51 protein-coding genes and 2 pseudogenes (2 of these 53 only partly in view) are annotated in these 56172 nt (G+C 64.7%); 25 read left to right on the top strand and 28 right to left on the bottom strand.

Annotated features, from left to right (window positions below; all coding sequences use genetic code 11):
* The 6 genes from FAZ69_RS22230 to FAZ69_RS22205 form a co-directional block, all read right to left on the bottom strand.
* Positions 1-390, bottom strand: the beginning of a protein-coding gene (locus FAZ69_RS22230) for a bestrophin-like domain (protein ID WP_169708729.1). 405 nt of this gene lie to the left of the window's left edge; only the first 390 of its 795 coding nucleotides appear in the window; it begins with the start codon at positions 388-390; its stop codon lies beyond the left edge, outside the window.
* A gap of 64 nt (positions 391-454) precedes the next feature.
* A complete protein-coding gene (locus FAZ69_RS22225) occupies positions 455-1435 on the bottom strand; it encodes a hypothetical protein (protein WP_136897239.1) in 981 nt (326 codons plus the stop codon).
* Between the two features lie 58 nt (positions 1436-1493).
* A complete protein-coding gene (locus tag FAZ69_RS22220) occupies positions 1494-2171 on the bottom strand; it encodes a hypothetical protein (protein WP_136897238.1) in 678 nt (225 codons plus the stop codon).
* A 26-nt stretch (positions 2172-2197) separates the two neighbouring features.
* Entirely contained in the window at positions 2198-2434 is a 237-nt protein-coding gene (locus tag FAZ69_RS22215) for a RebB family R body protein (protein ID WP_136897237.1), read from the bottom strand.
* 110 nt (positions 2435-2544) lie between these two features.
* Positions 2545-3099 (bottom strand): RNA polymerase sigma factor, encoded by a 555-nt coding sequence (locus FAZ69_RS22210; protein WP_136897236.1) that lies wholly within the window; start codon positions 3097-3099, stop codon positions 2545-2547.
* 141 nt (positions 3100-3240) lie between these two features.
* Positions 3241-3918, bottom strand: coding sequence for a Crp/Fnr family transcriptional regulator (locus FAZ69_RS22205; RefSeq protein WP_136897235.1), 678 nt, complete (start codon positions 3916-3918; stop codon positions 3241-3243).
* Positions 3919-4410: 492 nt separating this feature from the next.
* On the opposite strand from FAZ69_RS22205, the gene FAZ69_RS22200 reads away from it, so the two are divergent.
* On the top strand, positions 4411-5799 hold the full coding sequence (locus tag FAZ69_RS22200; RefSeq protein WP_136897234.1) for an MmgE/PrpD family protein: 1389 nt from the start codon (positions 4411-4413) through the stop codon (positions 5797-5799).
* A complete protein-coding gene (locus FAZ69_RS22195; RefSeq protein WP_136897233.1) occupies positions 5796-7127 on the top strand; it encodes an LLM class flavin-dependent oxidoreductase in 1332 nt (443 codons plus the stop codon). Before FAZ69_RS22200 ends, FAZ69_RS22195 begins: the two co-directional genes overlap by 4 nt.
* 60 nt (positions 7128-7187) lie before the next feature.
* Here FAZ69_RS22195 and FAZ69_RS22190 read toward each other — a convergent pair whose 3' ends face one another.
* The 7 genes from FAZ69_RS22190 to FAZ69_RS22160 all read right to left on the bottom strand — a co-directional run bounded on the left by FAZ69_RS22190 (position 7188) and on the right by FAZ69_RS22160 (position 14874).
* Entirely contained in the window at positions 7188-8042 is an 855-nt protein-coding gene (locus tag FAZ69_RS22190) for an amino acid ABC transporter ATP-binding protein (RefSeq protein ID WP_136897232.1), read from the bottom strand.
* Complete coding sequence (locus FAZ69_RS22185) at positions 8029-8841, bottom strand: amino acid ABC transporter permease (RefSeq protein WP_136897231.1); 813 nt, start codon at positions 8839-8841, stop codon at positions 8029-8031. Before FAZ69_RS22185 ends, FAZ69_RS22190 begins: the two co-directional genes overlap by 14 nt.
* The gene (locus tag FAZ69_RS22180; protein ID WP_136897230.1) at positions 8831-9577 is read right to left on the bottom strand and encodes an amino acid ABC transporter permease; all 747 of its coding nucleotides are present in this window, start codon (positions 9575-9577) and stop codon (positions 8831-8833) included. Before FAZ69_RS22180 ends, FAZ69_RS22185 begins: the two co-directional genes overlap by 11 nt.
* On the bottom strand, positions 9574-10434 hold the full coding sequence (locus FAZ69_RS22175) for a transporter substrate-binding domain-containing protein (protein WP_136897229.1): 861 nt from the start codon (positions 10432-10434) through the stop codon (positions 9574-9576). Before FAZ69_RS22175 ends, FAZ69_RS22180 begins: the two co-directional genes overlap by 4 nt.
* Positions 10435-10639: 205 nt before the next feature.
* Positions 10640-11392 carry a hypothetical protein gene (locus FAZ69_RS22170; RefSeq protein WP_240702409.1) on the bottom strand — a complete coding sequence of 251 codons (753 nt, stop codon included), beginning with the start codon at positions 11390-11392 and terminating at the stop codon, positions 10640-10642.
* Positions 11393-11507: 115 nt separating this feature from the next.
* A complete protein-coding gene (locus FAZ69_RS22165) occupies positions 11508-12851 on the bottom strand; it encodes a glycosyl hydrolase family 28 protein (protein WP_240702407.1) in 1344 nt (447 codons plus the stop codon).
* Positions 12844-14874 carry a glycoside hydrolase family 28 protein gene (locus FAZ69_RS22160; protein WP_240702405.1) on the bottom strand — a complete coding sequence of 677 codons (2031 nt, stop codon included), beginning with the start codon at positions 14872-14874 and terminating at the stop codon, positions 12844-12846. Before FAZ69_RS22160 ends, FAZ69_RS22165 begins: the two co-directional genes overlap by 8 nt.
* Positions 14875-15075: 201 nt before the next feature.
* On the opposite strand from FAZ69_RS22160, the gene FAZ69_RS22155 reads away from it, so the two are divergent.
* Together FAZ69_RS22155 and FAZ69_RS22150 are read left to right on the top strand one after the other, a co-directional pair.
* The gene (locus FAZ69_RS22155; RefSeq protein ID WP_136897228.1) at positions 15076-16014 is read left to right on the top strand and encodes a dihydrodipicolinate synthase family protein; all 939 of its coding nucleotides are present in this window, start codon (positions 15076-15078) and stop codon (positions 16012-16014) included.
* Positions 16015-16040: 26 nt separating this feature from the next.
* Positions 16041-17621 (top strand): aldehyde dehydrogenase (NADP(+)), encoded by a 1581-nt coding sequence (locus FAZ69_RS22150; protein ID WP_136897227.1) that lies wholly within the window; start codon positions 16041-16043, stop codon positions 17619-17621.
* Between the two features lie 129 nt (positions 17622-17750).
* Here FAZ69_RS22150 and FAZ69_RS34250 read toward each other — a convergent pair whose 3' ends face one another.
* The gene (locus FAZ69_RS34250) at positions 17751-17873 is read right to left on the bottom strand and encodes a hypothetical protein (RefSeq protein WP_255451552.1); all 123 of its coding nucleotides are present in this window, start codon (positions 17871-17873) and stop codon (positions 17751-17753) included.
* A gap of 74 nt (positions 17874-17947) precedes the next feature.
* Between FAZ69_RS34250 and araD the strand changes: the two genes are divergently transcribed.
* The 4 genes from araD to FAZ69_RS22130 all read left to right on the top strand — a co-directional run bounded on the left by araD (position 17948) and on the right by FAZ69_RS22130 (position 22804).
* The gene (araD, locus tag FAZ69_RS22145; protein WP_136897226.1) at positions 17948-19705 is read left to right on the top strand and encodes an L-arabinonate dehydratase; all 1758 of its coding nucleotides are present in this window, start codon (positions 17948-17950) and stop codon (positions 19703-19705) included.
* A 220-nt stretch (positions 19706-19925) separates the two neighbouring features.
* A complete protein-coding gene (locus tag FAZ69_RS22140; protein WP_136897225.1) occupies positions 19926-20915 on the top strand; it encodes a TRAP transporter substrate-binding protein in 990 nt (329 codons plus the stop codon).
* Positions 20916-20965: 50 nt separating this feature from the next.
* Positions 20966-21445 (top strand): TRAP transporter small permease, encoded by a 480-nt coding sequence (locus tag FAZ69_RS22135; protein WP_136897224.1) that lies wholly within the window; start codon positions 20966-20968, stop codon positions 21443-21445.
* A gap of 6 nt (positions 21446-21451) precedes the next feature.
* Positions 21452-22804 (top strand): TRAP transporter large permease, encoded by a 1353-nt coding sequence (locus tag FAZ69_RS22130; RefSeq protein WP_136897223.1) that lies wholly within the window; start codon positions 21452-21454, stop codon positions 22802-22804.
* Between the two features lie 78 nt (positions 22805-22882).
* Here the strand turns inward: FAZ69_RS22130 and FAZ69_RS22125 are convergent, their stop codons facing one another.
* On the bottom strand, positions 22883-23872 hold the full coding sequence (locus FAZ69_RS22125) for a patatin-like phospholipase family protein (protein ID WP_136897222.1): 990 nt from the start codon (positions 23870-23872) through the stop codon (positions 22883-22885).
* A 217-nt stretch (positions 23873-24089) separates the two neighbouring features.
* A complete protein-coding gene (locus FAZ69_RS22120) occupies positions 24090-24470 on the bottom strand; it encodes a hypothetical protein (RefSeq protein WP_136897221.1) in 381 nt (126 codons plus the stop codon).
* A gap of 490 nt (positions 24471-24960) precedes the next feature.
* On the opposite strand from FAZ69_RS22120, the gene FAZ69_RS22115 reads away from it, so the two are divergent.
* The 5 genes from FAZ69_RS22115 to FAZ69_RS22095 all read left to right on the top strand — a co-directional run bounded on the left by FAZ69_RS22115 (position 24961) and on the right by FAZ69_RS22095 (position 33134).
* A complete protein-coding gene (locus FAZ69_RS22115) occupies positions 24961-25971 on the top strand; it encodes an FHA domain-containing protein (protein WP_136897220.1) in 1011 nt (336 codons plus the stop codon).
* Positions 25972-25978: 7 nt separating this feature from the next.
* Positions 25979-30082, top strand: coding sequence for a TOMM system kinase/cyclase fusion protein (locus FAZ69_RS22110; protein WP_439654787.1), 4104 nt, complete (start codon positions 25979-25981; stop codon positions 30080-30082).
* Positions 30079-30450 (top strand): BMA_0021/BMA_0022 family TOMM bacteriocin, encoded by a 372-nt coding sequence (locus tag FAZ69_RS22105; protein ID WP_136897219.1) that lies wholly within the window; start codon positions 30079-30081, stop codon positions 30448-30450. The genes FAZ69_RS22110 and FAZ69_RS22105 overlap by 4 nt, the downstream gene beginning before the upstream one ends.
* Positions 30451-30452: 2 nt before the next feature.
* Entirely contained in the window at positions 30453-30806 is a 354-nt protein-coding gene (locus FAZ69_RS22100; RefSeq protein ID WP_136897218.1) for a BMA_0021/BMA_0022 family TOMM bacteriocin, read from the top strand.
* A gap of 84 nt (positions 30807-30890) precedes the next feature.
* A complete protein-coding gene (locus FAZ69_RS22095) occupies positions 30891-33134 on the top strand; it encodes a TOMM precursor leader peptide-binding protein (RefSeq protein ID WP_136897217.1) in 2244 nt (747 codons plus the stop codon).
* 73 nt (positions 33135-33207) lie between these two features.
* Here the strand turns inward: FAZ69_RS22095 and FAZ69_RS22090 are convergent, their stop codons facing one another.
* The 6 genes from FAZ69_RS22090 to FAZ69_RS22065 form a co-directional block, all read right to left on the bottom strand.
* Positions 33208-34023, bottom strand: a complete 816-nt coding sequence (locus tag FAZ69_RS22090; RefSeq protein ID WP_169708728.1) for an NAD-dependent epimerase/dehydratase family protein — start codon at positions 34021-34023, stop codon at positions 33208-33210.
* Between the two features lie 127 nt (positions 34024-34150).
* Positions 34151-34840, bottom strand: coding sequence for a FadR/GntR family transcriptional regulator (locus tag FAZ69_RS22085; RefSeq protein ID WP_136897216.1), 690 nt, complete (start codon positions 34838-34840; stop codon positions 34151-34153).
* Between the two features lie 37 nt (positions 34841-34877).
* Positions 34878-35843 (bottom strand): SMP-30/gluconolactonase/LRE family protein, encoded by a 966-nt coding sequence (locus FAZ69_RS22080; RefSeq protein WP_136897215.1) that lies wholly within the window; start codon positions 35841-35843, stop codon positions 34878-34880.
* A 103-nt stretch (positions 35844-35946) separates the two neighbouring features.
* Complete coding sequence (locus FAZ69_RS22075) at positions 35947-36750, bottom strand: alpha/beta fold hydrolase (protein ID WP_136897214.1); 804 nt, start codon at positions 36748-36750, stop codon at positions 35947-35949.
* Between the two features lie 240 nt (positions 36751-36990).
* Positions 36991-38931, bottom strand: a complete 1941-nt coding sequence (locus FAZ69_RS22070) for an alkaline phosphatase family protein (protein ID WP_136897213.1) — start codon at positions 38929-38931, stop codon at positions 36991-36993.
* 201 nt (positions 38932-39132) lie between these two features.
* A complete protein-coding gene (locus tag FAZ69_RS22065; RefSeq protein ID WP_136897212.1) occupies positions 39133-39735 on the bottom strand; it encodes a DJ-1/PfpI family protein in 603 nt (200 codons plus the stop codon).
* A gap of 97 nt (positions 39736-39832) precedes the next feature.
* On the opposite strand from FAZ69_RS22065, the gene FAZ69_RS22060 reads away from it, so the two are divergent.
* On the top strand, positions 39833-41167 hold the full coding sequence (locus FAZ69_RS22060; RefSeq protein ID WP_136897279.1) for an aminotransferase-like domain-containing protein: 1335 nt from the start codon (positions 39833-39835) through the stop codon (positions 41165-41167).
* Between the two features lie 215 nt (positions 41168-41382).
* On the opposite strand, the pseudogene FAZ69_RS34025 reads toward FAZ69_RS22060, so the two are convergent.
* A pseudogene (locus FAZ69_RS34025) lies at positions 41383-41478 on the bottom strand (transporter substrate-binding domain-containing protein); the annotation flags it as partial.
* Between the two features lie 191 nt (positions 41479-41669).
* Between FAZ69_RS34025 and FAZ69_RS22050 the strand changes: the two are divergent.
* Positions 41670-42038, top strand: a complete 369-nt coding sequence (locus tag FAZ69_RS22050; RefSeq protein ID WP_136897211.1) for a hypothetical protein — start codon at positions 41670-41672, stop codon at positions 42036-42038.
* Between the two features lie 237 nt (positions 42039-42275).
* Here the strand turns inward: FAZ69_RS22050 and FAZ69_RS33360 are convergent, their stop codons facing one another.
* Together FAZ69_RS33360 and FAZ69_RS22040 are read right to left on the bottom strand one after the other, a co-directional pair.
* Positions 42276-42926 carry a hypothetical protein gene (locus FAZ69_RS33360; protein WP_169708726.1) on the bottom strand — a complete coding sequence of 217 codons (651 nt, stop codon included), beginning with the start codon at positions 42924-42926 and terminating at the stop codon, positions 42276-42278.
* A 169-nt stretch (positions 42927-43095) separates the two neighbouring features.
* The gene (locus FAZ69_RS22040) at positions 43096-43803 is read right to left on the bottom strand and encodes a hypothetical protein (RefSeq protein ID WP_136897210.1); all 708 of its coding nucleotides are present in this window, start codon (positions 43801-43803) and stop codon (positions 43096-43098) included.
* Positions 43804-44507: 704 nt separating this feature from the next.
* Between FAZ69_RS22040 and FAZ69_RS22035 the strand changes: the two genes are divergently transcribed.
* The 3 genes from FAZ69_RS22035 to FAZ69_RS22025 are packed head-to-tail and all read left to right on the top strand — an operon-like array spanning position 44508 to position 47108.
* Entirely contained in the window at positions 44508-45203 is a 696-nt protein-coding gene (locus tag FAZ69_RS22035) for a helix-turn-helix transcriptional regulator (RefSeq protein WP_136897209.1), read from the top strand.
* The gene (locus tag FAZ69_RS22030; protein ID WP_240702403.1) at positions 45176-46489 is read left to right on the top strand and encodes an MFS transporter; all 1314 of its coding nucleotides are present in this window, start codon (positions 45176-45178) and stop codon (positions 46487-46489) included. The genes FAZ69_RS22035 and FAZ69_RS22030 overlap by 28 nt, the downstream gene beginning before the upstream one ends.
* Positions 46490-46508: 19 nt before the next feature.
* Complete coding sequence (locus FAZ69_RS22025; protein WP_136897208.1) at positions 46509-47108, top strand: thiamine phosphate synthase; 600 nt, start codon at positions 46509-46511, stop codon at positions 47106-47108.
* A 129-nt stretch (positions 47109-47237) separates the two neighbouring features.
* On the opposite strand, the pseudogene FAZ69_RS22020 reads toward FAZ69_RS22025, so the two are convergent.
* Positions 47238-47566 (bottom strand): annotated as a pseudogene (locus FAZ69_RS22020) (transporter substrate-binding domain-containing protein); the annotation flags it as partial.
* A 63-nt stretch (positions 47567-47629) separates the two neighbouring features.
* Positions 47630-48088 (bottom strand): lipoprotein, encoded by a 459-nt coding sequence (locus FAZ69_RS22015; RefSeq protein WP_136897207.1) that lies wholly within the window; start codon positions 48086-48088, stop codon positions 47630-47632.
* Between the two features lie 333 nt (positions 48089-48421).
* Here FAZ69_RS22015 and FAZ69_RS22010 point away from each other — a divergent pair, with 333 nt between their 5' ends.
* The 6 genes from FAZ69_RS22010 to ahpF all read left to right on the top strand — a co-directional run bounded on the left by FAZ69_RS22010 (position 48422) and on the right by ahpF (position 54841).
* Positions 48422-48868, top strand: coding sequence for an Ohr family peroxiredoxin (locus tag FAZ69_RS22010; protein WP_136897206.1), 447 nt, complete (start codon positions 48422-48424; stop codon positions 48866-48868).
* Positions 48869-48918: 50 nt separating this feature from the next.
* Positions 48919-49179 carry a hypothetical protein gene (locus FAZ69_RS22005; protein ID WP_136897205.1) on the top strand — a complete coding sequence of 87 codons (261 nt, stop codon included), beginning with the start codon at positions 48919-48921 and terminating at the stop codon, positions 49177-49179.
* Positions 49180-49353: 174 nt separating this feature from the next.
* A complete protein-coding gene (locus tag FAZ69_RS22000) occupies positions 49354-49809 on the top strand; it encodes a MarR family winged helix-turn-helix transcriptional regulator (protein WP_136897204.1) in 456 nt (151 codons plus the stop codon).
* A 320-nt stretch (positions 49810-50129) separates the two neighbouring features.
* Positions 50130-52370, top strand: coding sequence for a LamG-like jellyroll fold domain-containing protein (locus FAZ69_RS21995; RefSeq protein ID WP_136897203.1), 2241 nt, complete (start codon positions 50130-50132; stop codon positions 52368-52370).
* A gap of 200 nt (positions 52371-52570) precedes the next feature.
* On the top strand, positions 52571-53134 hold the full coding sequence (gene ahpC / locus FAZ69_RS21990; protein WP_136897202.1) for an alkyl hydroperoxide reductase subunit C: 564 nt from the start codon (positions 52571-52573) through the stop codon (positions 53132-53134).
* A gap of 108 nt (positions 53135-53242) precedes the next feature.
* Positions 53243-54841 (top strand): alkyl hydroperoxide reductase subunit F, encoded by a 1599-nt coding sequence (gene ahpF, locus FAZ69_RS21985; RefSeq protein WP_136897201.1) that lies wholly within the window; start codon positions 53243-53245, stop codon positions 54839-54841.
* 117 nt (positions 54842-54958) lie between these two features.
* On the opposite strand, the gene FAZ69_RS21980 is transcribed toward ahpF, so the two are convergent.
* Entirely contained in the window at positions 54959-55684 is a 726-nt protein-coding gene (locus tag FAZ69_RS21980) for a phosphatase PAP2 family protein (protein ID WP_136897200.1), read from the bottom strand.
* Positions 55685-56035: 351 nt separating this feature from the next.
* Between FAZ69_RS21980 and FAZ69_RS21975 the strand changes: the two genes are divergently transcribed.
* On the top strand, positions 56036-56172 hold the beginning of the coding sequence (locus FAZ69_RS21975) for a hypothetical protein (RefSeq protein WP_136897199.1). The gene runs 1966 nt beyond the window's last position; the window shows 137 of its 2103 coding nt (coding positions 1-137); the start codon lies at positions 56036-56038; its stop codon lies off the right edge, out of view.

Raw genomic sequence — 56172 nt, 5'->3', positions numbered from 1 at the left:
GTCGAGCCCGCCGCTTTGCCTGGGCCATTCGGTCTGGACGACGCTCTCGAGATAGCGGAGCAAGGGGCCTTGCACCCGCTTCGCCAGTTCGGGGGAGCCTTGCGCCGCGTCGCGATACAGCGCCGCGCTCAGGCTGGCTTCGTGACTCGCGCTCTCGACCGCGGCGTCGAAATGGCTGACCGCGCGCGCGAGCATCGTCGCGATGATCAGGCCGAAGAAGATGCCCACGACGGCGATGATGGTGCCGAGCTCGCCGTTATGGGCATGCGTGTCCGGTGGCTGTATCAGCTTGCGCACGAGCACATGGCCCGCGGCAGTCATCAGCAGGCCCAGGCCGGCCCAGCCGACGAATTGCAGGCCCGATGGCATGGAGATGAATTTGATGAGCATGGTCGGACTTCGTGAAAATGGACGTTCAAGGCGGAAAGCGCATTTCCTCTGCTCGAGTTGTTGCTCATTCGAATGTGGCGATCGTTGTGTCATTTGACTGTTGCTCGCCAAACCCGGCGGCCGGCGCGGGTGTGTCGATCACATACAACGAAAGGTTTCCGTCGATTTGGGTGGTCGATATCTTTTTCCGCTTGGAATCCTGGACGATGCAGTCGCTTGGCCGCGTGGACGCGTGGATGAAGTAACCGTCGCTCTTCAAGCTGATGTGGCTGTTGTCCTTTTCGACGTAGTCGGACACGACGATATGGAAGTCGACGGCGGACTTGCCCAGGAGCTTCTTGAGCACACCCTGGTTGTGCTCGAAACAGATTTCGAAGCCGAAAGTCCTGCCGGCGATATTGACGACAGCGCTGTCGCTCGGCCGGTCAATGGAAAGGAATTCGTCCGGCATGTCTTTGTTTTCGTTGAAGCCCAGCGTCTTTCTGTGCTTCCACATACTGCCGTTGAGGAACGCAAACATGCAGTTCGAATAGACGAACAAACTGGTTTGGGGGCTGGCGAGCTTGCTTTCCCAATAGGCTTTGTATTCCGCATGGTCCGTCACGCCGCGTGGATATTCGATTTCGGCGTTGCCCGTATCTTCTTCGGCAAGCCTTTCGAGCGCCTTTTGCACTCTGAGCTTGCCCTTTTCCGTACGCTTGTCCACCTCTTTGATGTATCCGGCGCTGCCCGGAACGATGAGCATGTTTTTGTATCGTGTGCTGATTTTCGCGATTTCCTCGCGCGCGTAAATCATGATGTCCCTATGTGTGAACAATACGTCGCCGTCGCGAATGGCGTCGTACTTCCTGGATAGAAAGTATTCGGGAGCGACGATGATGGCCCTGATCTCGGACGTATCGATGTTCTGATTCCCGTTCTTGATGAGGCGCTCTGTTTCGGAGCACGCGTCATTGATGATTTCGATGCGTTGCTCGATGGTCTTTTTTGTGTAGTCGTTAAACGAGTTTTTCTCGATGATGGTGACTACCGTTTGCTGAGTCATGATTGGCTCCTTGGCTTGCGTTCAGTGATGTAGCAGGGGAGTGTGGTAGCGCTGCGCCTCACGCTTCTTTCGACTTTCTGTCCAGCAACGTCTGGTACTTGTTCAGGCTCTGGTCGATCTTGTCCAGCGCGAAGTGCGCGGCCTCGCCTTCGATGGCGCCGGCCGCGGCGGCCACGGCCGCCGCGGTGCCGACCAGGAGGTCGGTGATCAGCACGCCGAGCGCGTCCTCGGCCGCGCCCTTGATGTCCTCCTTCACCAGCTTCTCGGTCATGTTCTTGAGCAGCACGCTCTTGCTGGCCAGCGCGAGCTTGCTCGCGCCGTCGAAGTAGTTGGCCGCCGACTGCGCGACGAGCCCGCCCGCCTGGGTGATCATCATGTTCGGCGCGATCGCGATCTGGCTGCTGGCATAGGCTGCCGTCTCGCTGTTGCTCATCTGCACCGCCTGCACGATCTGGCTGTTGAGCGCATCGGTGCTGCCGCCTGCCGGTGCGGCTTTCATCTGGTCGGTAAATCCGGAGAGCGGGCTGGACGGCGGTGCGGCGCTTTGGCTGGCGGCGCCGGTGCCGGAATTGGCGTTGGCGCTTGTATTGGCTTGGGTGCCGGCGCTGGCGCCGCCGCTGTTGGCGGCAGGCGTTGCCGCCGCACCGGACGCCGCCGCGGCCCCGCCCGCAGGCGCCGCGCCCGCACTATCGCCGGCCGCGGCCCGCTTGCTGGTGAAGAAGTCCTTGAGGCTCATGGTTCACGTCTCCTTGGCGCGCGGCGTCAACTCTTCTCGCCGACTGACAGGATCATCGTCACGGCCTTGGAGATCACGGCGCTGGAAATCTGGTTCAGCGCCTGCTGGCTGTGCACGGCGTTCTGCAGCGAGAGGCCGGCCGAGTGGCTGGCGAATTGATAAAGCGAGGCAATCGCCTGGGCCGGGGCCTCCGCCACGACTTTGACGTTGGTTTGGGTGACGGCATCGGTGATCTGTCCGTTGACGGCGGTGTTGTCTGCCATGACGACTCCTTAGGTACGGCATGGGGGTTGAGGAAAAAGGCGGACCGAAAGAGGCCCGCCTGGCTGGTGTTGTGATTACGGACGCACGGGGGATGCGTTTGTGAAGGCGCTCAGTCGAGCTTTTGGCGCAGCTTCTTGCGCAGCAGCTCCACGCGCTTGCGCGCGAGCGTTTCGTTGATGCCGAGCACGGCGGCGATCTGCGGATAGGGCCGGTCTTCTTCGAACTTCAAGGCGAAGAGCGTCTGCTGCTGCGGCGTGAGCGTGGCCAGCGCCTGCTCCACGCGGGCGAACTGCTGCTTGAGCGAGACCTGCTGCTCGGCGGGAGGCGCGTGGTCGGCAATCTCGATGACGTAGTCGTCGTCCCATTCGGCGCCGTGCTCGATCACGCGGTCCTCGCGTCCGCGGCGCCGCGCGTGGTCGAGGAAAGCGTGGTTGAGCGCGAGGAACAGGAAGCCCGCCAGGTTCTTCACGCGCTCGGGCGAGTGCAGCATGTAGACGTGGACCTTGAGCGCCGTGTCGGAGAGCAGGTCGTCGGCGCGATGCGGGTCGCCTTTGCACAGGAGGCGGGCGCGGCGCCGCAGCTTGCCGTGCATCTCCCGCCAGGTGTGGTCGAACTGGTTCGTGAGAGCGGCGGCTCTGTCGCCGGGGTGGGTTGTCGTGGTCATTCTGCGGTCTCCGTGGGTGTGGAAGCAGCAGAATCGGCGTAATGGTGTGAGGAATGCAGTCGCGTACGTAACAGTGACGGCGGGATTCGAAAGAGAGGGCGCCTCGCCATGAGTGCAAGGCGCGAGCGCGCCCCGCGGGCTTCACGCTTCGGCCGCGATGTGGCGCAAACGCTCGGGGTTCTCGATCCGCAGCATGTGCGCATGCGGGCGGATCAGGCCTTCGCGCTGCCACCGCTGCAGCAGCGTACTGAGCCGCGGACGGCTGACGTTGAGCATGGCGGCCATGATGCTTTGGTTGGCGGGGAGCCTGACATCGCGTTGCTCGCTGCCCTCCATCCGCGTGAGCAGGTGCCGCGCAAGCCTGGCTTCGAGCCGATACAGGCAGGCCGATTCGACGAAGTCGCTGAGTTGCTGGAGGCGGCCGCATAGCTGCTGTTGGATGCGCATCATGAAGGCGGGATCGGCCTGGAGCGGAGCGAAGTGCTGGCAATGGATCAGCGACACCTGGCAATCCGGACTCAGCTCGGCGTTGAAGCTGCGCCCATGCGGGTGAAGCAGCGCGCTTTCGCCGACGAGGCCGCCCGCGAGCGTGTAGTCGAGGATGATTTCGCGTCCGCCGGGCTCGTGCAGCGTGTGGTAGACGTGGCCGCGGTGGACGAAGGCAATGAAGTTCTCGGGATCGCCTTTGAAGAACAGCAGGCGGTTGCGGTGATCGGGCCAGGGGGTGACGTGTTCTTCGATGTGCAGCAGGAGCTTGTCCGGCAGGCCTTGTAGCAGCGGTGTGCAGCGTAGCGAGTTGGCGTGGGTGACGGGTGGCATGACGTCTCTGCGTTGAGTTGGTTGTCAGTGCAACTGCTATGCGGAAACGTCGTCTTGAGACGAATGTGAAAGGGGGAATCCATACCCTGTCAGGGTTGACAGCGTTGGCGGCGAGCGGTGCTGCAACCTTGCATTGAAAGGGATTTGTCACATTGGAGAGGTAGTGGGGCGGGTGTCGCGAAGCGATGCCATGAAGACGGAACGATAACGGGCGGGTGTTTTCGATCGGTGGCACAAACCGAAGGCGATAAAGATCGATAAGGATGGCGAAATTGCTAGGGAGGCAATGGCTATCTTTGATAGCTCGGCTCGTGCTTCGCCTCGAGACGCTTGCCGATCCGGACCACCGTTTTCTCTTCGCTGAAAACGCCATATCGAAAGCGGAAAAACTTGTTTGTGAAGCAAGCCGGGCGTCGCTAGGATGCGGCGAGCGGTGCGCCCGCCCGCTTGCGGCGCTTGCCGCTCCTCTCGACGATCTTGCCTGCCTCGAACATGTCCAGCTTTCCCTCTCCCGCTGCCGCGCAATCCGGCGCAGGCGTCACGCGCCGGCTCGCGGCCGCGATCGCGCGCGCAGCGCCGCTTAACGATGCCGCCGCCATCGCCGCCGCGCGGCGCGGCGTGCTCGATTTCCTGGCGGCTGCCTTTGCCGGCGCGAACGACGCCGGCTATCGCAAGCTGCTTGCCGTGATCGGCGAAGGCAGCCGAGGCGACGCCGCCGTCATCGGCCATCCGGAAACCGGCCGTCCTCACTCGCTCAACGCGCTCGATGCGGCGCTCGTCAACGGCTACGCGGGCCACGCGCTCGATTACGACGACGTGCACAGCAGCGTGCGCGGCCACCCAAGCACCGTGCTGCTGCCGGCACTCTTCGCGCTCGCGCAGACCGAGCGCCGCAGCGCGTACGATCTGCTCGCGGCGTACGTCGTCGGCGTCGAGACGATGGCGCGCCTGGGCCTCGCGCTCGGCAGCCGCCACTACGAGCGCGGCTTTCACAACACGGCGACGCTCGGTGCGCTGGGCGCGGCTGCCGCCGCATCGTTCCTGCTCGGGCTCGACGCCGCCGCGATCGACAACGCGCTCGGTCTCGCGGCCACGCAAGCGGCCGGCTTGCGTCTGCAATTCGGCAGCGAAGCGAAACCGCTCCACGCCGGGCAGGCCGCCCGCGCGGGCTTGCTCTCGGCGCGGCTCGCGGCGGCGGGCTTGCAGGGCTCGCCCGCGGCGCTCGACGGCCCGGAAGGCTTCTTCGCCGTGTTCGGCGACGGCGCGGCGCAGCCGGAGCGCGCGCTCGAAGGCTGGGGGGCGCCCTGGCAGATCGTCGCGCCCGGCTTGTACTTCAAGCCGTGGCCGTGCTGCACGGCCACGCACTATGCGGTGCACGCGGCGTTGACGTTGCGCGAGGCGCATCGTCTCGCGCCGGGCGATATCGAGCGCGCCGTCGTGACGTTTCCGCCCGGCGGCGACACGCCCCTTTCGCACCGCGCGCCGTCCACCGGGCTCGAAGGGCGCTTCAGCGTCGAGTACGCGCTGGCCGCGGCGTTGATCGACGGCGCGCTCTCTGTCGCGACGTTCGCCGATGTGCCGGTGCGCGCCGACCTCGCCGCATTCGCGCAGCGCGTGACGCGCGCGTACGACGCCACCGCGCCGCGCGCATCGACCGATCCCGCCACGCGCTTCTCGACGGTGGAAATCACACTGCGCGGCGGCGCGGTGCTGCGTCACAAGACCGACCGGCTGCATAGCGCAGACGACCTGCGCGCCAAGTTCGCCGACGCCGTCGGCCACGATCCCGCGTTCGCGACGCTGCCTGCCTTCGTCGACACGATGGAGACGGCCGGCGACCTCGCCATCCTCTTTCAAGCATTCCCCAGGATTCACGCATGAGCACGCCTCACCTTTCCGCCGCAAAACGGCAAATGCGCCTCGGACTCTTCATCCAGGGCGCGGGACACCACGTCGCTGGCTGGCGCCACCCGGACGCCGAAGCGGGCAGCGAGAACTTCGCGCTGATGCAGCGCATCGCGCAGACCGCCGAGCGCGCGAAGTTCGACATGGTGTTCCTCGCAGACGGCCTGACGAGCGGCCCGGATGCGCATCCGTCGATGGCGATGCGCCTCGAGCCGCTGTGCCTGCTGTCGGCGCTCGCGATGGTGACGCGCCACATCGGCCTCGCGGCCACCGCCTCGACGACCTACAGCGAGCCGTATCACGTCGCGCGCGCGTTCGCGTCGCTCGATCACCTGAGCCAAGGCCGCGCGGCCTGGAACGTGGTGACGACCTCCTACGACCGCACCGCCGCCAACTTCACGCGCGGCAACCATCCCGATCACGCCTTGCGCTACGAGATGGCGGGCGAGTTCGTCGACGTCGTCAGAGGCCTGTGGGACAGCTGGGACGACGACGCGCTCGTGCGCGACAAGGCGGCGGGCGTCTACTTCGATCCGGCGAAGGTCCATACGCTCGACCACCGCGGACGCTTCTTCTCGGTGAAGGGGCCGCTCAACGCATCGCGGCCGCCTCAGGGCCATCCGGTCGTGATCCAGGCGGGCTCGTCCGGGCCGGGCCAGGATCTGGCCGCGCGCACCGCGGAAGTGGTGTTCACCGCGCAGCAGACGCTCGACGAGGCGCGCATCTTCTATCGCGACCTCAAGGGGCGGCTCGCGAAGCACGGACGCGAGGGCGAGGCGCTGCACGTGATGCCGGGCGTGTTTCCGGTGATCGGCAAGACCGAGCAGGAAGCGAAGGACAAGTACGAGGCGCTGCAGCAGTGGACCGATACGTCGGGCGCGCTGACGCTGCTCTCCGATCGATTGGGGCATGACGTGTCCGGCTATCCGCTCGATGGGCCGCTTCCCGAGCTGCCGGAATCCGACCAGCTCAAGAGCCGCGCCAGGCTGCTGACCGATCTCGCGCGCCGCGACAACCTCACGTTGCGCCAGCTCTATCACCTGGTCGCGGGCGCGCGCGGGCACCGGATCGTCTGGGGGACGGCGGAGCAGGTGGCGGATGCGCTCGAAGAATGGTTCGTGGGCGAAGGGGCGGACGGCTTCAACATCATGCCGCCGTACTTTCCGGGCGGGCTCGACGATTTCGTCGAGGGCGTCGTGCCGGAATTGCAGCGGCGCGGCTTGTTCCGCACCGAGTACAGCGGGGCGACGCTGCGCGGTCACCTCGGGTTGCCCAGGCCGGCGAGCCGGTACGCGGCGGGTTGACGAGAACAGCGCGGCTCAGGAATCGGCCGCGCCGTTCGCAAGTGCCGCGGCCCCGTTGCCTCAGATCGCGAAATTGCGCAGTTCGAGCGGAAGCGCCGTGCGGGCCGCTGCCCGGTCCGCGCGACCCTGAGCGTGCTGCGCACGCTGTGCCGGATCGGTTGCGCGCGCAAGGAATTCGCGCGTGCGCGGATTCGCAGGCGCATGAAACACGCGGTTCGCGGGGCCGTGCTCGACGATCACACCGCTTTCCGTGAAATACACCGCATCGCTGACCTCCTCGGCAAAACGCATCTCGTGCGTGACGAGCACGCAGGTCATGCCGTCCCTCACCAGCTCGCGGATCACCGTGAGCACTTCGCCGACGGTCTCCGGATCGAGCGCCGAGGTCACTTCGTCGAACAGGATCAGGTCCGGCTGCATCGCCAGCGCCCGCGCGATGGCCACGCGCTGCTGCTGGCCGCCGGAGAGCTGGCCCGGATAGGCGTGCGCTTTGTCCGCGAGCCGCACTTTTTCCAATAGCTCATACGCAGTGCGCTTCGCGCTCGCCTTGTCGCGGCCGAGAATCCTGACGGGCGCGACGACGAGATTGTCCAGCACGCTCAGATGCGGAAACAGGTTGTACTGCTGGAAGACGAAGCCGACCCGCTTGCGCAATTCGATTTCGTCGCGCTCCGAGCTCAGCAGGTCCGCACGCGTGCCGTCGACTTCGATCGTGCCGCGCTGCGGGCGCAGCAAGCCGGTGATGCAGCGCAGGATCGTCGACTTGCCGGACCCGGACGGCCCGATGATGGTCACGGCCTGGCCGCGGAACACGTCGAGGTCGATGCCCTTGAGCACGGGACTTGCGCCGAACGACAAGTGGACGTCGCGCAGCCTCACGAGCGCTGGCGCGGGGCGGGATTCAGCTGAAGGCATGGCGTTTTTCGAGGTGGCGCGTGAAGCGCGCAATCGGATAGCAATAGAAGAAGAACAGGCCGAGCACGGCGAAGTAGACGAGCACGGTGAAGTCGGCGCGCGCGACGGTGTTGCTCGCGACCTGCGCGGTATCGAGCAGGTCGTGCACGCCGACCAGCGACGCGAGCGCGGTGCCCATCGTGATGCTCGCATAGAGGTTCATCCACGGCGGCAGCATGCGCTTCACACACTGCGGCAGGATGATCCAGCGGTACACCTGCGCGGGGCTGAACGCGAGCGAACGCGCCGCGTCCCACTGCGCGTGCGGGATCGACTGGATCGCGCCGCGAAAGATCTCGGCCACGTTCGCGCTGGCCGGGAACGCGAGGCCGAGCGTCACTTTCAGCCAGTCGGGAAACGGTACGGCATGGTGGCCGAGCGTGATCTCGAACGGGAACACGTAAGTCGAGAAATAGATCAGCACGAGCAGCGGCGCGTTGCGAAACGCCTGCACGTAGGCGCGCGCGGCGAGCCTCGCGATGCGCACCGGCGAGAGCAGCAGCGGCCCGAGCGCGAGGCCCGCGAGCGTGCCGAGCGCAATCGCCGCGAGGCTGATCTCGACGTTGACCCACAGCGCCTTGCCGAGCGCGGGCAGCCAGGTGACGAACGCGGACAACATGGCGCTCGCGGCGGCGCTGTGAAGAAGCTCGCGCTCCGCGAGCGCGAGCAATGCGCCCGTCGCGAGGACGGCGGCGAGCGCGCCGGGCCGTCCGCTGCGTGGTGCGTCCGCCTGGGCGGCGGAAAGCGGCTCAGTGGCCATAGCCGGCGATCCTCAAGCGCGCTTCGAGCCAGCGGCCCGCGCGGTTCACGGCGAACGTGAGCGCGCCGAAAAACAGCAGGATCAGGATCATCAGCTCGAGCACGTTGTCGCGCTGCGTCCAGATCATGATCGAAGCATAAGTAACGTCGCCGACCGCGATCGCGGAGGCGATGGTCGTCATCTTCACGAGGTCGACGAGGTTGTTGACGAGCGACGGCAGCGCGAAGCGCAGCGCGAGCGGCAGCTGCACGGTCCATAGCCGCTGCCGCCGGCTGTAGCCGAGCGACTGCGCCGCCTCGACGGTCGCGCGCGGCACCGCTTCGATGCCCGCGCGCAACGCCTCCGCGTGGAAGGCGCCCTGATGCAGCGAGATCACCACGGCACTCCAGACGAAGGGCGTCAGCGGATTGACCCCGCCCAGGTTGCGCAGCGCCGTGCTGAGCAGCATGTTCAGGACGAGAAACGCGCAGAAGAGCTGCACGAGCGAGGGCGTATTGCGCGTGAGTTCGACGAAGACGCGCGCGGGACGCGCAAGCGCCGCGCTCGGCGAGCGCAGCATGGCCGCGAGCGCGACGCCGGCGGCGAGACTGCCGGCCGTGGCCGCGGCGGACAGCTCGAGCGTGACGAGCATGCCGTGCAGGAACGACGCGCGCTCGTCGGCGGCGAGCGCGAAGCGGTAGTCGAGCCCGAGCTTGCCGAGCGCGGCGACGGCGGATTCGAGCGGCCCCGCGCTCATGTGCGCTGCGCCTTGAACTTCGCGTGCAGGTCGAGCACGGCTTGCGAAGGCTGCATGCCGTGTTTGCGCTCGGTATCGATCAGCCAGCCGCTGCGATGCCATTCCTCGACGATCTTTTCGAAGGCGTTTTGCGTATCGGTCTCGCCCTTGCGCACCCAGATCACCGACGGCGACGGAATCAAATCGTTCGGCGCGGGGATCGTGTAGTCCTTCCAGTCCGGATTGCTCGCGACGAGCAGGCGCAGCGTCGGCGCGACGTGCACGGCCGCGGCGCAGTTGTTGCCGCGCAGCGCCAGCAGCGATTCGGGCTGCCCGCGGAAGGCCTTGACCTGCGCGCCGTACTCGTCGGCCAGCGGCTTCGCGTAGTTGCTCCCTTGCGAGACGCACACGGCCTTGCCGCGCACGTCGTTCCAGGTCTTGATGCCGCTGTCCTTGCGGGTGATGAGCGCACCGCCGATTTCCTCGAATGGTGTCGGCGGATAGGAGAGGATTTCAGCGCGTTCCTTGGTGACTTCCATGTTGGCGATCAGCGCGTCCACCTTCCCTTGCTGCAGGAACTGGACGCGATTGGACGGCTGCACGGGCGTCATTTCCAGCTCGACGCCAAGACGTTTGGCGAGATCCTGCGCGAGATCGACGTTGAAGCCGACGGGCTTCTGCGTGGCCGGGTCGAGCGAGCCGAACGGCGGGCCGGACAGGATCACGCCGACGACGATCTTGTGGCGTTCGTGAATGCGGTCGAGCGTGGCGTCGGCTCGGGATGTATTGGCGGCGAAGGCGCTTGCCAGGGCGAGCGCGGCGAATGACGCCCGGCTAAGGCGGCGCGCGAGAGAGGGGCGGGTCGATCGGTTGTGCATGGCGGATGAGTCGTGCGGTCGGGTGAGTCGCGGCGTGCGCAGGCTCGCGCCGGGAACAGGCGTGCAGCGCTTTGACGTGAACGGGAATTGTCGATGAGGCGGGCACGAACCCGAACCAATGCTTTCTCATACCGTTATCTGCATTGCGCATTTGGGCAGAGGGGGCGGCTGCGATGGCGGCGGTTGCGACGATGCGGCGTCGCGATCACTCCGCCCGTTGCCGCCCTTCGCGGCCCAGCCTGTCATAGCTCGTGACAGCCTTTTCCAGGACTTCGAGCATGTACCTGCGATGATGTTCTTCGTCGCGCTTGTCGAGCCAATGCGGGACGGGATATCGGGACTCCGGCGCGGACGACGATGACGCCTGGTCATCTTCAGCGCGCTGCCGCCACTCCCCGATAACCTGATCCAGTTGCGCGTCGTCGTTCTGATACCAGGCTTGCACAACCTGTGCGCCGAGCATGCTTTGCCGCAGGCGGTCGCGTTGCTGACGCCAGATCGCAATGCGATCGATATCGACCGTGGAGGCATCGGTGGCGTCGCCCAGATTCTGGGCCGCCAGCAAATCGTCATGCGCTTTCATGTAAGCCTGATAACGCCCGACGATTCGTACCGCTTCGCTGTTGGCGGGCGAAGGCAGATTGGCTTTCAGGTAGGCCTTCAATTGATCTGCGCGATCGCCGTCCTGCTGCCCCAGCAGAAAGAAATTGATCAGATCGAGCAATGCGGAATTGACGATCAGCTCGTGATTTTCCGTGACAGCCAGGCCTGAATCGGCGGGCGCAATGCCTTGCGCGGTCCCGGGAAAGGGGTTGGGTGCGAAAGGGGCGGACGCCGGGCCCGGCGCGAGCCCTTGGCTCGTTGCCGTGGTGTCCGGCTCGGCATGCCGAGTGCGGACCACGCCTATCGCTATCGACAAGGCGAGGATCGCCGCAGCGCCTACGCACAGACGCCACATATATCCGGCTTGTCCGCCTTCGCATCGAGTCCGCATGGATACTCCATTCAGAAGCCACGCAGACGGGGCGCGCATCGCTCCCGCCGCATGGCTGCTTGCATCGATATGACGGGGGTTAGAACGAGCAGCTCGGCACACTGCCGGTCATCGTGAAGCTGGACGTGGAGACGCCGGTTCCCGAAGGCGTGTCGTTCGAATTGTCCAAGCCGACCTTGGCGTACTGGTCGCCGCTTTGCGCGGTCGCGTCGAGGCTGACATTGGCCAGATAGGCGCCGACCGGGTAACTCGAATTGCGTCCGTCGATCTTCGTATAGGCGCCCGAGACCGACTCGGTGGAGTAAGCGCCGTTGACGACGATGTTCGACAACGATGGACTGCCGCCTGTCGTGCAGGTGTTGTAGTTGGTGTCCATGACGACCAGGTGCTTGACGTTGATCATGCAGGTATTGACGTAGCTCACCTGCTGCACCGTCAGCGAGCACGGGCCGGTCTTGACGTTGATGCCGTTGGCGTCGGTCGATGCCGTCCCGCTCAGATCTTTCCCGTAGACATAGTTGTTCTGGAAAAGAATGTTGGAGACAGTGTTCTTGTCGATGCTGCCGACGGAGAGGCCGTGCGTCCCATGCAGCTTGGTGTTCGAAACGGTGACGTTCGAGATGTTTCCGGAGTTGGTCTTGACCGCGATGCCGTCGTCGCCGGCCTCGATGTCGGACTGCGTGACGGTGGCGTTGGTGAGGCTGTCGATGTCGATGCCGTCGGCGTTCTTGCGTGTTGCAGGGGTGCGGATGGAGACACCCCACGCGGTGAAGCCGCTGCCGCCTTCCACATACAGATTGGGGTGGGCCGCCTGGGCCAGCGTCACGTTGTAGACGATGAAGTTGGAGATATTGCTGGCCTGCACGAGCCGCGGCGTTCCGCTGATGAGATCGCCCCGGCCGTCGACTGTTCCAGGGCCCATCAACGATGCGTCAGTACCCGAGAATGACAACAACTGGGCGCTGCTGGAGTAGCTGTTGCCGTACAAGGTCGTTCCCGAGCTGATGACCAGGCCGGCGCCGTTGATCGTCAGGCTCCCGGTATAAAAAGCATCGTTGGAGCCCGATGGCGCCAGCACGACGCTCTTTCCGGTTCCCGCGCAATTGTTCAATTGCTGCTGGATGCGGCTGGTATCGTCGGAAGTCGGCGGCGAGGACCGTTGCGAACTCGAGTAATTTGCATAAAGCGTGGTGCAGACACCGGGATAAGCGGGCTGTGTGACGGTTCGGCTGTCGCCCGTCGCCAACGTTTGTGCTCCGGCGGATATCGCCGAAAAAGAGAAAGCGGCTGCAATCACGAATGTGGCTTTATACGTTCTTTTCATCGAAGTACCACTCCTGTCATGAAAGGTTTGCTGTTTGACATCTGGAGATGCTCGAGCCAACTGCACATCGACAACGATCTCATCCGGCCTTTTATCCAACGAGCTTGGTGTTATACGTCGTCCCCCCTATCACGACGTTGCTCAACGTAATCGCATTCACGTTGTTCACGTAGATCGGCCCGGGCGTCGTCGCCGAGGCCGTGCCGTCGCATATCGGCGTGCCCAAATTGCAGTTCGAAATCGTGACGCCGGTAATGGGCGTTACCGCGGGCGCGGGCGCCGGCCCGTTGTAGTCGGACGCGACCGGCCCTTGGGCGACGATCGCCTGGAAGCACGACGCAGTGTGGCCGTTCAACGTGACATTGCTCGCGTTCACATTCGAGATGTTCACGTTCTTGACCACCGGTGGGCTCTCGCGCACGGCGTCACCGGCCGGCGAGTAATCGCAGTCGAACGTAATGAGCCCGCCTGCCGAAGCGGACGGATTGGACGCAGCCGCAGTCGTGACCCCGAGCGGCGCCGACGTGTCGATCGGGCTGCCCGCGAGCATGTTGCTGCTGCCGTAGCCGCTGCCCGCGAGGTTGATGCCGTTGGGCAAATCGACGTCGGTGATGTACACGTTCTGAACGAAGCCCCCGCGGCTCATGTTCGTCTTGATGCGGATCGCGATGTTCAGCGGATTGGTCGCCCAGCTCTGGTTGAGCATGTTCAGGTTGCGCGCGTAGATGTTCTCCACGCCGGCGCTCATCTCGCTGCCGAGCGTAATGCCGCCGTGTCCGCTGTTCATCGTGCAGTTCACGATCACGTGGTCCCGCGCGGGGCCGTACTCGGTGTCGAGCGCTTTGCCCGACTTGATCGCGATGCAGTCGTCGCCGGTGTTGAACGTCACCGAGTCGCACAGCACGTATTGGCACGCATCGGGGTCGAAGCCGTCGTTGTTGGGGCCGATGCTGTCCGCGAATACGCCCCGTATGACCACGTATGCACAGTCGACCGGATGGTGCTGCCAGAACGGCGTGTTCTGGGTGTGGTAGTCCTGCATCAGCACGTTGGTGCAGCCGATGAATTCCACCATGCAGGGCCGCAGGTAATGCCCCTGGCCGAAGATGCGCTGCGCGACGGGCACGCCGAGCTCGGAGAGCGCGGGCAGGTAGTTCTGGTCCTGCTGCCACGGCGCTTTCGTCGAGCTCGTGATCAAGTCGAGCAGCGCCGTATTGGCGCTCGTCAGCGCGGCGTTGTTCGGATTGGCGTAGGCCTGGGAAGGCGTCGAGGAATTGACGCAGCCGTACTGGCCATTCGAGCCCTTGAAGGTCCACCAGCAGGTGGCCGTGCTGCCGCTGCCCGAGAAAGGCGTCATCGCCTGGCCGTTCAGGATCGAGCTGTCGCCCTCGCCGGTGAGCGCGATGTTGGTCTGCTTGTACGCATAGACCGGCGAGCCGAAGTTCAGACAATCGTTTGCCTGCCAGCGCGAGAAGTACAGGTTTCCGTTTGCGCCGCAGTTGATGGGCCCGTGCGCTGCATAGTCCGCGGGGTTGGGGCTGAAGTAGATCGTGCAGCCGGCGCTCAGATGGAAATTGACGTTGCTGAGCAGCACGATCGGGCCGCCGCAATACCAGTTGCCGGCCGGCACCACGACCCGGCCGCCGCCCGCCGCGTTGGCTGCCGCGATCGCATTGTTGAACGCGTGGTACGAATCGAACGCCGTGCCCGTGACGGTCGCGGGGACATTCAAGTCGGCCCCGGGGCTCAGGGGTTGCGCATACGGATTCGCCGTCGTCTGGACCTGGGTCGTGAGAGGCTGCGCGCCGTAATCGGTGACGAGGAAATCGAACCTGCGGAACATCGCGTGGTTGATCGGCGAGAGCGACGACATGATGCGCGTGGCCGTCCCGCCGGCGCCCCAGATCGGGTCCGCGTCCGCGGCAACGGCGGCGGTGGATGAGGTGGTCGTCCCGGAGGCGGTGGCCGATCCCGAGCCCCCGCCGCATCCGGGCAAGGCGCCCAATAGCGCGGCGCCTGCGGACGCTCCCGCGAACACCATGAATGTGCGGCGTCCCGGCGAAATCAGCTCGCCATCGTGATGTGCGCCTGCCTCGTGCCTCTCGTAGTCACGCTTTGACATTTGACGCTGTCTCCTTGTTTGGCCGTTTCCGGATGTCCATCGGCGCAATCGCATCGAGAAAGATCCAGTAAGGCGGATTTTCGTCAGACAAAAGAACACTTGTCAAGCGAGATTGCTAATTCTCAAATGTTGTTTGACAACATGAGGGGCGCGGTGTACCGTTCGATCTGTCAGAAATCAAAACACCCGATTCGAGGCCCCATGAACGTGTCCCCAGTTGTCGAGAGCGAATTTGCGTCGTCCGTGATGGCGGTGCCGCCGCTGGCGCGCCGCGCCGACCTGTCGCTCGACGTCGCCGAAAACCAGAAGCTGATCCGTTACATCGAGGCCGGAGGCGTGCGCACGCTGCTCTATGGCGGCAACGCGAACTTCTATCACGTCGCGGTGAGCGAGTATCGCGAGTTGCTCGACATGCTGGCCGAAAGCGCCGCGCCGGGCACCCGCGTGATCCCGGCGATCGGCCCCGACTTCGGCAAGATGCTCGACCAGGCGCGCATCCTCGCGCAGACCTCGTATCGGACCGCGATGGTGCTGCCGCTGGCCGGCTTCACGACGTCCGAGGGTGTCGAGGCGGGGCTCACGCGCATCGTCGACGCCGCCGGCATTCCGCTCACGCTCTACGTCAAGAGCGAGAACTACGTGGACGTCGATACGCTCGCGCGGCTTGTCGATCGCGGCACGCTGGCCGCGGTGAAGTACGCGATCGTGCGCGAGAACCCTTCGGACGATCCCTATCTGCGCCGTCTGCTGCAAAGCGTGAATCCGTCGCGCGTGGTGTCGGGCATGGGCGAGCGTCCGGCGCTCGTGCATATGCGCGAGTTCGGTCTCGCTGCGTGGACGACCGGTTCGGGCTGCATCGCGCCGCACGCGGTCACCGAGCTGATGCGCGCGATCCGCGAGTCGCGCGATGCCGACGCGCAGCGCATCTACGACGCCTTCATGCCGCTCGAAACGCTGCGCGACGACATCTCGCTGATCCGCGTTTTGCACGACGCGGTGACGTTTTCGGGCGTCGCGGACATGGGCGCGATTTTGCCGCTGCTCAGCGAGACGCCGAAGGCGCATCACGCGGCCGTGCGCGCGGCCGCGCAAGCGCTGCTCGCGTTCGAGCACGGCCTGAAGGCCGAGGTTTGCGCGTAATGGGGCAACTAGCTAGAGGAGGCACGATGCGGATTGCAGGTGAGATGTTGTTGGGTGCGTCCCCGGTGCGGGGCGCAAACGGGACGCTGCGCGCGTTCGACCCGGCGCAAAACCGGGAGATCGAGCCGGCGTTCGGCGCGGGCGGCGCAGAGGATGTCGAGCGCGCCTGCGAGCTGGCCGAAGCGGCGTTCGATGCGTTTCGCGCCGCGCCGCTCGAAGTGCGCGCGAGTCTGCTCGAAGCGATCGCCGAGAACATCGTCGCGCTCGGCGATGCGCTGATCGAGCGCGCGCATGTCGAATCGGCGTTGCCCAAGGCGCGCCTCGAAGGCGAGCGCGCTCGCACGGCCGGGCAGTTGAAGCTGTTCGCCTCGCTCGTGCGCGAAGGCCGCTGGTGCGGCGCCGTGCTCGATTCGGCGTTGCCCGAGCGCAAGCCGCTGCCGCGTTCCGATCTGCGCTCGCAGAAGATTCCGCTCGGCGCGGTAGCGGTGTTCGGCTCGAGCAATTTTCCGCTGGCGTTTTCCGTGGCGGGCGGCGATACCGCTTCCGCGCTCGCGGCCGGTTGCCCGGTCGTGGTGAAGGCCCACCCGGCGCATCTGGGGACCTCCGAGCTGGTTGGCCGCGCGATCCAGAAGGCCGTCGCCGACAGCGGCTTGCCCGAAGGCGTGTTTTCGCTGGTGATCGGCGCCGGCAATGCAATAGGCGAGGCGCTCGTCGCTCATCCGGCGATCAAGGCGGTCGGCTTCACGGGCTCGCGCCGCGGCGGTCTCGCTTTGGCCGACATCGCCGCGCGCCGCAAGGAACCGATCCCCGTCTATGCGGAGATGAGCAGCGTCAATCCGATGTTCCTGATGCCCGCTGCGCTCGAATCGCGCGGCGCGGCGCTGGCGCAGGGCTTCGCCGATTCGCTGACGCTCGGCGTCGGCCAGTTCTGTACCAATCCGGGGCTGCTGATCGCGCTCGACGGCCCCGCGCTCGATCGCTTCATCGAAGCGGCTGCCCAAGCGATCGGGCAGAAGAGCGCGCAGACCATGCTGACTGCGGGAATCGCGGCGGCCTATCAGGACGGCATCGACGAGCGCGCGCGCACGGCAGGCGTGACCCGCGTGGCCGACGGCGCTTCGAGCGATGCGCACTGTGCGGCGCGCGCCGCGCTCTTCAAGACGACGGCGGACGCGTTCCTTGCGAACACGCAGCTGCAGGACGAGATTTTCGGGCCGGCCTCGCTGATCGTCGCGTGCCGCGATATCGATGAGCTTCATCGGGTCGCCGAGCACCTGGAAGGGCAGTTGACGGCGACGCTCCAGATCGACCCGGACGACCATGCGCTGGCGCGGCGTCTCTTGCCGACGCTCGAGCGCAAGGCGGGGCGCATCCTCGCGAACGGCTTTCCGACCGGCGTCGAGGTCGGCTATGCGATGGTGCACGGCGGCCCGTTCCCGGCGACGTCGGATGCGCGCACGACTTCGGTCGGCGCGATGGCGATAGAGCGCTTCCTGCGGCCGGTCTGCTACCAGGACCTGCCTGAAGCGCTGTTGCCGGCGGCGTTGCAGGAGGGCAATCCGCTGGGCCTCTGGCGTTTGCGCGATGGCGAGCTCGTGCGCCGCTGACCGTGCCGCACACGAAATAGAACAAGCAGCGCGGTTGCCGGGAGCGGGACACGCTCCCGGCAACCGCCGTCTTGCGGATCGGTCATAGAAGAGTGGTGAGGAGATACCGTGTTCGATTCGGACGGACAGTCAGGCCGCTTGCCTGACTTGCAGATCGATGCCGCGCGTCTTGCCGGCGCCGCGGTCCGTCCACGTCTTGCGCCGCATTGCCTGGGCATCGAGCCCGCGCGCGAACGCGCCTTCTCCCATCATCGATAGCCACGCTCCAGAGCCCGCTCGCTTTCGGCAGCAGGCGTTTCACTGACTGAGTTTTGCGGAGAGTAGAAGTGAGCACGAAGAGAAAGACCCCCGAAGACCTGCGCAGCCACCGCTGGTACGGCGTGAACGACCTGCGCTCGTTCGGCCACCGCTCGCGCACGGCGCAGATGGGCTACAGCCGCGAGGAATACGCGGGCAAGCCGGTGATCGCGATCCTCAACACGTGGAGCGAGATCAACCCGTGCCACACGCACTTCAAGCAGCGCGTCGAAGAGGTGAAGCGCGGCATCTGGCAGGCCGGGGGCTTTCCGGTCGAGCTGCCGGTGCAGACGCTCTCCGAGCCGTTCCAGAAGCCGACCACGATGCTCTACCGCAACTTCCTCGCGATGGAAGTGGAGGAGACGCTGCGCTCGTATCCGGCCGACGGCGTGGTGCTGATGGGCGGCTGCGACAAGACCACGCCGGCGCTGTTGATGGGCGCGATCTCGATGGACCTGCCCGCGATCTTCCTGCCGGCCGGCCCGATGCTCAACGGCAACTGGAACGGCCGCACGCTGGGCTCGGGCTCGGACACCTGGAAATACTGGGCCGACCTGCGCGCGGGCAAGATCACCGAGGACGACTGGAAGGGCGTGGAAGGCGGCATCGCGCGCTCGCCGGGCCACTGCATGACGATGGGCACGGCCTCGACGATGACGAGCGCGGCCGAGGCGCTGGGCTTCACGCTGCCGGGCTTTGCCTCGATTCCGGCGCCCGATTCGCGTCACGCGCAGATGTCCGCGCAAACGGGCATGCGCATCGTCGAGATGGTGTGGGAGGACTTGAAGCCATCGGACATCCTCACCGCCCAGTCGGTCGACAACGCGGTGACGACGTGCCTCGCGCTATCGGGCTCCACGAACGCGATCGTGCACATGATCGCGCTGGCGCGCCGCGCGGGCATCGAGCTGACGCTCGGCCGCTACGACGACATTTCGCGGCGCACGCCGGTGCTCGCCAACGTCCGCCCGACGGGCCAGTACCTGATGGAGGACTTCTACTACGCGGGCGGCCTGCGGGCGATGCTCAAGGAACTGGGCGAGCTGATCGACGGCACGCAGCGCACGGTCAACGGCAAGACGCTGGGCGAGAACATTGCGGACGCGGAGATCTATAGCGGCGAAGTGATCCGGCGGCGCGCAACGCCGGTGATGCCCGACACGGGTCTTGCGGTGCTGCGCGGCAACCTCGCGCCCGACGGCGCGGTGATCAAGCCGGGCGCGGCCGATCCGAAGCTGCACGTGCACACGGGCCGGGCGGTGGTGTTCAGGGACTACAACGACATGGCCGCGCGCATCGACGACGAGGCGCTGGACATCGACGAGAGCTGCGTGATCGTGCTGCAGCACGCGGGGCCGGTGGGCGCGCCGGGGATGCCGGAGTGGGGGCAACTGCCGATTCCGAAGAAGCTGCTGCAACAGGGCGTGCGCGACATGCTGCGGATCTCCGATGCGCGCATGAGCGGCACGAGCTACGGGGCGTGCGTGCTGCACGTGGCGCCGGAGTCGTTCATCGGCGGGCCGCTGGCGCTGGTGAAGGACGGCGACCTGATCGAGCTGGACGTGCCGGGGCGCCGGCTGAACGTGCTGATCTCCGACGAGGAGATGGCGCGCCGCCGGGCGGCGTGGGTGGCGCCGCCGCCGCGCTTCACGCGCGGCTATGGGGCGATGCACCAGATCCACGTGATGCAGGCGGACAAGGGGTGCGATTTCGACTTCCTGCAGCGCGAAGGGGCGGGCGCATGCGGCGCGGCGGGTGGCAAGGCCGGGGAGCCGGAGATCCACTGATGCACCGCGCACATGACGCCGCCGCATCACGATGCGCGTCCAAGCGCCTTCGGGAATGTACTAGGGCGCAAGGTCTGGAGATGTAAATACAATCTAAAACATTGTCTTACAACATCGCCGTTTTGGCGAAGATGTCAGCCACGCCGCCATCGAATGTGTGGAGCACGGCGATCAGCGCGGCAAGCGCACTGGCTGGACGGTCACTCAGAGGAGATCACAGATGAAACGGAAGTTCGCCCTGTCGGCCATCGCAACGACGGTTGCCGCCGCCCTCGCCTTGGGCCCGGGCGCCGCCCAGGCGCGCGTGTTCCGCGCTGCCGACGTGCACAGCGACACGTTCCCGACCACCATGGCGCTGAAGTTCATGGGCGACGAGATCGGCAAGCAGACGAACGGGCAGGACAGCGTGAAGGTCTTCGGCAACAGCGCGCTGGGCTCGGAGAACGACACGATCGACCAAGTCCGCATCGGCGCGATCGACATGGTCCGTGCGAACGCGGCGGCGTTCAACGACATCGTGCCCGAGTCGATGATTCCGTCGCTGCCGTTCCTGTTCCGCGACATCGATCACTTCCGCAAGGTCATGTACGGCCCGGAAGGCCAGAAGATCCTCGACGCGTTCAAGGCCAAGGGCATGATCGCGCTCACGTTCTACGAGAGCGGCGCGCGATCGATCTATGCGAAGAAGGCGATCCATTCGCCGGCCGACATGAAGGGCCTGAAGGTGCGCGTGCAGCCGTCCGGCCTGATGGTCGACGAGATCAAGGCGATGGGCGGCACGCCGACGCCGATGCCGTTCGCCGAGGTCTACACGGGACTCAAGACCGGCCTGATCGACGCGGCCGAGAACAACATCCCGTCGTACGTGGAGACGAAGCACTACGAAGTGGCGCCCGTGTACTCGGAAACCGAGCACTCGATGACGCCGGAAGTCGTGGTGTTCTCGAAGAAGATCTGGGACACGCTGACGCCGCAAGAGCAGCAGGCGGTCCGCAAGGCGGCGGCCGATTCGGTGCCGTACTACGAGAAGCTGTGGGTCGCGAAAGAGAGCGAAGGCGTGCAGACCGTGACCAAGGCGGGCGTGACGATCGCGCCCGCCGCGCAGATCGATCGCGCGGCGTTCGTGAAGGCGATGCAGCCGGTCTGGGCGAAGTACGAGAAGACGCCGCAGATGAAGCAGATCGTCGACGAGATCCAGGCGGTTCAGTAAGCACGCTTTCGAACCGCCATGCAAAGCTCGTCTTGCGGAGGAAGGGATAGATGAACTTCGTGAAGCACCCGAACCGAATCGTCGCCGGCGTGGTGACGGTGCTGGCGTCGATCTGCCTCGCCGTGCTGAGCGTGCTGGTCATCTACAGCGTGGTGATGCGCTACGTTTTCGACGACGCCCCCGACTACGTCGAGCCGATCGGACTGCTGCTGGTGCTGGTCATCGCCTTCATGGGCGCGGCCCAGAAGGTGCGCGACGGCGGGCACATCGGCCTCGATTCGCTGGTGAAGTCGCTGCCGCCCAAAGCGCAGTTCGCGCTCGAAGTGTTCCAGCAGCTTTGCCTGATTGCCTTTTCCATAGCGGTCTGCTTCGGCTCGAAGGACATGGCCATCACCAAGCTCGACGACCAGATTCCGATCCTCGGCTTGCCGGAAGCGGTCCGCTATGCGATCCCGTTCGTTGCCAGCGCCTGCACCATTCTTTTCTCAATCGAGCACATCTTGACGCTCATCGCGCGTAAGCGGACGTGATCTCACATGGAACTTGCGATTCTCACCATCGGTTTTCTGGTCTTCCTCGTGCTCGGGGTGCCGGTGTCGTTCGCGCTCGGCCTCGCGTGCGTGCTGACGTATCTGCATGAGGGGCTGCCTCTCGCGACGGCCATGCAGTCCATGGTGTCGGGCATCAACGCGTTTTCGTTCCTGGCGGTGCCGTTCTTCATTCTCTCGGGCGAATTGATGCTGCACGGGGGCATTGCCGATCGCATCCTGCGTTTTGCCCAGGCGGCGGTCGGGCATTTTCGCGGCGGGCTCGGCATGGCCAATGTCGTCGCCTGCACGCTGTTCGGCGGCGTGTCCGGCTCGCCGACCGCCGATACCTCGGCGATGGGCGGCGTGGTCATTCCGTTGATGAAGCGCGAGGGTTATAGCGCGGCGTATGCGGTCAACGTCACGACGCATGCGTCGCTGGCCGGCGCGCTGATGCCGACGTCCACCAACATGATCATCTACGCGCTCGCCGCGCAGGGCATCACGGGCGTGGTCGCCGGGCATGCGGTGAGCGGCGTGTCGATCGGCGACCTGCTGTTCTCGGGGCTGCTGCCCGTGCTCTGGGTGATGGGTTTCGTGCTGGCCGCGGCGTATTGGCAGGCGGTGCGCTACCGCTTCCCGCGGCGCGCCGACGGTTCGTCCGAGCTGCCGCGCTTCCCCGGCTGGTACGCGGTGGCGAAGACGTTCGTGGGCGCGGTGCCTGGGCTGCTCGTCATCCTCATCATCCTGACCTGCGTCGCGAAGGGCATCGCCACGGCGACCGAGGCCGCGGCGATCGCGGTTGCGTACTCGCTGGTGCTCACGCTGCTCGTGTACCGCACGATGACGTTCAAGAAGCTCGCCGTGGCGCTGACGCGCGCGACGCGGACCACGGGCGTCGTGCTGCTCTTGATCGGCGTGTCGAACATGCTGCGCTTCCAGATGGCCTACCTGGAGATTCCCGGCGCGATCGAGCACCTGCTCGAGCACGCGACGACGATCCCCTGGCTGATGCTGCTCTACATCAACATCATCCAGGTGTTTCTCGGCACGTTCGTCGACATGGCCGCGCACATCCTGATCACCACGCCGCTGTTCCTGCCGATGGCGATGCACTTCGGCGTCGGGCCCGTGCAATTCGGCATCATGATCCTGCTGAACTGCTCGCTGGGGCTCGTGCATCCGCCGATCGGGTCGGTGCAGTTCATCGGCTGCGCGATCGGCGACGTGTCGATCGGCGAGACCACGAAGATCGCCTGGCCGTATTACCTGGCCATTTTCAGCGCGATCAATATCGTGACCTACTTCCCGTACTTCTCGACGTGGCTGCCGAGCCTGATCAACGGGCATCCGGTCTTTTGACCTTCGACGACGAACGCACCCGCTGAATGGGCGCACAGGACCCGGTCATGCGGGTCCTGTGCGCTTATCCACGTCATATCACTGCCAGTTCTGCTCCACCCACTGGCATACGCCTTGCCACTCTTGGCTCTTCATGTACACGTTGGTTTCGTTCTCCATCTCCGCGACCTTTTTCCAGTCGTCCAGCCCAATGGGCTGACCGAGCACGAAGTTGCCGCGCCGGTAGTCGCCGCCCAGGATTTGCTCGGACTGTTGCGCGGCAAGCATGGACGTCGTATCGAGCGTCAACGAGAACAACGCTCTCGCCGGCACGCTTCCGCTTGCCCAGGGCCATAGCCATTTCGAAACGCCCCAGCCCAGCGGATCGCCGATCGCGCTTGGAGGAATACCCTGCGGGCTCATGCCGGTGCCCAGGGACAACATACGCAGGTTCCCCTGGCTGTCCGGGAGACCGCTGGCCAGCGCCTCGGAAATCGCCGTGACGGAGGGGTTGTTGGCAAACACGCCGCCATCCGCGAAATAGCCTAATTCCGCTATCTCGTGCGGCGGGAAATAGGCCGGCGCCGCGGAGGTGGCCAGGGCTGCATCGATCAGGCTGATATTGCGGTAGGCATTGCTTTTTGCGTTGGAGATCGCGCTGGGAACCCAGCTTCGTGCAGCGGCATCCCACAAACGCGCCGAATTGACCACCACGAACCGGGACAGCGAGGCCAGGTTGCCGTCTCCAACCAGCTCCCGGGCGACTTTTTCAAGCCCGGTGCTTACGTATTGGCAGGCGAAAAGACCGGGGCCGGCAAGGGCCACCCTGTTTTCGAGCGCTTCCTTTTGCTCGGTCCACGCCTTGTTTTCCTGGAATATCTCCGATCCCTTGGTTTTGTAGACGTCGACGATTTCCGCAATGGAAACGCCTCGCGCCAGTCCAAGGGCGATCAGCCCGCCGGTGGACGTGCCGGCAAAACCGTCGGCCTTGGCGATAATCCCGCTGCGGCGATCGAGGTCCTGGATCAGCAAGGCGGTGATCAATCCGCGAATCCCGCCGCCGTCGCAGCTCAGTATCTTGAAGGTCATTTCACGTTACCTCTGTCGGTAGAATGGGTGCGTTCCAGTCCGAAAGGCACCGTGCTTTTTGAAGCATCCATCCATTAATGGATAGCACTCGAAAACAAAACAAGCGAGGATTTCAGTGCGGGCATGAGGCAGCCGTCCGGAATGCGAGCGCACGGAAGCCTGTTGTCGAGGCTTCCGTGCTTCGAAGACGTGTGCAGCAGGAGAGGCTACGCCGCGCTTAGCACCGGCCCCAGCTGGTGTTGTACACAGCGACATTGTTTACGTACACGGTGATCTTCAGGCCCGTCGGAATGAACGAGCCGCAAGTCGATGCGCAAACCTTCAGTTGGGCGCCAACCGGGATATGGATGGGAACGTTGATGCAGATGTTCCCGAAAATCGGGAAATTGAAGCAGACTTTCCCCGAGGAGTAGGATGCGCCGACGCATGCGCTGACGGCGAGGGCAAGCACGCCTTCTGAGCTGAGTTGCTGCTGGAGGCTCTCAGGGGTGTGAGTGGACGTGATGTCTTGCGACGTCGCGACCAGACTTTGGCCACCGAAGCCTTCCTTGGTGAAATCGGGAACGACACCGCTTTGACAACCGGGACATTGGCTCATTTTCTTCTCCACGTTATTCAGGTTGCTCGTCACTGCGACGAGTGGGCGTATCGTGGATGACCGCAGCAGGTGAATCCATTACACCCAATAACACCGTTTGCGGCGTCTGAAATTCAATGCGCATATTCGTCAAAGCCGGTGCGCACCGTGTCTCTCGCCATCACATAAAATTCACGATTTTTTAGCCAATACGCATATTGCGTCGCTTGCCTAGTTTTTTAATCTCGGGCAACATCGTCGCGAAAATCGGACAGGGCATCGATGGCCCGATAAAACCAGTCCGGAGAATAATGCGTAATGCGAGCGCAAATCGCGGTGATGTCTCAGGGGCAAGTCCTGTTTCAAAGCGAATCCAAAATCGTGCCCATCAAATGTGTTTGAAGGGTTTCGGCAGCAAATGGCAACTTCGGTTATCAACCACGGCGATTGACCAGTCGCCGGCTCGATTGCCGCATTGAGCGATCGGGCGAAAACCAAGACACGACGGGCGATGGCGACACTAAAAAACAGCGTGTCGGGGGAATCCTGCTTGTTGCGGGCACAGCACGTTTTCGGAAGAGACGAGGCGCGCTGCGATACCGTGACTCCTGGCAACCACGTTTCGCGAATGCATGCGTGCATCCGCTTCAAAGGCGGGCGCTGGGAACTGCGTGACCAGAGCCGCAACGGCACGCTGCTGTCCGGAACGCTGCTGCGGGACGGCGAGCACGCGACGCTGCGCGAGGGCGACACGATCCGCTTCGGCAAGGCCACGGACGTCTGCTGGCATGTCGACGACCTGTCGGACCCCGCCGACATGCTATGGCCCGTGCGCGCGCCCGCGCGTCCCATCGTGCTCGACTCCGCGCACATGCTGTCGGGCGACGCGACGCCCGCGGTCATGGTCGTGCGCTCCTCGTCGGGCGAATGGCTGTGCGACGACCGCGGCGAGCTTCGCGTGCTGCGCGACGGCGATCTCGTGACGACCGGCAACCTCAGCTGGCGGCTGACGCTGGCGCACAAGGATTCGACGCTTGCGCTCGCCGTGCCGGCCGGCTTGTCGACGCTGCCGCAGCGTATCGAATTCACGGTCAGCTCGAACGAGGAACATGTGCGCGCGGTGCTGCATACGCGCGGCGGCACGGTGGATCTCGGCGAGCGGTCGCATCATTACTCCTTGGCCACCCTCGCGCGCGCTCGTTTTGCCGACATGCAGACGGGCTACGACAGCGCCTCGCAAGGATGGGTCGAGGTGGAGACGCTGGCGCGCATGCTCGGAATCGACGTGCCGCACGTCAATGTCCACATTCATCGCGCCCGTGCGCAGTTCGCGGCGCTGCCGGGCAACGGCGCGATCGAGTTCGTCGAGCGCCGGCGCGGCAGCGTGCGCTTCGGCTGTGTCGCGTTCCGGGTCTTTCGCGGCGAGCGGCTCGAATGCCAGTGGCTGCCCGCGGAGCCTGCGCATGGCTTCGTGCCGCACGCAGCGCACGACGACCTGATGCTGCACGCGCTGCCTACGTAGTCGCGCCATGCCTCCCGCCACACTGGCTTCGGCTGCCGATTCACGCATGCCCGCGCTCGCCGCGGACGACGCATTTCCGCCGCCTCGCGCCACCGGGCAGATGCCGGCCGCCGAACTGCGCGGGATGCACGGCTATCGGCTCGGCGCGCTGCTCGGCGAGGGCGGCGGCGGATGGGTCTATCGGGCGGTGCGGATCGACACCGGACGAACCGTCGCCATCAAGCTGATGCGCGAGGACACGGCGCGCACCGCTGTCGAGCGCGAGCGTTCGCGCACACGCTTTGCACGCGAGACGCGGCTGTGCGAAACGCTTCACCACCCGCACGTCGTCGCCTTGCTCGACAAGGGGCAGACGCCCGACGGCCGGCTGTTCGCCGTCTTCGAGCATGTGCCGGGCAGGACGCTGCGCGACATGCTCGCGGCCGAAGGCGCACTCTCCGCGGTCACGACGGGGCTGTTGATGACGCAGGTGCTCGAGGGCCTCGCCGCCGCGCACCGGCAGGGCGTCGTGCATCGCGACCTCACGCCGCAGAACGTGATGGTGACGATGACCGACGGCGTCCCGCACGCGAAGATTCTCGACTTCGGCATCGGCGCGCTACTCCCCGGCGCCGCGCAGGCGGATGGCCGCACGCCGACGCAGTCGACCGAAGTGCTCGGCTCGCCGCAATACTGTGCGCCCGAGCAGTTGCGTAACGAGGCCCCGACGATCCGAACCGATCTCTATGCCTGGGGCCTGCTCGTCATCGAATGCCTGACCGGTCATGCCGTGATGCAGGGCGCGAGCATCGCCGAGATCCTCTATCAGCACTTGAGTCCTGTCGACGTGGCGCTGCCGCCGGCCATCGCGGCTCATCCGCTCGGCACCGTGCTGCGGCTCGCGTTGAACAAGGATCCGCGGCGGCGCGCGGCGTCCGCCGACGAGCTGGCGGCGCAGTTCCGGGCGCTGCCCTTTCAGGCGCTCGTCGGCGAGTTCGATTACCGGCGCGCCTCGCATAGGCGCGCAGAGGTCTCGCGGACGGGAACCGGCAACGGCGAGGCTGGCGTCTACCGGCAAGTCACGGTGCTGTGCTGCCATGCGGGCGTCGCCGCCGAAGCGTCGCACGCGGCAGCCGACGCCGCCTGCCTCGACGCGCTCGAAGCCTGCGAGCAGCAATGGCTGACGAAGTGCGCCGACATCGCGGTCGGTTATGGCGGCGAAGCGTGCGGCAAGCTCGGCGATACGTTGCTCTTCTATTTCGGCACGCAGGACGGCATCGACCGCCCGGCGCGCCGCGCCGCGCGTGCCGCTCTCGAGATGATGCGGCAGGCGGGCCGCGCCCGGCACGAGGCGCCGGCGCTGCCCGGCGGCCGCGAGACGGCAGGCTGTCCAGGCGTCGAGATTGCCGCGGCGATCCACGCCGGCCCGATCCTCGCGCAGGCGCCGCTCACGGCCGGCGGCGCAACCGCGGCCACGGCCGCGAAGCTGCTGCGGCTGGCTTCGCCGGGCAGCATCCTGCTCACCGAGGACGCCCGTCAGTTGCTGGAGCGCCATATCGACCATGCGCCGGCCCCGCTCAGGTTCGCGCGGGCCGGCCACCCGTCCCAGCGCGTTTACACGCTGCTCGGCGAACGTCACGAGCACGCTTCGTTCGATTCGCTGGACCGCAGCGAAGCGCCGCCGATGATCGGCCGCGATCGCGAACGCGAGACGCTGCTTCGCACCTGGCGCAGCGTGGCGGCCCCGGGGCCGGACGCGCAGGACGAGAATCCGCCGCTGCGTCCCGCCCGGCTCGTGATCGGCGAACCGGGCATCGGCAAATCGCGGCTCGTCTACGACCTTTGCGAAACGGTGCGCAAGACGGGGCAGGCATTCGCCTGGTGCGCATGCCTGCCCGAGCGCGTCAATCACGCGCTGTTTCCCTTGCTGCGCTTCGTGGCCGCGCATTGGCACATCGATGCCGACGGAGAGACCGCCGCGGCGCTGGCCGCCATCGACCGCATGATCGAGCCTCTCGATTGCGACCGCGCCGCCGCGCGCGCCACGCTCGCGGCCTGGCTCGGTGTAGCGCGGGAGCCCGGCAGCCTGCCCTGGTCGAGCGTGCGGCAGCAACAGGCGTTGTTCGAGGTCCTGCGCGAGATCGTCGTTTCGCTCGGCGGCGGCGGGGCCGTGCTGTTCGTCGTCGAAGACGTGCAGTGGATCGATCGCGCGAGCGCCGAATTCATCGAATCGCTGCGGCGCTCGCCGTCGTGCCGGTCCGTATGCATCGTCATGACGTCGCGCCCCGAAGCGCTCGAGCGGTGGCGCGCCGGCACCGACCGCATGACGCTGCGGCGCCTGTCGCGCAGCGATACGCGCCGGCTGATCGCGGTGCTGCTCGACAGGCCCGGCATCGACGCGTCCGCGCTCGATGCGCTCACCAAGCACACGGCCGGCATCCCGCTGTTCGCCGAGGAGATCGTGCGCGAGCTGGTGATCAGCGGCGCGGCGCCGGACGCCCAGGGAATCGGCGTGCCCGATCGCTATCCGCTGCCAGGCACGCTGCGCGACATGCTCGAACTCGCGCTCGACCGCATCGACGGCGCGCGCGACACCGCGCAGCTGGCCGCGACGATCGGTCTCGAAGTTGACGCGCGGCTGCTCGCCGACGTCTCTTCCTACGAGCCCGCCGTGCTCGACGAGCATCTGAAGCGGCTGCTGGAAGCACGCGTCATCTACGCGCAGCACCGGCTCGACGGGGTGTCGTACGCGTTCCGCCACGCGCTGATTCGCGAGGCGGCCTACGAATCGATGCCGGCGGCGGTCCGGCGCCGCAACCATGCGTGCGTCGCACGCGCGCTCGGCCTGCGGCCCGAGCGCGGCAGCGGCATGCAGACCCTCAACATCGCGCAGCATTTCGTGCGCGCGCAGGCATTCGCGGAGGCTGTCCCCTACGGTATCCGTGCGGCGCAGCGCGCGCTCGAGCGGGCGCTGCACGACGATGCGATCCGCTATGCCCAGATGGTGCGCGATTGGCTGACGCGCTGCGACTACGCGGGGCAGGCGCGCGACGAGGCCCGCGCCGACCTGGCGCTGGTGCACGCGATGATGGCGCGCTTCGGCTGGGCCGATCCGCAGGTGCACGGTCACGCCGAACGCCTGCTGCGTCAGGTAGACGGCCTCGACGACGCACAGCTCGTCGCGAGCGCGCTCTGGACGGTGGCCACCCGCCATCACGTCGCCAGCGATCGCGCCGCCGTGCAGCGCATCGTCGTGCAACTGCTCGGCCTCGCAGCCAGCTCGAACGATCCCGGCATCCGCGTGGCGGCCCGCTCGATGCAGGGCATGAGCCTCTGGATCGACGGCCACTACCCGGCGGCGCGCGCGGCGCTCGAAGCGGCGCTGGCCGGCTACGACGTGGCGCGCGACGCCGGCCACCGGCGCGTCTTCGGCCTCGACACCCGGGCCTGGTCGATGGCCGCGCTGGCGAGCGTCATGTGGCACATGCAGGACGATCCGGAACCCTCACTCGCGATGGCGCGCGACGCCGTGCACCGCGCGACCTGCACCGATCACCTGCCGACGCTCGGCGTCACGCTGATGTACTTCGCCCGCATGCAGCAATGCGCCGGCGACCGCGCCGGCGCGCGCGCCACGACCGAGATCATCCTGCGCCTGTCGAGCCTCTACGGGCTCAGCGCCGTCGAGCGCTATGCGGCCATCATCCACGCGTGGTCCGGAGGAGACCGGGACGCCGTCGTCGCGCACATCGACGCATTGCGCGGCTCGGGCTGCCTGCTCGGCCTGACGTACTACGCCTCGCTGATCGCGGAGATCGACGCGGCGCGCGGCGACTGGCGCTCCGCCCTGCGCGAGATCGACGCGTGCCTCGCGCTGTGCCGCGAGATGAGCGAGCGCTACTACGAAGCCGAACTGCTGCTGAAGAAAGCGCAGTACCTGATCCATGCGGCGGCGGGCGAATCGTGCGGCGCCGCGAGCGAAGTCTGCCGCGCAGCGCTCGACGCGGCGCTCGCGGCCGGCATGTCGCGCACGGCCGCGAGCGCGCGCGAGATGCTGGCGCGCCTGCGGCGGACAGACGATATCGAATCAGCGTCAGCTTGCAACACCCTCACCACAGGAGCGCTTCAATGAGCAGTCTCGACAGCAGTTTTCCGACCTACCAGCAGTTCCTCGAATATCGCGCGGTCATCATTCAGGCGATCGCCGCCACCTGGCACGACGAGGCGTTCCGCGAGCGCCTGAAAGCGAATCCCAAGGAGGCGCTGCGCGAGCGCTTCGGCTACCGCTATCCGTTCAAGCTCGCCTTGAAGGTGAACTTCGACACTGCCGAGTGGACGCCGGTTTCGAACGGTGGCTGGACCGCGCTCGAGAACAACAGCCTCGAGCTCGTGCTGCCGCCCGCCCCGGCGCGACGGGAGCAGTACGCAGCGGCGCTCGCCGCGTATAACGCCAAGCACATCAGCTTGCCGACTTTCGCCGAACAATGTGAGGAACTCTGAGCATGTCAACGAACAACACCGTCCCCACGCAAGAGTCGATGCTGGAATTCCAGGAAGTCTATCTGCGCGCCATCGCGCTTTCCTGGGAAGACCCGGTCTTCAAGGCCGTCCTGCTGAAAGATCCGAACGATGCGCTGGCCCGCTACTTCGACTATCAATGCCCGTGGATCATCGACCTGAAGATCAGCGAGGCGCCGGCCGGCTACGGCTGGGATGAGGCCGAGCAGAGCTGGAATCTGCCGCACAACGCGATGACGTTCGGCGTGCCGCTGCGTCCGGCGCATGTCGGGGAGGAAGCCATCGCGCTCGCCGCCTACAACGATGCGGGTCCGAACTACCTGTTCACCTGCTGCTGAGCGCCGTCCGGCCGCGCCGGCCGCCATGCGCCGGCGCGCCGGGCGGCAGCCTTGCCGTTCACGCCTTTGCCCATCTCTACGCCCATGCTCGACGATTTTTCTCGCGTGCTTCGCTTCAAGCCTCACTTGCAGGTGCTCGACGCGGGACCCGACGCGCTGTTCATCGTCGACGAGTTCAAGCGCGCGGTCCTGCGCGGCGCGGTCTACGTGCGCGTCGCGGCCTGCCTGCGCGATCGCCTGACCATCGGCCAGACGATCGACGCGCTCGCGGCCGGCTTTTCCGCATGGCAGGTGCTCGCGGCGCTCGACCATCTGGTGCGCCGCGCGTACGTCCGCTCGGACATGCCCGACGCCGCGCTCGACGCCGCGCGCGGCTTCTTCGAGCGGGCGGGGCTCGACGGCGATGCGGCGTGCGAGCGCCTTCGGCAACTGAGCGTGGCGGTCGAGGCGTTCGGCGTCGACGCGTCGGCGCAGAAGCGCGCGTTTGCGGCATGCGGCATCGACGTGGTTCCGGAGGCGGCGTTTACCGTTGCGCTCGTCGATTCGTATGCGCGGCGTGAGCTCGACGAGCTGGCCGAGCGCGTCTCGGCGCGCGGCGGTGCGCTGCTGCTCGTGATGCCCGGCGGAGTGCAGCCGCTGATCGGACCACTGCTGACCTTCACGGACGCCGCGCACGACGCGCCCTGCATCGATTGCGTACGCTACTGGACCTCGCTGAACCGTCCGGTGGAGATGCTGCTTGCGCGCCGTCATGGCGATGCGGCGATGCGTCCGGCGGCGGCGCACACGCGGGCGGGCATGGGCGCGGTCAGCGCGTTCGTCGCGGCGCTGGCCGAGCAGCTCGCCGTCGACGATGCGCGCCGTGAGGCGGCGCGCCGCCAGATCCTGTCGTGGCGCCTCGATACGTCGATAACGGCGCCGCATCGCGTGGCGCGGCGCCCGCAATGTCCGCGCTGCGGCAATCCGCGCTGGATGCGGGAGCAGGCCGGGCGTCCGCCGTCGCTTGCCGCCGGCGTGACGTTCGCGTCGCGCGAAGGCGGATTTCGCGCTTCGAACGCACAGGAGGTGATGCAGCGCTACGGGCATCTCGTCTCGCCGGTCAGCGGCCCGATCGCCTATCTGCATCCGATGCCGAAGCGGCATGCCGGCCTGCGCAAGGTGTACGTGGCCGGCTATCTGGTCTCTCCGCCTGGCATGCCGTGCACGAACCGGTTCGACCGCATCTGCTCCGGCAAAGGCCGCACCGATGAGCAGGCGCGCGTCAGCGCGCTGTGCGAGACGCTTGAGCGCTTCAGCGGCGTCTATCAGGGCGACGAAGCGTCGGTGCGCGCCAGCATGAACGCCTTGCGCACGAGCGATGCGCACGGCGGCGGCGTGCCGCTTCACGTCAACGACCTCCAGCAGTTCAGCGAGCAGCAGTTCGAGCGCCGCGACGTCATCAACGCATTGACCGACGACGCGCGCAAGCAGGTGCCGCAGCGCTTCTGCGCCGACGACGTCATCGACTGGACGCCCGCATGGTCGCTGAACACGGGGACGCGCCGCTGGCTGCCGCTTGGCTACTGCTTTGCCGAAACGCCCGATTCAACCGATGGCCTCCGGTTCTGCGTGCACAACCCGAACGGCAGTGCGGCGGGTTCGTGCCTGGAGGAGGCGATCCTGCAAGGCCTGCTCGAACTGATCGAACGCGATGCGACGGCCATCTGGTGGTACAACCAGGCGCCGCGCCCCGGCATCGATCTGGCGAGCTTCCGCGATGCCTGGTTCGACGCTCTCCTCGCGGAATACGCGTCTCTGGGGTGGCGCCTCTGGGCGCTCGACATCACGCACGACCTCGGCATACCTGTCGTCGCCGCACTGGCCGAGCATCCCGCGAGCGGGCGCTTTTCGATCGGCTTCGGCTGCCATCTCGACAGCCATATCGCGGTGCAGCGGGCGCTGACCGAGGTCAATCAACTGCTCGACGTCACGGCCGATGCCCCGCCTCCGTGGGACGCGTCGAAGCTGTCGTCGAGCGCTTTTCTGTATCCGGCTCCCGCGCTGCCCGCGGTCGATCCGTCGACACGGCCCGGCCTCGACGCACGCGACCTCAAGGATGCAATCGAGCAATGCATGGGCCGGCTTTCATCGAGCGGCATGGAAGTGCTGGTCGTCGACAAGACCCGGCCCGACATCGGTTTGCCGGTCGTCCAGGCCGTCGTGCCGGGCCTGTGCCATTTCTGGCCGCGCTTTGGGGCGCCGCGTTTGTATTCGGTGCCGGTCGAGCAGGGCTGGCTGGATCGTCCACGCCGGGAAGACGAGTTGAACGGCGCGCTGCTGTTTCTCTGAGCTGGCTTCTCAGCGAAACAGAGCCGCGTGCGAGCCGCATGAGGCCGCGCATCGCCGGCCGTGGCGGAGCGCTTCAGTTCGCTTTGTTGCCGCGTTCCGTCAGCGGCGTGTAGTCGTAGCTCGCGAAGCTGCCGCCCTGATACCGCTGGGCCGTCGCATCGAGCGGATTCGACTTGGCGAGAATCTCCGCGGCATAGTCTTCGGCGTTCTGGCGCGGGCGATAGCCGAGGCGCGCGGCGCCGGCGTTGTCCCAGTAGCTGCGCGTGTTGTTCGACACGCCCCAGACCACCAGATAGCCGATATCCGGCACGTTGATCGCTTGATCGATCATGTGCAGCAGGTCTTCGAAACCGAACCACGTGCTCAGGTGGCGGAACTCGGCCGGCTTCTCGACGCAGCTGCCGATGCGGATGCAGACGCTTTCGATGCCGTGCTTGTCCCAGTACAGGCGGGCGATGCCTTCGCCCCACATCTTGGAGAGGCCGTAAAAGCCGTCCGGACGGAACTCGCAGTCGAGCGCGAGCTTGTCCTCGACAGAATGCATCCCGATCGCATGATTCGAGCTCGCGAAGATGATGCGGCGCACGCCGTGGCGGCGCGCGCCTTCGTAGACCTCGACGAGCCCGCGCAGGTTGTTCTCGATGATCTCGGGCAAGGGCCGCTCGACGCTCGTGCCCGCCATGTGGATCAGCACGTCGACGCCTTGCATCAATCGGTCGACCACGGCCGGATCGCGCAGGTCGCCGTGCATGACGTCTTCGCCGTCGACGAGCGGCTCGAGCGGATGCGAGCCGGCCGCCGAGCGCAGGTTCACGCCGCGCTCGAGCAGGGCTTTGCGCAAGACGCGGCCGAGCTGGCCCGCCGCGCCGGACAATGCAACTTTCTTCACGATTCGGATCCTTGTTGAAGCAGGCCTGGGCAAACGAGCTGCATGTAAGACATCGTCATTTATCTACGCAAAGTTGTCAAGCAAGTTGCGGCCTGACTCGGGGCTTTCCCTGGTGCGGGCGCGGCGCTCAGGAACCGAACATACGGTCGAGCGTGCACTCGAGGTGTTCGCGCATGGCGCGCTGCGCCCGCTCCGGGTCGCGTTGCCGGATCGCCTCCAGCACGGCGAGGTGCTCCTGCTGGGCGAGTTGCCGGCGCTCGATTGGCCTCACCAGCGACAGGTTGCGCGATAGGTTCACGCTGAACAGCATCTGCTCCTGGATCGCCGACAGCGAGGCGACGAAAAACGCGTTCTTCGTTGCGCGCGCGATCGCGAGGTGGAACGCGAAGTCGTCCTTGGCGCCGACGCCCGAGGCCTCGACGACGGCCTGCATGTTGTCCCACTCGCGGCGGATCGCGGCGATGTCGGCGTCGTCGGCCTCCCGGGCGGCAAGCGCAGCGGCGCCCGATTCGGTCACCACGCGAAATTCATAGCAGCGCCGGATATCCGACAACGTCTCGAGTGGCGCGAAGCGGCGCACGTTGGGGTCGGGACGCCGCACGACGGTCGTTCCCGAGCCGTGGCGCGTGGCGATGATGCCGTCCGCGCGCAACTGGGCGAGCGCCTCGCGCACGGTCGGCCGCGACGTCGCGAAGCGCCCGGCGAGCGCGTGCTCGGTCGGCAGCCGCTCGCCCTCCTTGTACTCGCCCTCGATGATGCGGTTGAGTATGTCGCCATAAATTCGCGCCGGCATGCGCGGCGATTTCTGTTCGGCCATGGTGGGACGTATGCGAAGAAGAGGGGTTGGCCGGGGGTTACAGCGTGCCTGCGAACTCGGGCTCCGGCAGGCCGGCGACGCCCGGATTCAGCGCGAATACGTAGCCGTCGTGCTCGCCCGCGGAGTCCGGGCGGATGGTCGTTACGAACAGCGTGTCGAAGCCCGGCCCGCCGAACGCGCACATCGACGGCTTGGCCGCCGGCAGCGCGAGCTTGCGGTCGAGCCGGCCGTTGGGCGTGAAGCGCAGGAGGAGGCCCGCGTCGTTGGCGCAGGTCCAGTAGCAGCCGTCGATGTCGATCGCCGCGCCGTCGGGGCGGCCGGTGTAGTCGTGCAGGTCGGCGAAGAGGCGGCGATTGGCCGGGACGCCGTCGCCGATGTCGTAGTCGAAGGACCAGATCAGCCGCTTCGACGGATGGGAGTCGGAGAGGTACATCGTGCGGCCGTCAGGCGACCAGGCGAGGCCGTTTTGCGTGCACAGGCCGTCGACCACGGGGGCGGACAGGCCCGAGCGAGTGTCATAGCGGTACAGCTTGCCTGCGGGATGCGGCGCGGCGGCATCCTGCACCATCGTCCCCGACCAGAAGCGGCCCTGGCGGTCGCAGCGGCCGTCGTTGAAACGCATGCGCGGGGCGTCGTGCGCGACGGCGGCGAGGAGGCGTGTGTGCGCCGTGCCTTGCGGGGCGGGAGCGTCGCTCGGAGGCTCGTGCAGCGTGACCGCGAAGAGTCCGCTTTCCAGCGCGGCCAGCACGGTGCCGTGGTGGTCGAACGCGATGCAGCCCACGCGCTCCGGCAGCCGCCATTCGGTGCGGCGCGCGTGGGAGAGTTCATAGCGGACGAGGGTTTGCGCCGGAATGTCCACCCAGTAGAGCGCGTCCTGCGACGGTCGCCAGACCGGGCTTTCGCCGACTGAGCAGCGGCGGGCGTCGTGCGTTTCCAGAAGGCGGACTTGCGTTTGGGGCGTGTCGACGAGCGGCGTGGGTGGGGTTGCGGGGGATGCGGTCATCGTCAAAGCCTGGGTCGTAATCGTCGAAGCGGCGCCCGGCTGATGCAGCGGCGGGCGGTCTTGCGCGGAGTTGTGCCCATGTTGTAATACAACATGGGCCTTGTCAATCGATCGCGAGACCGTCGAGCCAACGTTTCACCGACTGAATCACGGCATCGCTCTCCTCGCGATGCGGGACGTGACCGCAGTTCGGGAGGATCTCGATGGCCGAATGCCCGGCGGTCATGCCGGCAATGCGCTCGGGGTGGCGCGTGGAGCCGTACTCGTCCTGATCGCCGTGGATGGCGAGCACGGGGCACTGCACGTGGCGCAGATCGTCGTCCAGGTTCCAGCCGGCGAACTCCGGAGCCAGCCACGTATCGATCCAGGCGCTCAGCACCCAAGCGGCCTTGTCGCCGTGATATTTCGTCAGGCGGTCGAGATGGCCCGGCTGCTGGAACGCCTGCTTCGCGTCGAGAATGCCCGCGATGGTGCGATCTTCGACGAAGGCCTGGGCGGCTTCGGTGACCAATGCGTTGCAATGCGCCGCGTGGGCGGCCGCGCAGCATACGGCCATGCCGCCACCGACGCTATGGCCGAACGCCACGAAGCTTTCGAGCCGCAGCGCGTCGAGCAAAGCGCGAAAGCCGGAGCGCGCTTCGTTGCGGACAAAGTCGAACTCCAGCTTGCCGCGGTGCGGATCAGACTGGCCGAAGCCGAGCCGGTCGTAGGCGATCACGCTGCGGCCGGTGGAAAGGGCAAGTTGCTCGGGAAAGTCACGCCACAACTCGACGCAGCCCAACGAATCGTGAAATAGCATGATGGGTGCGTCGCCGTGGGAATGCTCGGGTGCCGGGTTCCAGCGCTTCGCGAACAGCCTGCCTTCCGCCGTGTCGATCCAGATGTCTTGAGCCGAGATGAAACTCATGCGGTTCCTTTGGAGCGTATTCACGCGAATTCGAGTTTTTCTCCGGCACTCCGATATAAAGCGCGATCCCGCCGAATAGCCGGTAAATGACTCTTATATCAGATGGAGTGACTAACGCGCTTTATGTCGAGACTCTCGACCATTGGTGTGGTAGCTGCCCTCGCGTTTCTGGCGGGCTGCGCCGCTCGCGTTCATGCGAGCGGGGCAACCACAGCAAGCACCTTCGGAGCGCGTGAAGGATTAGAACCGGAACGCGCCGAACAGATCGCTGAGCGCCGGTGAATTCACGGGCACATACGGGTTGGAGGGCAGTTGCACGGGGTCGGGAAGATTGTCGCGGCTACGCGACGTAATCGGACCCAGTGACCAGTTGCGTTCGATGAATTTGACCAGCGACGCGTGATCTGAATAATCATGCGACACCCGGCCGCCGCGTGAATACGCAGAAACGACGATCAACGGAATGCGTGGGCCGTCGCCGAAGAAATCCACCGGTTGAATATAGCCGGAGTCGTAGTAGCCGCCTCCTTCATCCGTGGTGATGAAGATTGCGGTCGATGCCCATAGCGCGGGGTTCGCCTGAATGGAATCGACGATCTTGTGCACGAAACCCTCGTAGAGGCCGAACTTCGAGGACGACGGGTGTCCATCGAGCAGCCCGCCGGGCTTCACAAAGGAGACTGCGGGCAACGTGCCGTTCGCGATATCGGAATACAAGTTCGTCGTATCCTGAAGATGCGCGGCCACCAGGTTTGAATTGGCCATGATCGCCGTTTCATACAGAAACGGGTTGCAGATATTGCAGTAGACACTCGTTGGAGAATTGGCCACGAATGTGGTCCACCCCTCGCCGTAGTATTTCCACGAAATGCTGCTTTTGAGCAGAGTGTCGGCGATCGTTTTCACCGGCGAAGGCGGAATGGTGAATGCGCTCGTATTGACGGAGCCGTCGCCGTTGTAGCCCGGGTTGTAGTTGTTGAGGAGATAGTACGTGTTGGGCGCGCAATTGGGATTGGGGTGAGACGGCAGGGAGTCGAGGTAGTGACGAAGTGCGCCTACGCCGGGCTGCTGGGGATCCGAGCAATTGCTATACGTGCCGCCCGAATAGCCGTCCTGCGCATACCAGTTGTTGGTGCCTTTCTGCGGCCGCGGGTTTTCGATCTCGTTTTGAGGTGGCGTCGCTGCGTTGCCGTTGCTGTCCGTGTAATAGAGGGCATCGGCCGTACCGATCATGATGCTGTTCGCGCCTGTGCCGCCCATCACCGGCTGGTGATAGTTGTCGCTGATCGTGAATTGACGCGCGAGTTCCGTGAAATAAGGCATGTCGCCGCTGTTCACGTTATAGAACCCGAGGGCCGTCGCGCCTTCGTGGGTGGACTCATCGTTGAAGTTGGCCGGCTGCGGCTTGCCGTTCGATCCGGCGCCTACGGTGGTCTCGACCCATGCGAACAAATCCATCTTGCAGCCGCTCGGGTTATCGAACGTTGCGCGATTCGCGTTGCAGTCGGCTTGCTGCCAGTTCTGGTAGAAGCGATGCACCGGGCTATTCATGTACTGGTCGTAGTTCGGCCCGACGCGGGAAATTTGAAAAGGTCCATTCGGCAAGTTGTACAGGTTCGATCCGAAGCGTGTATCGGGCACGTCATTCGGAAGCCCCGTTGCACCGGTGGTCAAATGAACAACGTCTTTAGGGTCGAGGGCATAGCCTTCGGCCGCTTGTGCGGCCGTGAGCGTGGCAAATGGCGGCGGGTTGGCATCGCTCGCAGCGGACGGAGCCGAGCCCGTGTTCGGCGCCGGCAACGTCGGATAGGGATGTTTCGATTCCGGACTCAATTCAAACCGTGACGGATTGCTTGCTTTGGCCGTGTATTGCGCTGCGAGCCAGAAGTTGGGGCCAGGGGCGCCATCCGCGGTAATGATGCCCTTCGAGAGCAGGTTCGATACGCTCTCGCCTCTTCGCGGTTGATAAGCGCCGAACACATGATCGAATGTGCGGTTCTCGCCCACGATGATGATGACGTGCTTGATCGGCGTCGTTGTCGCCAAAGAGTTATCGCTTGCAGGCTGAGACTGGCTGTCTGCGGCAGCACAGTAGAAGGTCGTGCCGGCCGCTAGGGCGACCGCGGCACATAGGGTCTGAACGGGATGCAGTTGGATGCGTGATCTTGATGCATGGCTCATGGATGTCTCCATTGACGGGTCGGGCTTCCTTGCTTGATTGCCGAGCAGAACAAAATCCCTACAATCATTACCGCGCGTTACAACCCAGAAACCCTAGACCGTCTGGATGACGAAGAGGAGGCGCTAAAAAGTCGGTTTCTCGCGTGTCACATGACGATGCTTACGCTTTCCGTGCAGTGACCTTTCGTCCGTTTAACCATTTCATCCCGGCAAGTACGGCGAAATATTCTTCAAGGCGTTTTCCACATACGCCTCTTTCTCCCCGACAGGCGCAACGTAATGCAGCGCCGACGCCGCGGCCTCGATGCCTTCCGTACGAGCGATGACCCAACCCGCGATATAAGGCGAAGCCAGACAACCTCCCGCGGTCGCGACATTGCCTTGTGCGTAGAACGGCTGGTTCAGAACCTCGACACCCGCCTCCTGGACCCAGGGCTTCGTCGTCAGGTCGGTGCATGCCGGGACGCTGCCGAGCAGTCCCAGCTTGGCGAGGACCAGCGTGCCGGAGCACTGCGCCGCGATCAGCTGGCGCGATGGATCGAGCGCCAGGCGGCCCATCAGTTCCGCGTGAGCGACGACCTCGCGCGTGCGGCTCCCGCTGCCGACGATCACGGCATCAGCCGTGTGCGCATCCTCCAGCATCGACTGGGCTTGAACGGTCACGCCGTTCAGCGAGGTGACCGCTTGTTGCGGGCAGCACAACGTCACGCGCCAGCCGGGTTTCTTGATGCGATTGAGGATGCCGTGGGCGATGAGCGAGTCGAGCTCGTTGAAACCGTCGAAGGTGAGGATGGCGATGTGCATGGCGTTTCCGGGCGAGCCGCCCGGCCGAGTGGGGATGCGAGCCATGCTAGGGGCAAAGGCCAATACAATCAAAAAATTGTCCTTAGTACATCGCGCCATGACCCAAGCCCGATATCAGCCGCTCGTCGACGAACTGGCGGCGCAGATCCGCGCCGGCGATTTGCCGCCAGGCACCCGCCTGCCCACTCACCGCCGTCTCGCGGAGCGCCACGGCATCGCGCTGGTCACGGCCACACGCGTATATGCCGAGCTCGAATCGATGGGCTTGGTCAGCGGCGAGGTAGGCCGCGGCACGTTCGTGCGCGAGACCGTGCTGCCGCGCAGCCTGGGCATTGACCAGCATGCCGTGGCCGACGGTGTCGTGGATCTGAACTTCAACTACCCGTCGCTGCCCGGGCAAGCCAAGCTGCTGAGCAGCGCATTGCGGGAGATCGCGGCGGGCGGCAATCTCGAAGCCTTGCTGCGCTATGGCCCGCACGGCGGCCGGCTTCATGAGCGCGCTTGCGTCGCGCGGCACCTTGCGTCCCGGGGGCTGGCTGTCGAGTCGTCGAGCGTGCTCGTTGTCGACGGCGCGCAGCATGGCCTGGCGGTGACGGCGATGGCGCTGCTCGGGCCGGGCGACGTGGTCGCGGTCGACTCACTGACTTATCCGGGATTCAAGGTGCTTGCCGAGATGCTGCGCCTGGAATTGACGTCGATTCCGGCGGCGGGGCAGGGCTTCGACCTGGACGCGCTGGAGCGGCTGTGCTCGCGCCGCCGTGTGCGTGCGGTCTACGTCATGCCGACGCTTCACAATCCGCTTGGCTGGGTGAGCGGCATAAGCTGGCGGCGCCGGCTTGCGGCTATCGTGCGGCGGCACGGGTTGATTGCTATCGAGGACGCTGCCTATGCGTTTCTGGAGAAAGATCCGCCTGCACCGCTGGCCTCGCTTGCGCAGGAGGCGACGATCTATGTCTCGGGTCTGTCGAAGAGCGTGGCGACCGGCCTGCGGTTCGGCTTTATCGCCGCTCCGGCCGCCTGGGTGCCGAAGCTCGAGCGGGCCATCCGCGCCACGACATGGAACACGCCGGGACTCGTGACGGCGCTTGCCTGCGCTTGGCTCGACGACGGCACGGTGGATCGTCTCGAAGCCGAGAAGCGGCGCGATGCGGCCGCGCGGCAGGTTATTGCGAGGAAAGTGTTGGCTGGGCTGATGCTAGCCGGGCATCCGGCGTCGTACTTCACCTGGCTCTCGTTGCCGCTGGAGGTTCGGGCCGATCGTGTGGCCGCGGCGCTGCTGGAGGAAGGGATTTCGGTGTCGACGGCAGAGCCGTTCGCGACATCGAAGCAAGTGCCGCATGCTGTTCGTTTGGCTCTTGGATCGGTCGGGCTCGATAGGCTGCGTGAGGCGTTGCAGGTTGTTAAGCGGGTGGTTGAGGGCCAGATGTATTGATTGAGTTGGCTATGCCGGTCGTGTCGGTGCCCGCTTTTTATGGCGGTGCTGAGCGTCCGGCAATAGCCGGTTTCAAAGCTTCGACATTGGCTGTGACGGGTGCGGAATTTGGTTTTGAACTTTCGTCGCCGCTCCCTCTCGACCGACCGCTAATAGCCGACTGGCTGGGTCTGCATTGCGCATCACCCATTCAGTTGGATTCGGTGTTCCCGTGCCTCGCGCACGCCAGATGCTCTCGCCGACTCATGCTGCACCTGCCCGGCAATAATGCCAAGGCGGGCATCGCGACGTACGGCCGCTGACACATAGCTATCTGTAGTGACCTGCATTCGACGGCGCCGGCCTGCATTTCACCGCCGCGGGCTAGGATTATCTGCAACTGACCGGCGTCAGATTTCACAATGGCCTACAACCTCATGCCCACAACTGGAATGGCAGTGCAAGAGACGGCGGCGACAACGTAGTGCCGTTCAGCCCTTGGAGTCCTTAAAGGATCTATGCAATGGAAATAATCAAAAAGTATGAGTCGTTCCACGACTGGTACCTGATGGGGGTCGCCGCCGATCTGGACGTAGGCGAGGTAGAGCTACGTCTGCTGTTCGACAACAAAAAGGATCATGCACGCCTAGTTTTCAAGGGAGCGTCGCGGTGTCTAGTGAACGATTTTCTGATACAGAACATCATTTCCTCGATGGAAGTGCTGACAGATTTTGAAGCGAACGAATATAAGCGAGCGCTCGATGCACTGGATAGTTCGTATTCCTGGGGGCGAAACAAGCCTAGAAAGAACATCGCGGCAATCACAGCAACACTTGGCGCTGAATTGTTCATTGAGTTTGATTCACTGGCGGTCGAAACCACCGTCCAATGATGGTCGAAGAATTTTCGAGTAGGCAAAGCATGAGCATGAATGAATTTCGCCGACTGGCAGCGAAGATCGATCAGCACATGCAACAGCCTTCTTCGCAGGGCGTCACATGGAAGATGCGTTCGAGGATGAACGCAACAAGAGGTCTGGCCGGGATTCGGCTAGGGGTGCCCTCAAGAAAGCCCCGGGCCGGAAGATCGGTTGTCGTATCGATTGCCGTAATGGGAATCAGGAAAGGTTTTACGCGCCGCTCATGGGAAGCGGATCGGCGTCGCACGGCACGCCGGCGAATGCATCCGGCCGGCCTGGCATGGGCTCGCATGTGCGCCAGGTGCCGCACATGCGCCGCACGCAGCGATGCCAATATCCGCGCGCATTTGGCTGATACGCGTCGCCGCCGGCGTCGGGCGATCGGCGGGTAGTGGCCGACTCAGCCTCTTCCGCCTCGGCGGCTTCCTGGGCCGCGCACCAGTCGAAGAACGCATTTTCGTAACGCTCGACCAGCGAGGCGAACGCGGGTTGCGCATGCAGCCAGCGCAGCGCTTGCCACTCGGCGATGCCGATTGTTCGTTGCAAATCGGGATACGGTGCAAGCGAGCCGCCGCACGCGATCAGCGCCAATGCGTAGCGCCCATCGAGGCCACTGAACGCGCGCAGCACGTCGACGGGCAGGATCGATTTCGCGAAATGCAGGCACAGCGTTTCCGCACTTCGCAGTGCAAGACTCGTGCTGTCCACGGTCGGCATTTCGCGAAATCGCGCGTCGTAGCGTGTGAGCGCTGGATTGCACCAGCGCGGCAGCGGGCAGAGTTTTACTTTCCACGCCTGCGCGAGCGCTTTGGCAAAACCCCAGGCATCGGGGATGGGGGTAACGCGATCGGTTTGCGTCATGGGTAACGTCCTTGGCGATTCACGGGATATCGCCCCGCGCCAGGCGGAGCGCGAAGTTCGCAGCAGCGCCGCTTCCAGCGTCGGCGCTCGTCGCGGCGGATTGAGGATGTCCGGCCGCGCAACACATGGCCGGACCCGCGACAGTCAGGCATTCGCTGGGTCATCAGGATCAGGATCCGACATCGCCGGCGCCGTCGGGACGCGCACGCGGACCACGGCGCGCGGTGGTCGCTTTGCGCCGGCCGCGTCGATATCCCTGAATCCACTTGGCGTAACGGAACGTGCCCGGGGCATAGCGGTTGTCCTGATGGGCGCTCAAATCGTCCCCCAGGCCGGCCTTCACGCCCTCCTCGAGCGCCGTCGCGCCATCGTCTACGGTGTATTCCGGCGCCTTCGCAACCACGTCGAACTCATGGCGCGGAAACATGTCGAGCAGCGACGCCCAATAGTCCATGCGTTCACGGGCAACGTGACTCGGCACCAGTACCAGCGCTTCGGCCACGAGGTTGCGCTCATAATCGAGGCGCGCCGCAAGGGGCCAATCCAGCGTGTCGCGCAGCGCATGCCGACGCAGGGCGATGAGCGCCGCAGCCGCCTTCGGATGCAGGCGCGCGAGCTGCCGCTCGACCTGGCGATCCGCTTCCGCACGCCGCATGGCCTGCTCCGCCATCTCGAAAACGACGTGAAACGCGCTGTCGTAGCCGCCGGCCTGCAGCCCGTACGCGTCGAACATAGTCGTCACGCCGAGCTCGCGGTGGTGGGCGCTCGCACGCGCCAGCCTGACCGCCCGGCCGAGCGGATTGGCATGCTGCGCGCTTAGGCGAGCCAGCGCGACGTCCAGCCCACGCGCATACTCGATGAGTTCCGCGCGCGACATCTCCTCCGCGATCGCGCCGTCGCCCGCAGCATGCGTTTGCGCCAGCGCTGGCGTCGGCGCGGACCTTCCGCGCCGGGGTATCCGGCTGACAAAGCGCCGAAACAATGTGCATGCTTTCAAATCAATCCCACCCCATACATCACGCTTTCTAACTCGCAGTCATGACTACATTCGTTGTCGTTGCTGCGTTTCGTCATTCCCGGCCTATCGTTGATGGTCTACCTCGTTGCCAAACACATATATGCGAATTGGATAATTATTCGTGTGCCGAAATTCATTGCGAGAAAATCGCATAAGTGCGCGATACTTCCGAAGCCATTTTCCCCGTTGCATAGAAGCTCGACATCCGTAAAGACTACGGATTCCGGACGGATATCAGACTCATACCCTCATCCCTGTCGGCGCCGATAATGCATCGCTGATTGATCAACTCGCCCCGTGCGGTGTAACCTTCTCGGCGATGCCTTTCGAGAATTATTGCGCAGACTTACCGCCTGACTTTTACGCATTTTGGGTGATATGAATTTAAGCAAATGCTTTACAGAATGCGCGAATTAGCCTCAAAAATTCGTGATTTGCCATGGGTAACGGTAGTGCTGACGCGGCCCCGTCGGAGGCGCTTAGTTCCGCTCTTTGTCACCGCAGTCCAACGGCGACAGCACGTCCTCCCGCGTTTAGGCTTGCTTTGCAAGGAAATCCTTATCATGATGTCGGATAGTGCAATTATTAGCTTTATCGAAAATTTCCCGGTTTCCGCCAGTCTCAAGGAGGCCGATACCGGTAAATACATCGTGAACAATCCCTATAACTCGATGCAATTCGGTGTGCAGAATCCCAAAGATCTCGCCGGCCTGACGATAAAAGACCTGAAATTTCGTCAGCCGGAGTGGGGGGCGCAGTATGCAACCATGATAGAGAAGCTTGATTTCCGCGCGCGGGAAATGAAATCTCACGTGCTCGGCAGGCATCAATTCCTTGATGACAACGGCGCGGCGCAGCTGGAAGAGATGGTGAAGTTTCCCGTGCTGGGTTCGCGACGCAACATCCTGGGTATCGTGACCTATCGGCATGACCTGACCCCGACACTGCCTCCGAGCAATCTCTATAAGCTCCACCGGAAGTTTTATGGCGCGACGAACGCAATCAAGCGAGTGTTGATCTGCCTCGAGATCGATCGGTGCTTCGCCGCGGCGCCGACCGATGCCCAATTCCGGGTGCTCTTGTTGAAAATCGAGCGCTTCACGAACAAGGAAATCGCCAAGTTCATCGGCATCTCCGACCGAACGGTGGAATGCCATTTGGACGCGCTGCGCCACAAGGTCATCGACGGCAATTTGCCCCGCGTGCTCTCTCTCGTGAAATGGAACACCGTATGCGCCAGCGATTCAACCCCCTGCTGAAAATCGCGCTCACGGCGAATCTGTTCGAGTGGTACGAGTTCTCGCTCACCGCCTTCATGGCCTTGGAGATCGGTCGGCTGTTCTTTCCCGCCACCACCGACAAGACCGCGCTGGCGCTGAGTTTCTCGGTGTTCGCGAGCAGCTATCTCGTGCGGCCGCTGGGCAGCGTCGTCTTCGGCATCGTCGGCAATCGGCGCGGCCCGGGTACGGCATTGAAGCTCAGCATGATCGGCATGGCAGTGCCGGCGTCGTTGATCGCGTTTTTGCCTACCTATCAAGCGGCCGGCTATCTCGCGACGGGTCTGCTGATTGGCCTCAAGCTGCTGCAGGGCTTCGCCGCGGGCGGGGAAATGCCGCTGAGCGGCTATTTCGTGTCGCTCAACGCCGCAGACAAGGATCGCGGCCTTTACTGCGCCTGGGTGGTCGTCAGCGGCTTCCTGGGCATGTTGTTGGCATCGGGCATCGTTTTCGCATTGCCGTACGGCGCGGCGCTGCTGTCGCGGCTGCCGGGTACGGCAACCGCCGGGCATTGGGCTGAGTCATGGCGCTGGCCCTTTGTGCTCTGCATCCCCATGTCGCTCTGGATCTACTCGCTCCGGTCCTCGATCGCCGGCGAGACGGACCGTCAGGCGCATCGCGTGACCCAGGCAAGGCCGATACTGCCGCTGATCCAGGCCATGATCCTGGTTGCCTTTATGGAAGTGCTGATCTACACCGCGTTTGTCTGGTTGCCAAACTACTTGCACAGCTACCTCGGCGTGTCCGCTTTCGACGCCCGCCTGACGAACGTGCTCACGCTGGTAATGTTTTCGATCTCGATGGTGCTCGCGGGCTACGCCACGCGTTGGATCGATGCGTCGAATATCGTGCTGCTCGGGATCGGATTGCTGGTCTGCAGCAGTTACGGGCTGTTCGCGCTGTTGCAACACGGCGATTTTTCGACGCTCTTGCTGGCGCAGGCGGCGCTCGCCGTGATGGGTGGATGCGTGGTCGGCGTGATTTTCGTCGTGCTGCCCGACCTGTTTCGAAACAACTGGCGCAGTTTCGGCATGGCGAGCACCTACTCCTTCGCCACCGCGCTTTTCGGTGGAACCGCGCCGGTCGTGTGCGCCTATTTGATCAAGGTCACGCATCTGCTGACGGCGCCAGCGCTCTACATCATGGCGATGGGTGTGCCGGCCGCGCCAGTTGCGTACCGCATCTGCCAGCAACGGCGGAGACAACGTCGTTTTTCTCTTGACGCGATCGCGCTCGAGCAACAACGGGAACCGTCCTCGACTCTCTAACGCTTACCGCTGAGCCTCAATGACCGATTTGACCCACCTGCCGCCGACCTGTCTCGTGACGCCGGAGCCGCCGGCCGGCAAGCCGCTTGCCGATTTTGTCGCGGACCTCGAGAGGACCCTGGAAGCGGGCGTGCGCCTGGTACAGCTGCGAGCGAAGACGCTGAGCGCGACGGAGTATGTCAGCCTCGCCGAACAGGCCCTCGCGTGTTGCCGTCGTCATCACGCGAGGTTGCTGCTGAACGCGCCCATTGAGGTGGTGCAGGCCGTGCAAGCCGACGGCGTGCACCTCACCAGCACGCGCCTGATGGCGTGCGCCAGTCGACCGCTGCCGCCCGGGCTGCTGGTGTCGGCCGCATGCCACGACACGCACCAAGTGCTGCACGCGAACCGGATCGGCGCCGATCTGTTGACCGTCTCGCCGGTGTTGCCGACGGCGACGCACACCACGGCTGAGCCCCTGGGCTGGCCGCGTTTTCGCGAACTCGTGGCGCTGACCACGATCCCGGTCTATGCCTTGGGCGGCATGACAACTGATCGCTTGGCCGAGGCCCGCGAAGCCGGCGCGCATGGCATCGCGGCGATTCGCTCGCTGTGGGCTGGCGTGGTTGAATCCAGTTGATCGCGCAGGCCAATAGAAGAAACCAGCCGGCGCCGTCGAATGCAGGTCCGGTTGCAGATAATCCCGGTTTGCGCGTCCCGTCAGTTGCAGTTAATCCTGGCAGGAAAGCGCGTCGATTGCAGGTTTGCCCGGCTTGGATTGCAGGTCACTACAGCTATCGAGCGATTTCGGATTCCCTGCTCGTACCAGAAACGCGTCGCCGATGGACCAGACTGGCAGACTGAATGCGACCCGCGCGGCGCGTTCAGGCGTAGCGAAGAGCGGAACATTCATATTCCACCGACCCGCCGCGACACCGGGTAACAGTTCACTGAATGTCGTCAGGTGATGCTCGACGCGCGTGACACCGATCGCCGTGAGAACTCGCTCCGCCAACTCGATGTCTGCCCCGTCGCTGCCTGCCCCGATTCTGTCCAGCCGAACGGGGGTTCTTCGATATACGCGATCGTGACTTTCATTGCGTTGCTCGCAGAAAGGTAGAGAGCCCGGCAGGTGGTCGCAGCGGGCGTCGCTCAAGGCGCTCACTGCCTCGGCGCAGGCCCCTTGAGAAACGCCACATAGCCATTCTGGGTCTTGATGATCTTCGTGGCGCACTCGTCATAGTCCGGGCCCTTCGCATTGTCCGGCCCATACATGCCGCGGCACTGCGCGAAGAGCGTCAGCCTCGCACCGGTACCTCTCGCAACACGCGTCGCCGAAAAGGCGGCTTTGCCCGAACCGGAGGGCACGTCGGTCTCGATTGCGACCGCGTCCGCGCGCGTCACGGGTGTGTCGGAATGCTTCTCGACATAGCGCTTCGTGAGCGTCCAAGCGGCATCGCACGTCGCGGGTCCGTCGCAATCGACCGCCGCATTGCGCTGGGCGGCGGCAAGACTGGATTCGTTGTGGAGGTATGCCTGGGCCTGCTGCTCCTCCTTTTCGGCGGACGAGCAGCCTGTAAGCGCAAGCGCCACAAGCGCAAAGGCAGTGATCTTTTTCATGGGTAAAACTCCCTGGCCACGTTCGAGCGCGATTATAGCGGCGCGTCGGAAGCGTTCGCAGATTGGTTCGAACGGCGCGCATCGGCACCGTTCGGCGCAGGCACCGAGTTGGGCATTGCGATTCGCAGCCGCCCCGGTTTCCGCGCGTTGGGGGAGACGTCATTCATCCGATGGAAATAGAAGGCTGGCCGCTGCCCTCGCGCTATCGAAACATCGTGTGCGATTAAATCTTGTGCGATTGACATCGGCTTCCGCTCTCTGCATCATGCGACGCATGCGATTAAGTCGCATACGATGTAAATCATGAAGCCTCTATCCATCAAGGAACCCATCATGGCCAAGATCGAAAACGTCCTTTTCTCGGGTAAGACCCACACGACGGTCAACCGCGACCCCAGCGTCCGGCGCGGCGACTTTGGCGTCGTCGACCTCAAGCTGTCGGCGCGTGGCGGCGAAAACCACGACTTCATCGCCGTTGAGCCGCATCCGACCGCCGAGCAACTGTTCGCCGGCGCGTGGTCGGCTTGCTACATCAGTGCGCTCGGGATCGCTGCCTCGCTGAAGAAGGTGGCACTGCCGCCGGACCATTCGGTGGATATCCAGGTCGACATCGGCCAGACCGGCCCCGCGTGGTTCCTCGGCGCCCAATTTACCGTCCGGATTCCGGGGCTCGCGCAGGACGTCGCCGAGGCGATCGCGCACTCGGCTCATCAAATCTGTCCGTACTCCAAGGCCGTGCACGGAAATATCGACGTCGCCGTGAACGTCGTCACGGCGTGAGCCAGCGGCGCACGCACCTTTTACTCAACGTCATTTAGCGAGATTCGATCATGAAGACCAGACTCATCGTTGCACTGCTCGTCGCCGCTTCCGCTCCCGCGTTCGCCAGCGGCTATGGTCCTGCTCCTGCCTACCGGGGCTCGATTGGCGCTCCGGCGTCGCAACGCGGTCAGAGTGCGCAAACTCTGGCCGCCGAGCGTGACGCCGCCGGCGGCTCGCAAGCGGCATATGGCGGTGTAGCCGAGGGCCGCTCCGAGTCGGGAAGCCGTGCTGCTGTGACAGAAGCCGGCAACCTCTACGCGCACCGCTAGATCGTGCACCTCGTCGTCGCTGGGCCACCGTGCATTGTTTTGTTTGCGATGCGCAACGGGCCTGGCGTCGCGAGGTCATCGATACCGTTGAAAACGGAGGCGCCTCGAATTCAATCCATCGCGATATAATCGCGTGCGATATATGTCTCTCCGTACGAGCCAACGAGGACGCAAATGAAATCTATCGATCAGCCCGCACCGCTGCCGCTCTCCGACTTCCTGTGCTTTGCCATCTATTCCGCGAACCTGGCGTTCGGCAAGGCCTACAAGCCGATTCTCGACGAACTCGGGCTCACCTATCCGCAGTACATCACGATCGTGGCGCTGTGGGAGGAAGACAACCAGACCGTCAGCGGCTTGGGCGAGAAGCTGTTTCTCGAGTCCAACACGCTCACGCCGATGCTGAAGAAGCTCGAGGCGATGGGGTATCTCGAACGGCGGCGCGATCCCGAAGACGAGCGTCAGGTGCTGATCAGCCTCACGAAGAGTGGCCGGCGGCTGCGCGAAAAAAGCCTGAAGATGGATCTCACCGAGGAGACCGCGCTGGCGCCGGACGAGTTCGCGAAACTGCAGAAGGCGGTCGTGACGTTGCGCGACAATCTCGTCAAGGCGGTGCAGGAGAGGGAGTGAGCGCAGCGCGTTATTCTTTGGGCCATGCGTCCCTTTGCTTTGAGAGTCTTCTAATCGTCCCGCGATCGCTTTCTTGAGTCGGCGCGCCATTTCCCGGCGCCCACCGCATCGGACTTTCCCTGCCGGATTTTCAGCGAATCCCTACGCAATTCGCGCTGAAACAAATCGTAATCTTCTCCGTTAACAAAACGGAATGTGCCAACTACGGAGAGGACGTTGCGCGCTTGCGCAAACGTTTGCGCTTGCAGCCGGCCGTACCCGGCGCATTCATCCGTCAGCACCCGTTTTTCCCCCCACGGCCTCACCAACGGAACCACGACATGAACAAAACGAAAACGCTCGTCCCCATCACCCCAGGTCTTTCACGCCGCACCTTCCTGCACAGCCTCGGCGCACTCGTGTTGACCGCATGCGGCGGGGGTGGCGGCAGCGCCGGCGAAGCGGCGGTGAGCCGCTCGGCAGTCTCGGCCAAGGCGACGGTGAATGCCGCAAGCCTCGTACTCCCTAGCGCGGCAACCGGCGAGGCCAGCGTGACCACGAGCGGCGCGTTCGTTCACCCGGGCCTCCTGCACACGCAGGCCGACTTCGACCGCATGGCGCAGAAGGTCGCCGCGCAGACGCAACCCTGGTACGAGGGCTTCCAGGCGATGGCCGGCAACAGCCACACGCGCCTTTCCTGGTCGCCGCGGCCGGTCACCGTGGTCTATCGGGGCGGCTCGTATCCGCAGAACTATCCGCAGCTGTACGGTGACATCGCCGCCGCCTACGCGTGCGCGCTGTACTGGAAGGTCACCGGCAACACGGCATACGCCGACAAGGCGGTGCAGATCATGAACGCCTGGTCCTCGACGCTGCAGAGCATCAGCGGCGACACCAACGCCGATCTGGCCGCCGGCATCTACGGCTACGAGTTCGCGATCGTCGGCGAGATCATGCGCAGCTACTCGGGCCTGACTGCGGCCAATCTCTCGGCGTTCCAGTCGATGATGGCCAACATCTTCTATCCGATCAACATCGACTTCCTGAACCGCCACAACAACACCGACATCACCCACTACTGGGCCAACTGGGACCTCTGCAACACGGCGTCGATCATGGCGATCGGCGTGCTGACCGACGATCGCGCGATGTTCAACGAAGCGGTCGACTATTTCGTGAGCGGCCTCGGCAACGGCGCGATCGCGCAGGCGGTCTACTACCTGCACCCCGGCTATCTCGGCCAGTGGCAGGAGAGCGGGCGCGACCAGGGGCACAACACGCTCGGCATCGCGCTCGGCGGCGCGATCTGCGAAATGGCCTGGAACCAGGGCGTCGATCTCTACGGCTACGACAACAACCGCTTCCTCGCCGGCGCGGAGTATGTCGCGAAGGCGAACCTCAAGCAGTCCGACGGCACGTTCCTCACGGTGCCGTACGAGAGCTACGCGAATGTCGACGTGACGCAGCCGGGCTTTTCGACGGCCTCGCAAGGCACGCTTCGTCCGATCTGGGCGCTCGTCTACAACCACTACGTCAATCGCAAGGGGCTGGCGGCACCTTGGTCGGAGGCGTTCGCGCTTTCGATGCAGCCCGAGGGCGGCAGCGGGACTTACGACAACAGCAGCGGCGGCTACGATCAGTTCGGCTACGGCACGCTCACGTTCACGCGCGACCCGGTGACGCCTGCCGCCGCGCCGAGCGGCGTGACGGCCTGGCCGGCCGCGGGGCAGGTGGTGCTGTCGTGGTGGGGCGTGGCGAACGGCACGAGCTACAACGTCAAGCGCTCGGCGACGTCGGGCGGCCCGTACACGACAATCGCGAGCGGCATCACCGATCCGCTGACCTATACCGACAGCCCGGCGTCCGGCACCTGGTACTACGTCGTCAGCGCGACGACGGCGTCGGGCGAGGGCGCGAACTCGAGCGAGGTCGCCGCGGTGACGGCCGTTCAGCTGCACACGTACCTGACCTTCGATGAAGCCAGCAGCACGACGGCCGCCGATGCGACCGGCAACGGCCACACGGGCACGCTCAACGGCGGCGCGTCGCGCACGGCGGGCAAGGCCGGCAACGCGGTGCTGCTGGACGGATCGAGCGGCTACGTGAGCCTGCCCAACGACATCGTCGAAGACGTCTCGGATTTCACGATCGCGGCCTGGGTCTTCCGGAATTCGGCGAGCACGAAGCAGTGGGAGCGGGTGTTCGACTTCGGCTCGGGCACCGGCCGTTATATGATGCTTACCCCCGACAGCAACGGGGGTGCGGTGCGTTTCTCGATCACGCTCAATGGTTCCCACAACGAGCGTCAGGTCAACGGCACCGCGCCGCTGCCGAGCGGCCAATGGACACATGTGGCCGTTACGCTCTCGGGGACGACGCTCACGCTCTACGTCAACGGCAGCCAAGTCGGTCAGACGACCGGCGCGGCGTTCACGCCGTGGCGCCTCGGTCCGACCGCGCAGAACTGGATAGGGCGCTCGCAGTTCTCGGGTGACCCGTACTTCAACGGAGCCATCGACGAGTTCCGCATCTATCGCGGCGCCTTGCCGGCCGCTCAGGTCGCGGCGCTGGCGCAGGGCTGAGCGTCGTTTGTCGGCGGCGGCAGGCCTTGTGGGCAGGCCGCCGCAAGGGTCGTGTTTACCTGGACTATGGGCCAAGTAGATTTTGGCTATGGACTAGATAGAAACTATTAAATTGGTGTTCTGATAGTTTTCTTGCAAACTGGCACCTGCTTACACGACAGCACCTTTTCACAACCCACCCATCGCTTATAGGAAGCTTTATGTCGCTCATCAACACCCAAGTCCAACCGTTCAAAGCACAAGCATTCCACAACGGCAAGTTCGTTGAAGTTACGGAGCAGTCGCTCTTGGGCAAGTGGTCGGTCGTGATCTTCATGCCGGCTGCGTTCACCTTCAACTGCCCGACCGAAGTCGAGGACGCGGCAGAAAACTACGCCGAGTTCCAGAAGGCCGGCGCGGAAGTCTACATCGTCACCACCGACACGCACTTCTCGCACAAGGTGTGGCACGAAACGTCGGACGCAGTGGGCAAGGCGAAATTCCCGCTGGTCGGCGACCCGACGCACCAGCTGACCAACGCCTTCGGCGTGCACATCCCGGAAGAAGGCCTGGCGCTGCGCGGCACCTTCATCATCAACCCGCAAGGCACGATCAAGACGTCGGAAGTGCATGACAACGCGATCGCTCGCGACGTGTCGGAATCGCTGCGCAAGCTGAAGGCTGCGCAATTCGTCGCCAACAACCCTGGCCAGGTCTGCCCGGCCAAGTGGAAGGAAGGCGCGAAGACGCTGACCCCGTCGCTGGAACTGGTCGGCAAGATCTAAGCGGCATCTAAGCAGCATCCATCGTCATTGACTTGACGAACCGGCCGGGGGCCTCCCGGCCGGCATCGAAACAGCACGTTTGTAACCTCTCAAGCATCGGGGATCACTATGTTGGACGACAGCCTCAAAGCCCAGTTGGAAGCCTATCTGCAGCGCGTCACGCGGCCGCTCGAAATCGTCGCGTCGCTGGACGACCAGCCGAGCTCGCGCGAGCTCGAAGCGCTGCTGCAGACCATCGCCGGGCTGTCGGACAAGATCACCGTGCGCACCGACGGCAACGACGAGCGCAAGCCGTCGTTCAGCCTGAACCCGGTGGGCGGCAAGCAAAGCCTGCGTTTCGCGGCTATCCCGCTCGGCCATGAATTCACCTCGCTCGTGCTCGCGCTCCTCTGGACCGGCGGCCATCCGCCCAAGGTCGAGCCCGAAGTCATCGAGCGGATCTTGGCGCTCGACGGCGACTATCGCTTCGAGGTCTACATGTCGCTGTCGTGCCATAACTGCCCGGACGTCGTGCAGGCGCTGAGCCTGATGTCGGTGGTCAATCCGCGTGTGCAGACCGTGGTGATCGACGGCGGGCTGTTCCAGGACGAAGTCGATGCACGCCAGATCATGGCGGTGCCGTGCGTCTACCTGAACGGCGAAATGTTCGGCGCGGGCCGCATGGCGCTCGAAGAAATCGTCGCCAAGCTCGATACTAATTCCGCCGAGCGCGAAGCGGCCAAGCTCAACGCCAAGGACGCCTTCGACGTGCTGATCGTCGGCGGCGGCCCGGCCGGTTCCGCGGCGGCGGTCTATGCGGCGCGCAAGGGCATCGACACGGGCATCGCGGTCGAACGCATGGGCGGCCAGGTCAACGACACGCTGTCGATCGAGAACTACATCTCGGTGCTCGAGACCGACGGCCCGAAATTCTCCGCCGCGCTCGAAGCGCAAGTGCGCCACTACGGTGTCGACATCATGTCGCAGCAGCGCGCCGTCGAGCTGATTCCGGCCGCGCAGCCGGGCGGCCTGGTTGGCGTGCGCATGGAAAACGGCGCCGTGCTGAAGAGCCGCAGCGTCATTCTTTCGACCGGCGCGCGCTGGCGCAACGTCAACGTGCCGGGCGAGCAGGAGTACAAGAACAAGGGCGTGGCCTACTGCCCGCACTGCGACGGCCCGCTGTTCAAGGGCAAGCGCGTGTCGGTGATCGGCGGCGGCAACTCGGGCGTGGAAGCGGCGATCGACCTCGCGGGCGTCGTCGAGCACGTCACGCTGATCGAGTTCAACGACCAGCTCAAGGCCGATGCGGTGCTGGTGGCGAAGCTCCATAGCCTGCCGAACGTGACGGTCAAGACGAACGCGCAGACGACCGAGATCACCGGCGACGGCAACAAGGTCAACGGCCTGCGCTTCAAGGACCGCGCGAGCGGCGCCGAGCACACGGTCGCACTGGAAGGCGTGTTCGTGCAGATCGGCCTCGTGCCCAACACGGAGTGGCTGAAGGGCACGCTGGAGCTGAGCCGGTTCGGCGAGATCGCCGTCGACGCGAAGGGTCACACGAACGTGCCGGGCGTGTTTGCCGCGGGCGACTGCACGACGGTGCCGTACAAGCAGATCGTGATCGCCGCGGGTGACGGCGCGAAGGCTGCGCTGAGCGCATTCGACTACCTGATCCGCACGCCGGCGGTTGAAGAAACGGCTGGGGAAGTGCGTACGGTCGAGGCTTGATTGGCTTAGGAGGTTAGCCGCCAAGCCTTGAGTTGAACGAGCCGAACGCCGCGTCTTGAGACGCGGCGTTCGGCTTTTTGTCTTTATGCGGTGCAGTGCGTTCGTCGAGAACTCACATCAATGCAACAAGCCGTGCGCCAATACGCGCAGCTCATCGAATTGAGTCGTCAATTCGAAGCTGAGCAGGAATGCCACGCTATAAAACACGCCGGGATAGCGCAGCGCGAATGCAAGCATGGGCGCGGCGATGTGCGTGCGTATCGCGCTCGCGTTCATGGCGCACGTGATACCGACGCCGAGCGCAGCGCCGCCTAGCACGTCCGTAGGGTAGTGCAAGCCGAGACAGATGCGTGGCAGGCCGATCAGCACGATCGCGTGGAATAGCGCGTAAATGCCCCAGGGCCGCGACGCAAGCAAAATGCCTGTGGCAACCGCGGACCAGAGCATGACGTGATCGCTCGGAAACGCGCTCCACGTTCGCAGCACCGGCTCCTCGACCATGGCCTGAGGAAAGAACGCACGCAGCGCAGGCTCATACATGGGCCGCAGGCGAAACGGCAGATAGTGCGCACCGAGACGGCCGGCCGCCAGCGCGAGGAACCCGCTCGCGATCGCGATCACGACAATTTCGCGCTGGCGTCGCCGGACGGCCTCTGCCTCGGGGTCTTCGGCGTTGTCGCGCCTGAACCAGATCCACCATAGCAGCGCTATCAAGCCCACGCCCTTGAACAGGTACATGTTCACCACGGTTTCGACGACGTGCAGGAAACGCGGAGAGCGCATGGCTTCCTGGCTCATGAACCCGATGAACCCTGTATCGACGAGGTTGATGATCGAATGCATTATTTACCCGGCAATTCGTCAGGACAGCAAGATTTTTACTGCCATTGTCAAGTCGCTTCATCACATGTTTGCCAGTGCATGACTGCGCGGTGAAACGCTCGATGGCTGGTGACGGCAATTGTCGTATTCATATGAACACGCCGTATGTGCGCTGACGCATGTCGCGTGCCAGGCAATGCCCAGCCGATACGCTTTGTGCTTCGCCAAACGGGTCGGCAATTCGGGTGCCGTGGCTCAAGCACAATCCTGATTCGCTATCGTTCTACCCGGATCTTCTTGATTGAAGTACGCCTACGTTGCATTCCCCACCGAATCGTGTGGATTCTCCTTGGGCTTTCTGGAGTCGGAATCGTGCAAGCTTCTCCCCTGAATTCAAGCCCGCCCGCCAACCTGTCCGTCGAACCTCAGTCCGAGCCGGCGATACAGGAAGAGCGCCGCAGGTCGCCTTCTCCTGCCCCCGAACCAGTACTGCCGCGCGCGCCTCGCCG

Origin of the sequence: Trinickia terrae, from assembly GCF_005144415.1 — a bacterium.
Taxonomy (GTDB): Bacteria; Pseudomonadota; Gammaproteobacteria; order Burkholderiales; family Burkholderiaceae; genus Trinickia_A; species Trinickia_A terrae.
This window is presented reverse-complemented; position numbering and strand designations above follow the sequence as displayed.

Excerpts from the sequence above, each read along its gene's own strand:
- FAZ69_RS22225 (WP_136897239.1), bottom strand. The coding sequence starts at position 1,435 with ATGACTCAGCAAACGGTAGTCACCATCATCGAGAAAAACTCGTTTAAC.
- FAZ69_RS22220 (WP_136897238.1), bottom strand. The coding sequence starts at position 2,171 with ATGAGCCTCAAGGACTTCTTCACCAGCAAGCGGGCCGCGGCCGGCGAT.
- FAZ69_RS22215 (WP_136897237.1), bottom strand. The coding sequence starts at position 2,434 with ATGGCAGACAACACCGCCGTCAACGGACAGATCACCGATGCCGTCACC.
- FAZ69_RS22210 (WP_136897236.1), bottom strand. The coding sequence starts at position 3,099 with ATGACCACGACAACCCACCCCGGCGACAGAGCCGCCGCTCTCACGAAC.
- FAZ69_RS22205 (WP_136897235.1), bottom strand. The coding sequence starts at position 3,918 with ATGCCACCCGTCACCCACGCCAACTCGCTACGCTGCACACCGCTGCTA.
- FAZ69_RS22200 (WP_136897234.1), top strand. The coding sequence starts at position 4,411 with ATGTCCAGCTTTCCCTCTCCCGCTGCCGCGCAATCCGGCGCAGGCGTC.
- FAZ69_RS22195 (WP_136897233.1), top strand. The coding sequence starts at position 5,796 with ATGAGCACGCCTCACCTTTCCGCCGCAAAACGGCAAATGCGCCTCGGA.
- FAZ69_RS22190 (WP_136897232.1), bottom strand. The coding sequence starts at position 8,042 with ATGCCTTCAGCTGAATCCCGCCCCGCGCCAGCGCTCGTGAGGCTGCGC.
- FAZ69_RS22185 (WP_136897231.1), bottom strand. The coding sequence starts at position 8,841 with ATGGCCACTGAGCCGCTTTCCGCCGCCCAGGCGGACGCACCACGCAGC.
- FAZ69_RS22180 (WP_136897230.1), bottom strand. The coding sequence starts at position 9,577 with ATGAGCGCGGGGCCGCTCGAATCCGCCGTCGCCGCGCTCGGCAAGCTC.
- FAZ69_RS22175 (WP_136897229.1), bottom strand. The coding sequence starts at position 10,434 with ATGCACAACCGATCGACCCGCCCCTCTCTCGCGCGCCGCCTTAGCCGG.
- FAZ69_RS22170 (WP_240702409.1), bottom strand. The coding sequence starts at position 11,392 with ATGTGGCGTCTGTGCGTAGGCGCTGCGGCGATCCTCGCCTTGTCGATA.
- FAZ69_RS22160 (WP_240702405.1), bottom strand. The coding sequence starts at position 14,874 with ATGTCAAAGCGTGACTACGAGAGGCACGAGGCAGGCGCACATCACGAT.
- FAZ69_RS22155 (WP_136897228.1), top strand. The coding sequence starts at position 15,076 with ATGAACGTGTCCCCAGTTGTCGAGAGCGAATTTGCGTCGTCCGTGATG.
- FAZ69_RS22150 (WP_136897227.1), top strand. The coding sequence starts at position 16,041 with ATGCGGATTGCAGGTGAGATGTTGTTGGGTGCGTCCCCGGTGCGGGGC.
- FAZ69_RS34250 (WP_255451552.1), bottom strand. The coding sequence starts at position 17,873 with ATGATGGGAGAAGGCGCGTTCGCGCGCGGGCTCGATGCCCAGGCAATG.
- FAZ69_RS22140 (WP_136897225.1), top strand. The coding sequence starts at position 19,926 with ATGAAACGGAAGTTCGCCCTGTCGGCCATCGCAACGACGGTTGCCGCC.
- FAZ69_RS22135 (WP_136897224.1), top strand. The coding sequence starts at position 20,966 with ATGAACTTCGTGAAGCACCCGAACCGAATCGTCGCCGGCGTGGTGACG.
- FAZ69_RS22130 (WP_136897223.1), top strand. The coding sequence starts at position 21,452 with ATGGAACTTGCGATTCTCACCATCGGTTTTCTGGTCTTCCTCGTGCTC.
- FAZ69_RS22125 (WP_136897222.1), bottom strand. The coding sequence starts at position 23,872 with ATGACCTTCAAGATACTGAGCTGCGACGGCGGCGGGATTCGCGGATTG.
- FAZ69_RS22120 (WP_136897221.1), bottom strand. The coding sequence starts at position 24,470 with ATGAGCCAATGTCCCGGTTGTCAAAGCGGTGTCGTTCCCGATTTCACC.
- FAZ69_RS22115 (WP_136897220.1), top strand. The coding sequence starts at position 24,961 with ATGGCGACACTAAAAAACAGCGTGTCGGGGGAATCCTGCTTGTTGCGG.
- FAZ69_RS22110 (WP_439654787.1), top strand. The coding sequence starts at position 25,979 with ATGCCTCCCGCCACACTGGCTTCGGCTGCCGATTCACGCATGCCCGCG.
- FAZ69_RS22105 (WP_136897219.1), top strand. The coding sequence starts at position 30,079 with ATGAGCAGTCTCGACAGCAGTTTTCCGACCTACCAGCAGTTCCTCGAA.
- FAZ69_RS22100 (WP_136897218.1), top strand. The coding sequence starts at position 30,453 with ATGTCAACGAACAACACCGTCCCCACGCAAGAGTCGATGCTGGAATTC.
- FAZ69_RS22095 (WP_136897217.1), top strand. The coding sequence starts at position 30,891 with ATGCTCGACGATTTTTCTCGCGTGCTTCGCTTCAAGCCTCACTTGCAG.
- FAZ69_RS22085 (WP_136897216.1), bottom strand. The coding sequence starts at position 34,840 with ATGGCCGAACAGAAATCGCCGCGCATGCCGGCGCGAATTTATGGCGAC.
- FAZ69_RS22080 (WP_136897215.1), bottom strand. The coding sequence starts at position 35,843 with ATGACCGCATCCCCCGCAACCCCACCCACGCCGCTCGTCGACACGCCC.
- FAZ69_RS22075 (WP_136897214.1), bottom strand. The coding sequence starts at position 36,750 with ATGAGTTTCATCTCGGCTCAAGACATCTGGATCGACACGGCGGAAGGC.
- FAZ69_RS22070 (WP_136897213.1), bottom strand. The coding sequence starts at position 38,931 with ATGAGCCATGCATCAAGATCACGCATCCAACTGCATCCCGTTCAGACC.
- FAZ69_RS22065 (WP_136897212.1), bottom strand. The coding sequence starts at position 39,735 with ATGCACATCGCCATCCTCACCTTCGACGGTTTCAACGAGCTCGACTCG.
- FAZ69_RS22060 (WP_136897279.1), top strand. The coding sequence starts at position 39,833 with ATGACCCAAGCCCGATATCAGCCGCTCGTCGACGAACTGGCGGCGCAG.
- FAZ69_RS22050 (WP_136897211.1), top strand. The coding sequence starts at position 41,670 with ATGGAAATAATCAAAAAGTATGAGTCGTTCCACGACTGGTACCTGATG.
- FAZ69_RS33360 (WP_169708726.1), bottom strand. The coding sequence starts at position 42,926 with ATGACGCAAACCGATCGCGTTACCCCCATCCCCGATGCCTGGGGTTTT.
- FAZ69_RS22040 (WP_136897210.1), bottom strand. The coding sequence starts at position 43,803 with ATGTCGCGCGCGGAACTCATCGAGTATGCGCGTGGGCTGGACGTCGCG.
- FAZ69_RS22035 (WP_136897209.1), top strand. The coding sequence starts at position 44,508 with ATGATGTCGGATAGTGCAATTATTAGCTTTATCGAAAATTTCCCGGTT.
- FAZ69_RS22030 (WP_240702403.1), top strand. The coding sequence starts at position 45,176 with ATGCGCCAGCGATTCAACCCCCTGCTGAAAATCGCGCTCACGGCGAAT.
- FAZ69_RS22025 (WP_136897208.1), top strand. The coding sequence starts at position 46,509 with ATGACCGATTTGACCCACCTGCCGCCGACCTGTCTCGTGACGCCGGAG.
- FAZ69_RS22015 (WP_136897207.1), bottom strand. The coding sequence starts at position 48,088 with ATGAAAAAGATCACTGCCTTTGCGCTTGTGGCGCTTGCGCTTACAGGC.
- FAZ69_RS22010 (WP_136897206.1), top strand. The coding sequence starts at position 48,422 with ATGGCCAAGATCGAAAACGTCCTTTTCTCGGGTAAGACCCACACGACG.
- FAZ69_RS22005 (WP_136897205.1), top strand. The coding sequence starts at position 48,919 with ATGAAGACCAGACTCATCGTTGCACTGCTCGTCGCCGCTTCCGCTCCC.
- FAZ69_RS22000 (WP_136897204.1), top strand. The coding sequence starts at position 49,354 with ATGAAATCTATCGATCAGCCCGCACCGCTGCCGCTCTCCGACTTCCTG.
- FAZ69_RS21995 (WP_136897203.1), top strand. The coding sequence starts at position 50,130 with ATGAACAAAACGAAAACGCTCGTCCCCATCACCCCAGGTCTTTCACGC.
- ahpC (WP_136897202.1), top strand. The coding sequence starts at position 52,571 with ATGTCGCTCATCAACACCCAAGTCCAACCGTTCAAAGCACAAGCATTC.
- ahpF (WP_136897201.1), top strand. The coding sequence starts at position 53,243 with ATGTTGGACGACAGCCTCAAAGCCCAGTTGGAAGCCTATCTGCAGCGC.
- FAZ69_RS21980 (WP_136897200.1), bottom strand. The coding sequence starts at position 55,684 with ATGCATTCGATCATCAACCTCGTCGATACAGGGTTCATCGGGTTCATG.